This window comes from Streptomyces sp. NRRL S-920, assembly GCF_000717945.1.
Classification (GTDB): domain Bacteria; phylum Actinomycetota; class Actinomycetes; order Streptomycetales; family Streptomycetaceae; genus Streptomyces; species Streptomyces alboniger.
In genome coordinates, this window is record NZ_JODF01000025.1 from 57,672 (window position 1) to 115,342 (window position 57,671).

At 73.3% G+C, this 57,671-nt stretch carries 27 protein-coding genes (2 of these 27 cut by a window edge); 20 read left to right on the forward strand and 7 right to left on the reverse strand.

The features are described 5' to 3' along the window. A protein-coding gene (locus tag IG54_RS0119355; RefSeq protein WP_234336251.1) for a carbon starvation CstA family protein crosses the window boundary here: on the reverse strand, positions 1-1,251 show its 5' portion. Its footprint begins 912 nt before the window's first position; only the first 1,251 of its 2,163 coding nucleotides appear in the window; the start codon lies at positions 1,249-1,251; the stop codon falls past the left edge of the window. Between the two features lie 690 nt (positions 1,252-1,941). Here IG54_RS0119355 and IG54_RS0119360 point away from each other — a divergent pair. From IG54_RS0119360 to htpG, 14 genes are all read left to right on the forward strand, one after another. Beyond that, positions 1,942-2,775 carry a TauD/TfdA family dioxygenase gene (locus IG54_RS0119360; RefSeq protein ID WP_158708886.1) on the forward strand — a complete coding sequence of 278 codons (834 nt, stop codon included), beginning with the start codon at positions 1,942-1,944 and terminating at the stop codon, positions 2,773-2,775. Continuing rightward, entirely contained in the window at positions 2,772-3,935 is a 1,164-nt protein-coding gene (locus IG54_RS0119365; protein ID WP_051819672.1) for a glycerate kinase, read from the forward strand. Before IG54_RS0119360 ends, IG54_RS0119365 begins: the two co-directional genes overlap by 4 nt. Next, complete coding sequence (locus IG54_RS0119370) at positions 3,932-5,017, forward strand: Ldh family oxidoreductase (RefSeq protein WP_030785485.1); 1,086 nt, start codon at positions 3,932-3,934, stop codon at positions 5,015-5,017. The genes IG54_RS0119365 and IG54_RS0119370 overlap by 4 nt, the downstream gene beginning before the upstream one ends. After that, positions 5,014-6,108, forward strand: coding sequence for a pyridoxal phosphate-dependent aminotransferase (locus IG54_RS0119375; RefSeq protein ID WP_030785487.1), 1,095 nt, complete (start codon positions 5,014-5,016; stop codon positions 6,106-6,108). The genes IG54_RS0119370 and IG54_RS0119375 overlap by 4 nt, the downstream gene beginning before the upstream one ends. Positions 6,109-6,159: 51 nt before the next feature. Beyond that, complete coding sequence (locus IG54_RS0119380; protein ID WP_030785491.1) at positions 6,160-7,047, forward strand: isocitrate lyase/phosphoenolpyruvate mutase family protein; 888 nt, start codon at positions 6,160-6,162, stop codon at positions 7,045-7,047. Continuing rightward, positions 7,044-8,192, forward strand: coding sequence for a phosphonopyruvate decarboxylase (aepY, locus tag IG54_RS0119385; RefSeq protein ID WP_051819674.1), 1,149 nt, complete (start codon positions 7,044-7,046; stop codon positions 8,190-8,192). Before IG54_RS0119380 ends, aepY begins: the two co-directional genes overlap by 4 nt. Next, positions 8,189-9,355, forward strand: coding sequence for a phosphonoacetaldehyde reductase (locus IG54_RS39300; RefSeq protein ID WP_051819676.1), 1,167 nt, complete (start codon positions 8,189-8,191; stop codon positions 9,353-9,355). The genes aepY and IG54_RS39300 overlap by 4 nt, the downstream gene beginning before the upstream one ends. Further along, a complete protein-coding gene (locus IG54_RS42055; protein WP_051819677.1) occupies positions 9,348-11,528 on the forward strand; it encodes an aminotransferase class V-fold PLP-dependent enzyme in 2,181 nt (726 codons plus the stop codon). Before IG54_RS39300 ends, IG54_RS42055 begins: the two co-directional genes overlap by 8 nt. 9 nt (positions 11,529-11,537) lie before the next feature. Beyond that, a complete protein-coding gene (locus tag IG54_RS0119400) occupies positions 11,538-12,182 on the forward strand; it encodes a class I SAM-dependent methyltransferase (RefSeq protein WP_037897441.1) in 645 nt (214 codons plus the stop codon). A gap of 51 nt (positions 12,183-12,233) precedes the next feature. Next, positions 12,234-12,926 carry an aspartyl/asparaginyl beta-hydroxylase domain-containing protein gene (locus IG54_RS0119405; RefSeq protein WP_030785505.1) on the forward strand — a complete coding sequence of 231 codons (693 nt, stop codon included), beginning with the start codon at positions 12,234-12,236 and terminating at the stop codon, positions 12,924-12,926. 115 nt (positions 12,927-13,041) lie between these two features. Further along, entirely contained in the window at positions 13,042-14,304 is a 1,263-nt protein-coding gene (locus IG54_RS0119410; protein WP_078594278.1) for a GNAT family N-acetyltransferase, read from the forward strand. Continuing rightward, positions 14,301-15,542, forward strand: coding sequence for an MFS transporter (locus IG54_RS0119415; protein WP_051819678.1), 1,242 nt, complete (start codon positions 14,301-14,303; stop codon positions 15,540-15,542). Before IG54_RS0119410 ends, IG54_RS0119415 begins: the two co-directional genes overlap by 4 nt. 101 nt (positions 15,543-15,643) lie before the next feature. Next, positions 15,644-16,378, forward strand: coding sequence for an SDR family NAD(P)-dependent oxidoreductase (locus tag IG54_RS0119420; RefSeq protein WP_030785514.1), 735 nt, complete (start codon positions 15,644-15,646; stop codon positions 16,376-16,378). Positions 16,379-16,469: 91 nt separating this feature from the next. Continuing rightward, on the forward strand, positions 16,470-18,299 hold the full coding sequence (htpG, locus tag IG54_RS0119425; RefSeq protein WP_030785517.1) for a molecular chaperone HtpG: 1,830 nt from the start codon (positions 16,470-16,472) through the stop codon (positions 18,297-18,299). A gap of 66 nt (positions 18,300-18,365) precedes the next feature. Here htpG and IG54_RS0119430 read toward each other — a convergent pair whose 3' ends face one another. The 6 genes from IG54_RS0119430 to IG54_RS0119455 all read right to left on the reverse strand — a co-directional run bounded on the left by IG54_RS0119430 (position 18,366) and on the right by IG54_RS0119455 (position 24,589). Then, on the reverse strand, positions 18,366-20,444 hold the full coding sequence (locus IG54_RS0119430; RefSeq protein ID WP_051819679.1) for a SpoIIE family protein phosphatase: 2,079 nt from the start codon (positions 20,442-20,444) through the stop codon (positions 18,366-18,368). Between the two features lie 116 nt (positions 20,445-20,560). Further along, positions 20,561-21,124, reverse strand: coding sequence for a GNAT family N-acetyltransferase (locus IG54_RS0119435; RefSeq protein ID WP_030785523.1), 564 nt, complete (start codon positions 21,122-21,124; stop codon positions 20,561-20,563). Positions 21,125-21,207: 83 nt separating this feature from the next. Continuing rightward, positions 21,208-21,945, reverse strand: a complete 738-nt coding sequence (locus tag IG54_RS0119440; RefSeq protein WP_030785526.1) for a formylglycine-generating enzyme family protein — start codon at positions 21,943-21,945, stop codon at positions 21,208-21,210. Between the two features lie 116 nt (positions 21,946-22,061). Beyond that, the gene (locus IG54_RS0119445) at positions 22,062-22,904 is read right to left on the reverse strand and encodes an SAM-dependent methyltransferase (protein ID WP_030785533.1); all 843 of its coding nucleotides are present in this window, start codon (positions 22,902-22,904) and stop codon (positions 22,062-22,064) included. A gap of 136 nt (positions 22,905-23,040) precedes the next feature. After that, positions 23,041-24,096 carry an SPFH domain-containing protein gene (locus IG54_RS0119450; protein WP_030785536.1) on the reverse strand — a complete coding sequence of 352 codons (1,056 nt, stop codon included), beginning with the start codon at positions 24,094-24,096 and terminating at the stop codon, positions 23,041-23,043. A gap of 55 nt (positions 24,097-24,151) precedes the next feature. Continuing rightward, the gene (locus IG54_RS0119455; RefSeq protein ID WP_030785540.1) at positions 24,152-24,589 is read right to left on the reverse strand and encodes an NfeD family protein; all 438 of its coding nucleotides are present in this window, start codon (positions 24,587-24,589) and stop codon (positions 24,152-24,154) included. 150 nt (positions 24,590-24,739) lie between these two features. Here IG54_RS0119455 and IG54_RS0119460 point away from each other — a divergent pair, with 150 nt between their 5' ends. The 6 genes from IG54_RS0119460 to IG54_RS0119485 form a co-directional block, all read left to right on the forward strand. Further along, positions 24,740-26,023, forward strand: a complete 1,284-nt coding sequence (locus IG54_RS0119460) for a cation:proton antiporter (RefSeq protein ID WP_030785542.1) — start codon at positions 24,740-24,742, stop codon at positions 26,021-26,023. 159 nt (positions 26,024-26,182) lie between these two features. Then, the gene (locus IG54_RS0119465) at positions 26,183-26,527 is read left to right on the forward strand and encodes a GNAT family N-acetyltransferase (RefSeq protein WP_158708887.1); all 345 of its coding nucleotides are present in this window, start codon (positions 26,183-26,185) and stop codon (positions 26,525-26,527) included. 1,044 nt (positions 26,528-27,571) lie between these two features. Then, the gene (locus IG54_RS0119470) at positions 27,572-28,780 is read left to right on the forward strand and encodes a cytochrome P450 (RefSeq protein ID WP_030785547.1); all 1,209 of its coding nucleotides are present in this window, start codon (positions 27,572-27,574) and stop codon (positions 28,778-28,780) included. 102 nt (positions 28,781-28,882) lie between these two features. Continuing rightward, complete coding sequence (locus IG54_RS0119475) at positions 28,883-30,235, forward strand: serine hydrolase domain-containing protein (RefSeq protein ID WP_030785550.1); 1,353 nt, start codon at positions 28,883-28,885, stop codon at positions 30,233-30,235. Positions 30,236-31,694: 1,459 nt separating this feature from the next. Beyond that, a complete protein-coding gene (locus tag IG54_RS38070; protein WP_063756241.1) occupies positions 31,695-50,642 on the forward strand; it encodes a non-ribosomal peptide synthetase in 18,948 nt (6,315 codons plus the stop codon). A 13-nt stretch (positions 50,643-50,655) separates the two neighbouring features. Continuing rightward, positions 50,656-57,671 carry the start of a non-ribosomal peptide synthase/polyketide synthase gene (locus tag IG54_RS0119485; RefSeq protein WP_030785556.1) on the forward strand. The gene runs 12,955 nt beyond the window's last position, so the window shows 7,016 of its 19,971 coding nt (coding positions 1-7,016); the start codon lies at positions 50,656-50,658; the stop codon falls past the right edge of the window.

The following is a 57,671-nucleotide window of genomic DNA, read 5'->3' on the forward strand; positions in this document are numbered from 1 at the left end:
GAAGCCGGCGACGGCCTGGGAAGCGGACTGGAGGGTGTCGCCCATGACGCCGGCGGGAGCGTTCATCGCGTAGTAGAGGCCCGGGTCGATGACGCACGCGGCCACGAGCGCCATGATCGCGACGAAGGACTCCAGAAGCATGGAGCCGTACCCGATGAGGGTGACGTGGGATTCCTTCTCGACCATCTTCGGCGTGGTTCCCGAGGAGATGAGGGAGTGGAAGCCGGACAGGGCGCCACAGGCGATGGTGATGAAGGCGAAGGGGAACAGGCCGCCCGCGAAGACCGGACCGGTACCCGCGTGGGCGAACTCGCTGACCGGGTCGACCGCGAGGTCCGGCATCGCCACCAGGACACCCACGGCGAGCAGCACGATCGTGCCCACCTTCATGAAGGTGGAGAGGTAGTCGCGGGGGGCCAGGAGCATCCACACGGGCAGGACCGACGCCACGAAGCCGTACGTCACCAGGCAGACGACCAGGGTCTTGGGGGAGAGGACGAAGGCGTCGGCGAACGAGGAGTTCGCGACCCAGTTGCCCCCGACGATCGCGGCGAGCAGCAGGACGACGCCGATCAGGCTGACCTCGGTGACCTTGCCCGGGCGCAGACGGCGCAGGTAGACGCCCATGAACAGGGCGATGGGGATGGTCATGGCGATGGAGAAGGTGCCCCAGGCCGAGTGGGCGAGGGCGTTGACGACGATCATCGCGAGGACGGCCAGGATGATGATCATGATCGCGAAGACGGCCACCATGGCCGCGATGCCGCCGACCTTGCCGATCTCGTCATGGGCCATCTGCCCGAGGGACTTGCCGCCCCGGCGCAGCGAGAAGAACAGGACGACCATGTCCTGGACGGCGCCCGCGAAGATGACGCCGACGATGATCCAGATGGTGCCGGGCAGGTAGCCCATCTGTGCCGCGAGCACCGGGCCCACCAGCGGTCCGGCGCCCGCGATCGCCGCGAAGTGGTGTCCGAACAGGACCCGCTTGTCCGTGGGATGGAAGTCGACGCCGTCGTCGAGGCGCTCGGCGGGGGTCGCCCTGCGGTCGTCAAGGCGCAGCACGCGCCGCGCGATGAAGCGCGCGTAGAAGCGCTGTGCGACCAGGTACGAGCCGACGGCCGCGGCGATGATCCACATCGCCGAGACCTTCTCGCCCCGGGAGAGCGCGAGCACGGACCAGCCGGCCGCGCCGACCGCCGCGATGCCAGTCCATACGGCGATGCGTACCGGTTTAGTTCTCGGTGGCAAGACGAGCGCCTTTCATGTTCCGACAGGCTGCCACGTGGTGGTGGACCTGATTTCTCTCTGTGGCGACCTGCCCGAATTCTGCGGTCGGCCGCCGCACTTTTTGGGTGCCGGTTCGGATAAAGCGATCGGAACCTATATGCCGGTGATGATCACGGTCAATGATTACTTGTCAGTAACCAGGGCGGGGCGGCGAATCGCGACGGTTCGGGGGGTGCGGCAAGCGGGCGTCGAGGCGGATCGGCCCGGGGTGTGCGGGAGTTGAGCTGACGTGCGGACGGGGGCCTGCGGCCCTGACGCGCCGCCAGCTACCCTTCAACAAATTGTTGACAGCCGCCTGGCCTGCATGCTTGGCTGTGTCCAGCTCGAGATGATGTTGGTCACTGACGTTGCTGGCCCTCGCTCCGTATCCGGCGGGTTCCGGCGCGGTCGTCTCCGCCGCCGGTGAAATCGCAGACGCACCGGCGGTGTAAAGCGGGCTTTACCTGAATTCGTCAGAGGTCTGCGGATCCGGCTTCGCCGGATCGCTCATCCCGGTTTCTCGGCATCGCGGCGCATTTCTTTCGCGCGATTTTCCGGGGGGACCTGTTCCGTTTGGAGACTTTCCAGGTGCTTCCTTCAGCAGTTGACGGCGAGGATGCCCCCTCGCCCTCGCAAGTCAATTCACCGACCGATGGGTTCGACCCTGTCAGGGTGTCTGTGTGCGAAAAGCTCAGGAACTACCTGACCGCCGACGACGTGACGACGGCGGACCGGACGGCCGCGCGCGCCGACCTGGACGAGCTGGCCCGCACCCATCTGTACGCCGGTACCGGTGTCCTGGTCCTGACCGGACTGCGGCCCGAACAGGCGCGGGGCGAGCGGGCGGTCGTCCGCGTCACCCGCCTGTTGGGCGAACCGATGCCGCAGAACCGCGAGGGGACCCTCGTACGTGAGGTCCGCGACCGAGGGGCCAGCATCAGCCAGCGCGGCCGGGTCCGTTACTCGGACACGCGCTTCGGCGGCGACCTGCACACCGACGGGGCGGAGGCCCCGCTGCCCGCCCCCGACGTCTTCACACTGTTCTGCGTGCGCCAGGCCGCCGACGGCGGCGCGCTGCGCTGCGTACACGTCCGGGACGTGGAGCGGCTGCTCTCCGACGACGTGCTCGCCACCCTGCGGGAACCCTTCCACTTCGACCGGCGAGGCGACCAGCGGGACGGGGCCGGGCCGACCACGGTCAAGCCGGTCCTGTTCACCCAGCACGGCCGCCCGTCCATCACCTACCTGCGCAGCTATATCGAGCAGGGACACGACCACCCCGGCGTGCCGGACCTCACGGAGGGGCAGCGCAAGGCGCTCGACGCGCTCGACGCCGCCGTCGACGCCTGCGCCGAGGCCGTGGTCGGGAAGCTGAACGAGGGCGAACTCGCCCTGTTCGACAACCTGTCCGTGCTGCACGGGCGCACCGAGTTCCAGGACGCCCCGGACTACACCCGCCTCCTCCTGCGGACCTGGGTGCGACGCGACCTGCCCGCGGCTTCATGAGCGACGACGGCCTGCCCGCACTCCGCCCCGACATCGTCATCGCCCCCAACTGCATGCGGGGGTACGCCACTTCGTCGCAGGTCGCCACCGCCCTCGCCGAAGGGGTCCGCGGCGCCCGGCCGCACGCCGCCATCGCGCTGTACCCCCTCGCGGACGGCGGCGACGGCACCCTCGACGCCCTCGAAGCGGTGCGCGGCGGCCGACGGCGGCCGGCGGCGGCGGACGACGCACGGGGCAGGGCGCGCAGCACCGAGTGGCTCGCGCTCGACCCCTCCACCGCGGTGGTCGAAACAGCGAGCGTGTGCGGACTGGGAGCGCTGCGCCCGCACGAACTCGACCCGCTCGAAGCGACCTCACGCGGAGCGGGGCAGATCGTCGCGGCGGCCGTCGACGCCGGTGCCACCTCTATCGTCATCGGGCTCGGCGGCACCGCCGTCGTGGACGGCGGGGCCGGCGCCCTCGCGGCTCTCGGGGCGCGCTTCGTCGACCGCGACGGCCACCCCGTCGACCCGCGCCCCCGGACCCTGACCTCCGCGGTCGCCGTCGACCTCGCCCCCGCACGCCGACGGCTCGCAGGCGTCCGCCTGCGGTTCCTTGCCGACGTCAGCACGCCACTGTCCGGCAACCTCACGACCTTCGGCGCGCAGAAGGGCGTCACCGCCCACAACCGCCCCCAGGCGGTACGGGCGTTGCACCACCTGGTGCGTCTGCTGGCCGAGGCCGGAGACCCGGACGCGCCACGCCGCTTCGAGGAGCCCTGGTTCGGCGCAGGCGGCGGTACGGGGTTCGGCCTGACGGCCGTCGCCCGCGCGACCGCCGAGAGCGGGGCCACCGGCGTGCTCGAGATCGCCGACCCCGAGGACGCCGTCGGCTCGGCCCCCCTCGTGCTCACCGCGGAGGGAGTCGTCGACGAGGGCACCTGGCAGGGCAAGCTGCCCGGCGCCATCGCCCAGCGGCGCGCCGAGGCCGGACTGCCCACCGCGCTCGTCGCGGTCCGCGTCACCGCACCGCCGCCCGAAGGGCCGATGAGTACACATCAGATCGCCCGCACCGCCTCGCGGGGCGCCGTCACAGGGCCCGACCTCTGGCGAGGACTGGCACGGGCCGCACACCAGGCCTGCGACCAATGGCAGGGCACAGCACTCTTGGAGCAAGCATGATCACGGTGGACCGTAAGGCCCTCACCGACTTCGTGACGCAGGCGCTGGTCGCGGCCGGAGCCCGCGCGGACGACGCGGAGCTGACCGCGGACGTCCTCGTGGCGGCCGACCTCGCCGGAGTGGACAGCCACGGCGTCGCCCGGCTGCGCCGCTACGTGGAAGGCCTGCACCAGGGCACCATCGACAAGGACGCCCGACCGGAGGTCGTCCGGGAGGACGGCGGCGTCAGCGTCGTCGACGCGCACAACGGACTCGGCCAGCCCGCGCTGTGCTTCGCGGTGGACCACGCCGTCGCCCGGGCCAAGGAGCACGGCGTCGCCGCCGTCGCCGTACGCAGGTCCAACCACATCGGCATCGCCGGCTGGTACGCCGAACGGGCCGCCCGCTCGGGCACGTTCGCCCTGGTGACCACCAACGCCACGCCGCAGGTGGCGCCGGCCGGCGCCGCCGAGCCGATGTTCGGCACGGACCCTGTCAGTTACGCACTGCCCACCCCCGATGAGCCGCTCTGCTACGACGCGGCCACCAGCATCGTCCCCCGGGGCAAGCTGGAGCGGCTGCACCGCGAGGGCAAGCCGATGCTGGACGGCTGGGCCGTCGGCCCCGACGGGGCCTCCTCGACCGACATCCCGCGCGTCGTCGCCGGCCTCAAGGCCCGCGAGGGGTACGCCCTGCTGCCCCTCGGCGGTCTCGGCACGGAATTCGGCGGCCACAAGGGCTCGGGCATCGGTCTGCTCGCCGAACTGCTCTGCGGCCCCCTGGCCGGGGCCAGCTGGAGCAAGCACACCTACGGCGAACAGGGCGCCGACCTGGGGCAGTTCGTCCTGTGCGTGAACATCGGCGCGCTCGGTGACGCGCGGGAGATCGGTGAGCGGGTCGCGGCGATGTCCGACGAGATCCGCGCCGCCGAACAGGCCGTCCCCGGCGTCCCCGTCAGGCTGCCCGGCGACCGTCGCCGCACGTCGGCCGGTGAGCGGTCCGCCCACGGCATTCCGCTGCTCGCCCCGGTGGTCGCCGATCTGGCGAGGATCGCCGAACTGGTCGGCCTCGCGCCGCTGCGGGGTCAGGAGCCCGTCGCATGAGCGGCGCGTACTCCGACGTCGTCGACCTGGCGTCCGGCCAGATCGTCGAACCGCTCTCGCCCGCCGTGCGCGCCGCCTTCGACAAGGCGCTCGACTCCGACCGCACCAGCGCCTACGCCCCGGCGTACGGCGACCCCGACCTGCGTACCGCCGTCGCGGACCACTACGCCGTGCGCACGGGCACCCCGGTGGACCCCGAGCACATCACGGTCACGGCGGGAGCGCGCCACGGCCTGCTCGTCGCCCTCTCCACCGTCGCGCACGGCGGCGAGGTGCTGGTGCCGAGGCCGCACTGGAGCCACTATCCGGCCGTGGTGCGGCGCGCAGGGGCACAACCCGTCATGGTCGACGGCGGAGCCCGCGACGGATGGCGCGTCGGCCCCGCGGAGCTGGAGGCGGCCCGCACCGAGCGGACCAGGGCCCTCCTCCTCAACAGCCCGGTAAACCCCACCGGAGCGGTCTACGACGCGCCCCGCGTGCGGGCGCTCAGGCAGTGGGCGAGCGCCCACGGCATCTGCCTGATCACGGACGACATCTACTGGGCGTACGGAGACGCCGTCGACCGCGGCGTACGGGCCTCGGCCCACGAGATCGTCGTCGGCGGCGCCTCCAAGGTGTACGCCCTGGCGGGGCTGCGCGTCGGCTGGGTGTGGGGCCCGCCCGAGCTGTCGGCCGCGCTGCGCGACGCCGTGGAGTACACCACCGGCCCGGTGTGCGGGACCTCGCAGCTCGCCGCCGCGGCGGCCGTGCGCGACACGCACGCGGTGGCCGCGCGGGTGGACGGCCTCGCGGCGCGTCGCGAGGCGGCGGTACGGATCATGACGGGCATCCCGCTGCTCGAACCCGTCGCCCCGGCCGGGGGGATCTACCTCTGCCTGGACGCCACCGAGGCGCTGAGCCGGCAGCCGCACGGAGCGCGGGACGACGTCGCGCTGTGCCGCGTGCTCGCGGAACAGGCGGGCGTACGGCTGCGTGCCGGATCGACGTTCGGCATGCCCGGCCACCTCAGGCTCTGCGTCGCCGAAGAGGCGGACACGCTCGCCGAGGCGGCCCGACGGCTCTCCGACTTCCTCACGACCTTCAACAACTGAAGCAACAGATCCAGCAAGAGATCCAGCAACTGATTCAGCAAGGGGTGGAGTATGACCGTGGTTTCGAACAGTTACGTGGAGACCTCCTCGCGCGCGCTCGTCCTGCGGGAGGCCTTCGAGAGCGGCCGCCTCGTCAAGGTGGCGGGAGCCCACGACGGGCTGTCGGCGCGGCTGGCCATGGAGGCCGGTTTCGACGCCGTATGGGCCTCCGGCCTGGAGATCTCGGCCGCGCAGGGGCTGCCCGACGTGAGCCTGCTCGGCATGGCCGAATACCTGGCCGGGGCCACCGCGATGCAGCAGGCGGTGAGCATCCCGGTCGTGGCCGACTGCGACACCGGCTTCGGCGGCAGCCTCAACGCCGCCTACACGATGCGCCGTTACGAGGGCGCGGGCGTCGCCGGCATCTGCATCGAGGACAAGATCTTCCCCAAGCGCAACAGCTTCCTCGACGCCGGACAGAAGCTGCTGGAGACCGACGAGTTCGGCAGCAAGCTCGAAGCGGCCAAGAAGGCACAGGCCCGTTCCGAGACCCTGCTGATCGCCCGGACCGAGGCGTTCATCTGCGGCATGGGCGTCGACGAGGCGCTGCGCCGCTGCCACCAGTACGTGGACGCGGGCGCCGACGCCGTCCTCGTCCACTCCAAGTCGGCCGAGGCCGGCGAGGTCGTCTCGTTCATGCGGCAGTGGCAGCACCGCGCCCCCGTGGTGATCGTCCCGACCACCTACGCGGACTTCTCCGTACAGGAGGCCCAGGAGGCGGGCATCTCCATGGTGATCTACGCGAACCAGGGCATGCGGGCGTCCGTCAAGGCGGTGCGCGACACCTGGGCCGTCGTGCTCGCCGAGGGGTCGACCGCGAGCGTCGAGCCGCACATCGCCACGGTGAAGGACATCTTCAGCCTCTCCGGCATCGACCACTGGCTCGGTGACGACAAGTGACGCGCCCGATCGAGGCGGAGGAGTTCGTCGAAGCGCTGCGCGCGTACGGCGTGGAGCGTGTCACCGGTGTGCCGTGCGGCCATCTGGCCGGGCCCTGGACACTGTTCGAGGAAGAGGGCCGGCTCGTCCCGGCCGCTTCGGAGGGCGCGGCGACGGCCCTCGCCGCCGGCTGGGAGCTGGCGGGGCGGACGGCCGCGCTGCTGGTCCAGAACTCCGGGTTCGGCAATCTGATCAACCCGCTCACCTCGCTGCTGCTGCCCTACGACATCCCGCTGCTCGTCGTGATGACGATGCGCGGCTGGCCCGACCCGGCACAGGACGAGCCGCAGCACGCGGCGATGGGCACCTCCACCGTGCGCCTGCTCGAAAACCTCGACGTACCCCACACGGTGCTCGAACCGGGCGGACTGGAGGCCGCGTTGGCCGCCGCGTCCGAGGCCCGCGCCCAGAACCGGCCGTTCTTCCTCCTGGTGCCCCGCGGAGCCATCGGCAAGGTGTCCAGAAATGTCGAGCAACAACCTGTTAGCGAGGGCGAGTTGACCCGACCGCGCGTGGTGGCGGCGCTCATGGCGGCGGTCGGCGAAAACGACCTCATGGTGACCACGACCGGCTATCTGTCGCGGCAGGCACATCACGAGAAGGACCGCGACGGCACCTTCTACATGCAGGGTTCCATGGGCCACGCGGGCGCCATCGGGCTCGGCCTCGCGACCGCACACCCCGAGCGGCGCGTCGTCGTCCTGGACGGCGACGGCGCCTTCCTGATGCACCTCGGCACCGGATCCACCATGGCGGCCGCGGGTGGCGCGAACCTCGTACACGTCGTCGTCGACAACGGCTGCTACGAATCCACCGGCTGCCAGGCCACGACCTCGAAAGACATCGACTGGGCCGCCCTGGGCGAGGGCCTCGGATACCGCACGGTGACCGTGTCGCGCTCGGCACGCTCCCTGTCCGAGGACGTCCGGCGGGCACTGGACGCCAAGGGCCCCGTGCTGTGCGTCTTCCGCGTCGTGCCCACCCCCGGGGAAGTCCACCCGAGGGCCACGGCCTCGACCGGGCCCGCGGACATCGTGCGGCGTTTCCGCGCGGCGGCCACCGGCGCACCGGCACGGGAGCGGCGGCCCGCCGTGAGCACCTCGTGACCGTGGCGCACGGCGGACGTGCCACGTCGGTCACCGCGTACCGGGGGGCGGCCGCCGGGCTGCCCGCCCTGTGCGCGGGCCACCGCCCGCTGGTCGTCGCGAGCGACGGAGCCCTTAGGCGGGCGGATGTGCACGCCTGGCTGCCCGCGGAGGCGGAGGTCTTCACCGAGTTCCACCCGAATCCGACGGTCGAGCAGGCGTTGGAGGCGGCGCGTCTGCGCCACGCCTGGGGCGCCGACCTCGTCGTCGGCATCGGAGGCGGCTCCGCGCTGGATGTGGCCAAGGCGGCCTGCCTGCTGCCCCGCGACGCGGACGCGGCCGGCCGGGTCGTCGCGGGAACGCTCGAGCCGGCCGAACGGGTCACGCTCCTGCTGGTCCCCACCACCGCGGGAACCGGCAGCGAGGTGACCCAGTTCGCCACCCTCTACCAGGAGGGCCGCAAGGTCTCCCTGGACACCCCGCACGCCCGTGCCGACCTCGCGGTCGTCGACCCGGCGCTCACCGACTCCTGTCCCGCCGAACTCACCTGGAGCTGCGCGTTCGACACGCTGGCCCACGCGGTGGAGTCCCTGTGGTCGATCCGCTCGACCCGGCGGTCGCGCGAGCACGCCGTGGCCGCGCTGGAGCGTCTCGTGCCCGTGCTGAGCCAGGCGGGCGCGGCACCGGACCCGGCGGAGCGCGACGCGCTGAGCCGGGCCGCGACGGACGCGGGACGCGCGATCGACATCACGCGGACGACCGCGGCGCACGCCCTGTCCTACCCGCTGACCTCCCGGCTCGGCGTGCCCCACGGCCTCGCGTGCGCCCTCAACCTGACCTGGCTCGCGCCCCTCGTCGAGGCGGCCGGGGCGGACGAGATCCTCGACCCGCGCGGTCCCGGAGCGGTCGAGGCCGCGCTGGACGCCCTGCGCGCGGCGTGCGGGGTGACGGCCGGCGGCCTCGGCCCGTTCGTGGCCGACCTGGTGACCAGGCGCATGCCTGCCACCGCCTGGCGCAGGCCCGACGCCGACACGGCACTCGTCGACCGGCTCGTCGCGGAGGGAATGTCGTCGAACCGCATGGCCGGCATGCCCATCACGCTGGAGCGCGCCCGGGTGCGCGCGGGACTGGTGTCGGCCCTGGGCGCCGCACCGGCACGGACGGAGGACGCCTGTTATGCGTAACTACCGCGTCACGGGGCCGGTCGAGGTCCCCGAAGGCACACTCGCGGCGATGACGCGGCCGATGATCAGCCACCGCTCGGCCGAGTTCCGCGGCCTGTTCACCGACGTCGTCAAGCGGCTCGGGCCCCTGTTCGGGACGAGCGGGACCGTCCTGCCGCTGACCTGCTCGGGCACCGGCGGCATGGAGGCGGCGGTCGCGTCCGTCCTGCGGCCCGGCGAGCGCGTACTGGTGGTGGAACTGGGCTACTTCGGCGAGCGGTTCGCCGAGATCGCCGCGCACCACGGCGCGTACGTCGACGTGGTGCGGGCCCCCTGGGGGCAGGTGGTGTCCGCGCGGGACATAGCGTCCAGGCTCGCCGAACACCCGTACTCAGCTGTCCTGTTGACGCACAACGAGACGTCGACCGGCGTGCTCGCCCCGCTGCGCGAGTGGGCCGCCGCCATCCGTGCGGTGAGCGACTGCCTGATCGTCGTCGACGTCGTCAGCAGCCTGGGGGCCGTGGAGATCGCCTTCGACGAGCTGGGCCTCGACGTCGCCGTGGGGGTGACCCAGAAGGCCCTCGCCTGTCCGCCCGGACTCGCTCTCGTGGCCGTCTCCGACCGGGCGTTGGAGCGAGCCGCGCGGCCGGGAGGGCGGAGTTACTACCTGGACCTGGCCCGGGCCGCCGAACACGCCCGCCTCGGCACCACGACGTACACCCCCGCGCTGCCCATCGTCCACGCCCTGGACGCCGCGCTGCGGGCCGTCGAGGACGAAGGGCTCGAACAGGTCTGGCGACGCCACGCGCACACCGCGCGCCGCTGCCGCGAAGCCGTCCGGGCCCAGGGCCTGAGCGTGGTGCCGCCCGAGGAGCACTGCTCCCCGACCGTCACCGCCGTACGGCTGCCGTCTCCCGACGCCGAGCGGGTCAGGGACGAGCTGGCGACCCGGCACGACGTCTGGGTCTCCTCGGGGCGCGGCGGCTGGAAGAGCGAGGTGCTCAGGGTCGGCCACATGGGGCCCGTCCCGGTGGCCGAGGCCGAGGCGTGCGCCGAGGCCATCGGTGCCTGCGCGCGGGAACTCGGCGCGTCGGCCCAAGACCGCGGGGCAGTCGAATCCGGCGTGTCGGCCGAGCCGAGCGCCGGACGTGCGCCCTTCGAGGCGGACGCGGCCGGTGAGCTGAGTGTCCGCTCCCTCGCCTCGGCGCAGGACCTCGGCCCCGACTGGGACGCACTCGTCGCGGACCTCGACGCGCCCATCTTCCACACGCGGGCGTTCCTCCGGGCGTACGAGCACCACCCGATCCAGCGCATCAGACGACCGCGCTACCTCGAAGTGCGCGACGGCGACGGCCAGTTGCGGGCGGCGGCGCCCACGTACCTGCAAGGCGACCCGCTCGGGCTCCTCGGCCTCGCCGAGGGCGAGCAAGCGCTGCTGGCGCCCGTGTGGCACGCCCCGGACGCGCACCTGCTGGCACGCGACGAGCGGGCGCTGGACAGCCTGCACCGGGCGTTCGCGGACCGTGCGGCCGAACTGGGCGCGTCCCAATGGGGGTTCGTCAACCTCAGCGCCGACGCCCCGCTGGTGAAGGCGCTCGAAGGGCGCGGCTTCAGGCGCCAGGACCTCGTCCCGCGCTGGACCCTGAGCAAGCGGGTGGCGCCCGACGCCGAGACGTATCTCGCCTCGATGCGACGGTCCGTACGGCGGGACTACGCACGCCAGTTGCGCCGGTACGACGAGCAGGCGCGCTGCTTCGTGCACCGCTCCGACTACCCGGGGCTGCTCGGCCTCCTGGAGATGATCGCCGCGAGCGCCGCGCGCAACGGCTCGCCGAAGTACTACGACCCCGGGCCGTTCGCCGAGTTCCTCCGGGAGCTGGGGGACGCGGTCCGTCTGGTGGAGATCCGCGGCCACGACGAGGAGACCCTCGCCGTCGCGGTCTGCTTCCTGGAGGAGCGCAGGCTCCAGGCCTGGGCCGGCGGCTACATCCGCGGCCGCGACGAGCTGAGGTTCAGCCCCTATTACGCCCTGTGGTGGGAGATCTGCCGGCTCATGTGGGCCACGGACGTGGCCACCATCGAGTGCGGGCGGCTGAACGAGACGTTCAAGGAAAAGATGCTGCTCACCCCGCAGACCCTGGTGGCCCTGATGGGCCCCACCCCCGTTTCGCACGACCTTCTTGAGAAGAACTGAGGACGACAAGTGGATTCCCGAACCCTCATCGACAGCCAGCTCGGCTACTACCGCGCCCGCGCGGCGGAGTACGACACCACGTTCGTGCCCTATATGGACCCGGGCCTGCCCGCCGCCATGGCACGCCTGCGCTCGGGCAACCTGCGCGGCGAGGTCCTCGAACTCGCCAGCGGAACCGGCTACTGGACGCGTCACCTCGCCGAGGTGGCCGACACGGTCACGTGCCTCGACGGTTCGCCGGAAATGATCGAGGAGGCCCGGCGGCACGGCCTGGCCAACGCGGAGTTCCACCAGCAGGACCTCTTCGACTGGACGCCCGAACGGCAGTGGGACGGAGTCTTCTTCGCCCACTGGCTCGCCCACGTCCCCGACGAGAACTTCGACGCGTTCTGGGGCGCGGTCCGCCAGGCGGTCCGCCCCGACGGTGTCGTCGAGTTCGTCGACGTGACCGGTGAGGCGCGCGACTTGGAGCAACTGGACGCCGAGGCGCCGGACGTGGCCGTCCAGCGCTCTCTGGAGGACGGCCGCACCTTCCGCATCGTCAAGGTCTTCCGCGAGCCGGCCGAGCTGGAGCGGCGGCTGAGCGCCCTTGGCTGGACGTGCGAGGTCGAGGAGATCCACCCCGGTTTCCTCTACGCCACGTGCCGCCCCTGACCCACCGCCCCACGCGCCCGCCCCCACGCGCCCGACCATGAGGAGAAACCGATGAAGGGCTCCCTGAGCATCAACCAGCCCGGCGTCCGCAAGGCCGTCAACAACTACTTCCTGCGGAACAGCGGCGGCAGGAGCCGCTTCCGCATCATGTCCCCGTACGCGCTCTTCCCGGAAGCGCGCAAGCTCGACGCCCAGTTCGACCAGATCAAGGCCGAGGTCACCCGTCTCGTCGAGACGCGCAACGTCCGCGCGTACGGCGACATCGACCCGCTGCGCGCCGCCGAGGTCTCCGAGGAGTGGCGCCTCTACTACGCGTACATGCTCGGCGAGACCAACCCCAACGCCTACCGGGACTGCCCCACGTTCGTCGACTTCGCGGAGCGGACCCCGTCGGTGGTCAACGCGATCATCGCGATCCTGGAGCCCGGCGTGACGCTCAAGGCACACGAGGGCCCGTACGCCGGCATCCTGCGCTACCACCTGCCGCTGACCGTCCCCGAGAACAACCCGCCCCGGCTGCGCGTGGACAAGGAAATGCACACCTGGAAGGAGGGCGAGGCCATCCTCATCGACGACACGTTCGAGCACGAGGTCTACAACGAGAGCGACGGCCAGCGCGTGATGCTGATCGTCGACATCCGCCGTCCCATGGGTCTCGTCCCCGACGCGGTCAACAAGCTCAGCCTGCGGGCGAAGCGCAAGTGGTCCGCACAGTTCATCGAGCAGTCGAACGGCGACATCTGACGGGGTCCGGAGTGACCGGCCGGGGCGGCCGTCCCGCCGGTCACCCCTTCGCCCGCACACGACGGCGAACCCGCCCCGGCAGCACGGCGCATACGGGAAGACAGAGGACCATCCAGTGCTCGTAACGGACACTCTTCGCACGGTGGACGACATCCCCTCACCCGAGTGGGACGCGTTCACCCGCGCTTCGGACATCGACTCCGCACGAGGCTTCCTCCAGTTCCGGGAGTACCTCGAGCCCGGCGAGAGCCTGCTGCTCACCGCCCGCTCGGCGGGCCGGCTCACGGCGGCCCTCAGAGGCGTCGTCGCGGTACCGGGGAGCGGGCTGACCAGTGACCCCTGGAAGTTCCTCGGCAGTGAGGCCGTCCTGCGCCTGGACGACAACGACAGCGAGCAGACCGGCGAGGCCCTGCGCCGCGCCCGCAGCGCGCTCGTCCGCGGCGCCGGGTCCGACACGCGCCTGCCGTTGTGGCAGGAGCTGACCCGGCGCGTCGGCCCGTGCCTCGTGATCCGGGAGTTCGACCGCAGCGAGCTGCTGTACGCCCCCGAGGCGGACGAAGCCCAACAGGCCGACCTCGCCGCGCGGTTGGTGCGCGCCGCCCAGTCCACCGCGGCCGACAAGGGCGCGGGCGCCGTCGTCTTCCCCTACGTCAGCCCCGCCGACACGGTGCTGCGCGCCACCCTCACCGCGGCCGGATTCCGCCGCGGGACCCTGACGGGCGCCTCGCGGATCGAGACCGCGGGCTTTGACAGCTACGAGGAGTATCTGGCGGCGCTGCCCAGCCGACGCCGCCGTCTGTACCGCACGGAGGAGCAGAGCCTCACCGCATCGGAGCACCTGACCCGCGGGGAGGCCGACCTCGCCCAGCACGCGGCGCGCGTCGCCGAGCTGGAGGCCAACACGCTCGTCAAGCACGGCGGCATCGCCGACGCGGAGGCGATACGCCTGGCCAGGATCACGCTGGCCGACCGGCTGCCCGACGCGGTGCGCGTCCCCGTCGTCCGGCGCGACGGCGAGACCGTCGCCTGCGCCCTGCACCTGCTGGGCCGCAAGAGCGTCGTCTTCATGACCTACGGCTGCGACTACGCCGTCGAGGACCGCGGTGCCGCCTACCCGTGGGCGGCCTTCTACCACCCCGTCCGCACCGCCATCGCCCAGCGGCTCGACGGGGTGCGCCTGGGCTTCGAGGGGTTCGAGGCCAAGACCCGCAGGGGAGCGGTGGTGGAACCCCGGGAGACCTGGGCCTGGACACCGGACGCCGACGCCCTGCGGCGGCTCGGCGAACTGCTCGACCTCGTCGACGCCCGCAACGACGCCTACCTGAGCCGGTTCCCGCAGGCGACCGCCGACCGCGGCCGAGGAAAGGCCCGGTCATGACCGGCACGCAGACCGTCGACGACCCCGGCCGCCGGACGGCCCGCGCCCACAGACTCCTCCTGCTCACCCTCGCCCTGGGCGCGTTCAGCATCGGCACCGACAGCCTCATCATCAGCGGGCTGCTCGACCACATCGTGGCCGACCTCCACGTCTCCACCGCCGCCGCGGGCCAGCTGATCAGCGTCTTCGCCCTGTTGTACGCCATCTCGGCACCGGTGCTCGCCGCGCTCACCGCCAGGTTCGACCGCAAGCGGCTCCTGCTCGCCGCGCTGTGGATCTTCGTCGCCGCCAACCTCCTGGGCGCCGTGGCCCCCACGTACCCCGTACTGATGGCATCGAGGGTCGTGGCCGCTCTCGGGGCGGGGCTCTACCTGCCCTGCGCCATGGTGGTCGCGGTGGGCATCAGCTCGCCCGAGCGGCGGGGGAGGGCCATCGCCACGGTCGCCGGAGGCATGTCCGCCGCCACCGCCCTGGGCATTCCGCTCGGCACCCTGGTGGGCGCGGTCGGGCACTGGCGCATGACGCTCGTCCTGGTCGCCGTCCTGTCGGCCGCGGCCGCACTCGCCCTGGTCCCCGGGCTGCCGCGCGTGCCGTCGCCGGCCGGGGTGACGCTCGTACAGCGACTGAGGGCGGCGACGCACCCGCAGGTGCTCTCCGCGCTGGTGACCAACACGCTCGCCTGCGCGGGCGAGTTCGTCCTCTTCATCTACATCGCGCCCCTTGCGATGGGCCTCACCGGCGTCGGCGCGGCCGGTGTGAGCGCGTTCCTGCTGGTGTGGGGCGTCGCCGCCATGGCCGGCAGCACGGCGGGCGGCCGCGCCTCGGACGCGTGGGGCGGGCAGCGCGCGTACACCACCGCGGTGGCGGTGCTCCTCGCCGGGCTGTGCGCCATGGTCCTCCTGAGCCTGGGGCAGCCGCAGGCCCGGTGGGCCGTCCTGAGCGTGTTCGGCGTGCTGCTCGCGGTGATCAGCGTCGCCTCATGGGCCCTGCCCACCGCGCAGAACCACCGCATCGCGAGCCTGGACATCCCCGAGCCCACGGTGGCCCTCTCCCTCAACGGCTCCTCGTCCTATCTGGGTCTGGCGATCGGCGGCGCCGTGGGCGGGCTCGCCCTGGCAGGAGGCTCCCTGACGGCGCTCACCGCGACCGCGGCCGCGTTCGAGGTGCTCGCGCTCCTGGCCCTCGGCCTCTCGGCGCTCGGCAAGCGGGGCGGGGCGAGCGGGCCTGAGGTGCGGTAACTACGCTCGGACGGCCGCGCACGGCCCCTGACCGGGCCCGGCCCCATCAGACCGCTCACAGACCGCTCACGAACCGATCACAGACCGAGCAAAGGACGGACATGCGAGGACACCAGAAGATCACCGTCGTCACGGGGGGCAGCCGGGGCATCGGTGCTGCGATCTGCCGCCGGCTCGCGGCGGAGGGCCACGACATCGTGGTCGGCTACCGCTCAGACGAGGCGGCGGCCCGCGCCGTTACCGCCGAGGTCGAGTCGGCCGGCCGGCGTGCCCTGGCCGTCGCCGTGGACACCGCCGACGAACACGACGTCGCCGCGCTCTTCGAGGCCGCGGCCGCCCTCGGGCCGGTCACCGGCCTGGTGAACAACGCGGGAGTGAGCGGCCCCAACGGGCGCCTCGCCGACGCCGACCCCGCCGGGATGCGGGCCGCCCTGGAGGTCAACGTGCTCGGCTATCTGCTCTGCGCGCGCCAGGCCGTCCGCGCGATGACCGCGTCCGGCGGCGGCTGCGTCGTCAACATCTCCTCGGCCGCGGCGACGCTCGGCAGTCCGGGGCAGTACGTGCACTACGCCGCCGCGAAGGCCGCGGTCGACGCCTTGACGGTGGGCCTGTCCAAGGAGGTCGCCGCCGACGGCATCCGGGTCAACTGCGTGGCCCCCGGCACGGTGTGGACCGACTTCCACGAAGATCCGCAGCGGCCCGCCAAGGTGGCCGACAACATCCCGATGCGGCGTGCGGGCCACCCGGACGAGATCGCCGGCGCCGTCGCGTGGCTGCTGTCCGACGACGCCTCGTACGCCACGGGGGCGGTGCTGCGGGTAGCCGGGGGGATGTAGCCCGGCGGATGTGACGGGCCCGCGCGCCATCGCGGAAAATGGTGTCGGAAAATGTTGGCGTCGCACAGACCATCCGACGAGAAGGGAAGTCATGAGTACCGAGACGCTGGAGTTTCAGGCCGAGGCACGGCAGTTGCTGGAGCTGATGGTCCACTCGATCTACTCGAACAAGGACATCTTCCTTCGCGAACTCATCTCCAACGCCTCTGACGCCCTGGACAAACGGCGCCTGGCCGGCCTGAAGGACGACAGCCTCAAGACGGACGACCCGCACATCGAGATCGAGGCCGACAAGGAGGCCCGCACGCTGACCGTGCGGGACAACGGCATCGGCATGACGCGTGATGAGGTCGTGGGGCTGATCGGCACCATCGCCAGATCCGGCACGGCCGAGACACTGCGCCGGCTCAAGGAGAACAAGGAATCGGCCGAGTTGATCGGCCAGTTCGGCGTCGGCTTCTACTCCGTCTTCATGGTCGCCGACAAGGTCACCCTGCTCACCCGCAAGGCCGGTGAGCAGACGGGCGTGCGCTGGGAGTCGGACGGCGACGGCACGTACACGATCGAGACCGTCGAGGACGCGCCCGTGGGCACGTCGATCCGCGTGCACCTGCGGCCCGCCGACGAGGAGGACGCGCTCTACGACTACACCGACGAATCGAAGATCCGGGAGATCGTCAAGCGGTACTCGGACTTCATCTCCTTCCCCGTCCGCATGGGGGAGAGCACCCTCAACTCGATGAAGGCGCTCTGGGCCCGCCCGCGCTCCGAGGTGAGCGATGAGGAGTACGGGGAGTTCTACCGGCACATCAGCCACGACTGGACGGACCCGCTCGACATCATCCAGATGCGGGCCGAGGGCACCTTCGAGTACGAGGCCCTGCTGTTCCTGCCCTCGCGCGCCCCGCACGACCTCTACCAGCGGGACGCCCGCCACGGCCTCCAGCTGTACGTCAAGCGCGTGTTCATCCTGGACGACAGCCGCGAACTCCTGCCCGACCACCTGCGCTTCGTCAAGGGCGTGGTGGACGCCGCGGACCTGTCGCTGAACATCTCCCGCGAGATCCTCCAGCAGGACCGGCACATCCAGCTCATCCGCCGTCGGCTGGCCAAGAAGGTCCTGGCGTCCATCAAGGACCTGATGAGCAAGGACGCCGAGAAGTACCGCACGTTCTGGCGCGAGTTCGGGCCCGCCGTCAAGGAGGGGCTCCTCGACCGGGCGGAGGACCACAAGGCGATCCTCGACATCGCCTCCTTCGCCTCCACCGCGGGCGACGAGCCCACCACCCTGGCCGACTACCTCGCCCGGATGCCGGAGGGCCAGGACAAGATCTACTTCATGACCGGCGACAGCCGCGCACAGATCGAGAACTCCCCGCACATGGAGGCGTTCCGGGCCAAGGGGTACGAGGTCCTGCTGCTCACCGACCGGGTGGACGAGATCTGGGTCGAGGGGGTCCACGACTACGCGGGTACGGAGTTCCAGTCCATCACCCGTGGCGCGGTGGACCTGCCCTCGGAGGAGGAGCCCTCGCCGGAGCAGGCCGAGTCCTTCGCGGCCGTGCTGACCTGGCTCAACGACACGCTCGACGACGTCAAGGAGGTGCGCCTGACGACCCGGCTCACCAGCTCACCGGCGTGCCTGGTCAGCGACACCGACGGCCTCACGCCGGCCCTGGAGAAGATGTACAAGGCGATGGGCCAGGAACTCCCGTCGGTCAAGCGCATCCTCGAACTGAACCCGAAGCATCCGCTGGTCGGCGCGGTCAGGGCGGCTCATGAGAAGCGGCCCGACGATCCGGAGCTGAGCGGGACGGCCGAGCTGCTGTACGGCACCGCCCTGCTCGCCGAAGGCGGCGAACTGGCCGACCCGGCGCGCTTCGCCGCCCTGCTCGCCGACCGCCTCAGCAAGACGGTCTGAGCGACGCCCGGCACCTTGATGAGGGCGATGGCCGCGCGTACATCCGTACGCGCGGCCTTCGCGCGTTCACCGGCGGACCCGGGCGATGAGGAGGGCCACGTCGTCGTGGCCGCCGGGATGCCGCAGCGCGGCCAGCAGGTGGTCGCAGGTGTACTCGAGGCCGCGGTGGGGGCCGTCGAGGAGGGCGAGGAGGACGTTCAGGCGAGTGTCGATGTCCTCGTCACGGGTCTCGACCAGACCGTCGGTGTACAGCAGGATCTGGTCGCCGGGGTCGAGGTCCACGGCGGTGGTCCGGAAGGGCACTCCGCCGACACCCAGCGGGGCGCCGGTCGGCAGGTCGAGGAGTTCGGGCGGGTGCCCCGGCCGCATGTGGACAGGGGGCAGGTGTCCGGCGGTGGAGATGTGGCACTGCGCGTGATGGGGGTCGTAGAGCGCGTAGGTGCAGGTGGCGATGTAGGGGGCCAGGGAAGCGGTGATCCGGTCCAGGTTGCGCAGGACCTCCGCGGGCGCCAGGTCCAGCCCGGCGAGTGTCTGGGTGGCGGTGCGCAGCCGTCCCATGGTGGTGGCGGCGTTGATACCGCTGCCCATGACGTCGCCGACGACGAGCGCGGTGCGGTCCCCGCTGAGGGGGAGGATGTCGTACCAGTCGCCGCCCACTTCGACGGCCGCGCTGGCGGGCTGGTAGCGGGAGGCGACCTCCAGTCCGAACAGGTGCGGCGGCGGCTGGGGCAGGAGGCTGCGCTGGAGGGTGAGCGCGGTATCGCGCTGCTGCTGGTACCAGCGGGCGTTGTCGATGCACACGGCGGCGCGGGCGGCCAGTTCACCGGCCAGGGTGGCGTCGTCGTCGGTGAAGGCCAGGGGGTTGCGGGCCCGCACGAGATCCAGGGCGCCGAGGACTTCGCCGCGGGCGATCAGGGGGACGGCCAGATAGGAGTGGACCCCTGCCTGGGCCAGCAGAGCGGCGGCCCTGGGGTCGCGGGCGATGTGGGACAGGTCGTCCTCGTCGACGTGCGGCACCATGACCAGCCGGCTGGTGTTCACACACCGGGTCACCAGACGGTCGGCGTCGTAGCGGGCCACCTCGCCCGGAGGGTCGGCCGCCGCGGCGGCGTCGGTGGGGTAGGCGGCGGCGACCGCCAGGGCCTTGAACACCGCCGGTCCGCTCGCGGACACGGGGGTGCGGTGGCCTGCCAGAGCGGAGTCGAGGATGTCCACGGCGGCCAGGTCGGCGAGTTCGGGTACGGCGACATCGGCCAGCTCCCGGGCGGTCTGCTCCAGGTCCAGGGTCGTCCCGATGCGCACGGAGGCGTCGGCGACGACGGCGAGCCGGTGCCGGGCCCGGTCCGCGTCCTTGCCCGCCCGGTAACGGTCGGTGACGTCCACCACCGACGTCGCCACCCCCAGCACCTTCCCGCCGGGGTCCTCCAGCCGGTAGAAGGACACCGACCAGGCATGCTCGCTGTCCGGGTCGACGGGGTCGCGGGCGACGGTCTCCTGATCGAGCAGCGGCGTCCCGGAGACCATGACCTGGCGCATCGCGGACTCGATGCTGTCGGCGTCCAGGAACGGCAGCACCTGGCCCACCCGCCGGCCGAGGTGTTCGTCGGCGGGCAGGCCGTTGATCCGTTCGAGCGCCGGATTGACCATCACGTACCGCAGCTCGGTGTCCATGACGGCGAGACCGATCGGTGACTGGTCCACGAGCCGCACCGACAGCGCCAGGTCCCGTTCCACGCGCCGCAGGACCGCCTGGTCGGTGGCGAGCCCCAGCGCGTACAGATCGCCGAGATCGTCCTCCAGCCGCATGTTGCGGAACTCCAGCAGCCGCGTCCGGCCGTCCTTGTGCCGCACGGGAAAGGTGCCCGCCCAGCTCCCCTCGCCGCCCATCACCTCGGCGAACAACCGGAGCACGAGGTCGACGTGCTCGTCCGCCACCAGAAGCTGGGCGGCGTACCGGCCGAGCGCCTCCCCGGCGCTGTAGCCCGTCAGTGCCTCGGCCTGCGGATTCCAGAACACGATCCGCCCGTCCGCGTCCAGCACGATGGCCGCCACGCCCAGGACGTCCAGGAGCCCGCCCCGCGGTGAGCGACTCAGCTCCGCACCCTCCGCGGGACCGATATCGGCCTGACGCCGGTCCTTGTCCATGGCCAGCCGCTCCTCCCGACCGTCGGCACCGTGACCACCATCGTCTCCCCGGGTCAGTGCTCCCGCAGCCGCTGAGTAATGGGTCAATACTGGGGTTAACGGTTACTTGGGTGCCACTATCGGGCTATCCGCTGCCATTCGGCCCGGGTGAGTTCGTACTCCACCTCACCGTGCTCGGAGCCCTCGATCGCCTCCGGCCAGTCCTCGGTGAAGTTCCGGAGGAAGGACAGGCCGGACTTCTCCATGACGCGACGGGAACGGGCGTTGACGGCCATCGTGTTCGCCGTGACCCGCTCGACCTCCAGGTCCGTGAACCCCTTGTGGATCAGGGCCAGGGAGCCCTCCGTGGCGTAGCCGCGGCCCCATGCCGCCCGGTTCAGGCGGTAACCGAGTTCGACCACGGCGGGGCTGTGCTCCGCCAGCGGCCGGAACTCGAACCAGCCGAGGAAGACGCCGGTGGACTTCTCCCGCGCGGCCCAGTAGCCGGGGCTGTCCCAGCACGGGTACACGCGCAGGAGCCGCGGCAGGGTCCGTGTCTCGATCGCCTCGCGGTCGGTGGGGCGGCCACCGTTGATGAAGCGCATGACCTCGGGGTCGTTGTCCAGGTCGAGCAGGTGGCCGGTGTCGGCGGTGGTGAACGCGCGCAGGACGAGCCGGTCGGTCTCCAGGAAGTCGGTCATGCCGCGATCTTCATCATGACCGGCCGGGTCCGCCACCAATTTCCCGGCACCACCCGCCATGGGGCGCCGCCACGGTGCCCGGTCTACGCGGCCGGTGCCGCCACGCGGAAACCCACGCCGATCGCCGCGAGATCCGGCTCATAGGCGCCGTGCCGGCGGGCACACCGGGCCAGGTCCCGGTCGTGGCGGAACGCGCCGCCCCGGGTGACGTGCCGATCGAAGGCCCAGTCCTCGACGCCCGGCACACCGGCGGGCGCGCCGGGATAGGGCGCGTAGAGGGTGGAGGTCCACTCGTCGGCGTTGCCCGCCATGTCCAGCACCCCGAAAGGGCTGGCACCCTCGGGGAACGAACCGACCGGCGACGTCGTGCCGATGCCGAGGTCCACCAGATTGGCCAGGCCGGTGCGGTACTCATCGCCCCAGGGGAACTCCCGGCCGTCGTCGCCCCGCGCGGCGCGCTCCCACTCGTCCTCCGTGGGCAGCCGTACCTGGAGGCCGCCGAGCTGTTCCCCCAGCCACCGGCAGTAGGCCGATGCCGCGTCCCAGGCGACCCCGACGACCGGGTGGTCCGCCGGTGCCTGCGGGACGGGCCGGCCGGTGGCCGTCGCGAAGCGCGTCCACTGGCCGACCGTGACCGGGGTACGGGCGATCCGGAACGCCGGGACCTGGATCTCCGCGCGCGGGGCTTCCTTCAGGTACCACTCGACGGGCACCCCGGTGTCCGCATAGCGGCGGGCCACTGCCGCCACCTCGTCGGCCGGCGTACCCCGACGCAGCGACCCGGCCGGGATCTCGACCCAGTCCACCTGCTCCACCCACATGGCTCCTCCTCGGTTCGAGCGGACAGCCCACATGATCACTTCAGTGTCCGGGGCGGTCATCGGCCGAGGGGCTTACGTGGACAGAGACTTTGGAACCAGTCCCGTGCAGGGACGACTCAGAGGCGACGGCAGTGAAAGATGCCCCAGCGCAGCTGTCCTCGCTGCGCGGCGTCGACCCACAGGGACAGACTGTTCAAGAGCGTGTCGACGTAGTCGGAGCTGATGACGGTGCGCAATTCCTGTTCGCGCTGGTGGGTCTCCTCCATGAGCCGCACATAGTGGTTGCCCAACTCGTCGCTGAGATCGTCGAATTCGACAGGTGACATGCCGAGCCCGGGGAGCGAACGGCGGTAGAAGTCCGGCGTGGCCAGCCCGTCCACCTTCAGCCGGGACACGACGGGGCGCAGCGCCTGGGCGGAGGCGCTCTCGTCGGTCATCACGTCGGTGAAGGCCAGGGCGCCGCCCGGCTTGAGGGCGCGCACGGCCTCGGCCAGGGTGCGTGCGCGGTCCGGGCTGTGACAGAAGGCCTCCTGGGACCAGACGACGTCGAAGCGGCCGTCCTCGAAGGGGATGTCCTGGAACGATTCCGTGACCACGTCGATGAGGCCGTCCAGCCCCCGCTCGACGTTGACGGTGCGGTGGTGCCGGTTCTGCGTCTCGCTGATGTTCAGTGCGGTGACCGGGCAGCCGAAGGTGGCGGCCAGATAGCGGGCCGGACCGCCGTAACCGGATCCCATGTCCAGCACCCTGGCTTGGGGGGTGAGGAGGTCGGCCACCTTGTCGGCGACGCGCTCCACCGTGCGTCGGGAGGCGTCCGCGACCGCCTCCCCGGCGTGTTCGTAGATCCCCGTGTGGATGTCCTCGCCGCCCCAGACATAGGCGTAGAACGTGTCGACGTCGCTGGTCTCGTAGTAGTCACGAGCCGCGTCCTCGCCACGTGAACCACCTTGGTACGGCATGGATGTGCCTCCGTTGTCCGCTGATGCAGGCCGGTTCCTGAGGATCAGTCTCGTGATCGTGCCGTCCGCCTGCATAGGGACCGAATCAGCCACGGGCCGGGCGCCGCACCGGCGCCTGTACGACGACAGGAACTCCTCAGTCGTCGGAGGTAAGCCCTCGGCTCGGCACGGTGGGCGTACTCGCCGCCTCGGCCTCGGCCTTGGCGTCGTGCACCGCGGCGGCGGCCTGCTTCGTGGCCTCGTCGACAGCCGCGACGGCGTCGAGCGACTCGGTGCCGCCCGTGGCGGCCTCAGCCCCCGCGTGGTCGGGCAGCCCCATCGCCGAGCGGTCGCCGAACGCGCCGGTGACGGTACGCACCGCCTCGGTCAGCTCTCCCGGGATCACCCAGAACGTGTTGTTGTCGCTCTTCGCCAAGTGGGGGAGCGTCTCAAGGTACTTGTACGCCAGGATCTTCGGGTCGGCGTTGTTGCGGTGGACCGCCTGGAAGACGCGCTCCACGGCCTTCGCCTCACCGTCCGCCCGCAAGATCATGGCTTGTTGTGCGCCCTGCGCTTCGAGGATGTCCTTCTGCTTCGTGCCCTCCGCGGTGAGGATCTTGGCCTGCCGCTCCCCTTCGGCGTGCAGGATGGCCGCGCGCTTGTCGCGCTCGGCCCGCATCTGCTTCTCCATGGCCTCTTTGATGGTGTGGGGCGGATCGATGGCCTTGATCTCGACGCGGTTGACCCGGATGCCCCACTTGCCGGTGGCATCGTCGAGGACCGCGCGGAGCTGGGCGTTGATCACCTCTCGCGAGGTGAGCGTCCCCTCCAGGTCCATGCTGCCGATGACGTTCCGCAGCGTCGTCACGGTCAGTTGATCGATCGCCTGGAGGTAGTCGGCGACCTCGTAGGCCGCCGCCCGCGGGTCGGTGACCTGGTAATAGAGCACGGTGTCGATGTTCACCACCAGGTTGTCCTCGGTGATCACCGGCTTGGGTTCGGACGAATACACCTGCTCGCGCACATCGAGTTTGGTGTTGATGCGGTCCGCCACCGGCAGGACGAAGTTCAGTCCGGGCTGCAACGTCCGGCGGAACCGGCCGAACCGCTCGACGTTGTAGCGGCGCGCTTGCGGGACGATCCGCACGGTGGAGGCCACGAGGAAGACGACGACTATCGCCGCCATGAGAATCAGGATGAGCACCGGTTCCACGTTTCCTCCTGTGCTGGGAGTTCAGCCGTTCATGCAGTGCTGGGAGTTCAGCCGTTCATGGAAGGAGATCGCGGGGGTAGACGACGGCCGTGGCGCCTTCGATCTCCATCACGTCCACCAGCCCGCCCACCGGGATGACATGGCTTTCGTCGAGGGCGCGGGCGGACCATTCCTCTCCGCACAGTTTGATCAGGCCGCGGGTGGCGGTGACCTCCCGCAGGACCTCGGCCCGCTTGCCGATCAGCGCGTCGCTCCCCTCGAGCGTGAGGGGAGGCTGCGCCATGTGCCGCAGAGCGATCGGGCGGATGATCACCAGGCCCGCCAGCCCGGTCGCCGCGAGAGCCACGAGCTGGCCGAGGATGCCGACGCCCGCCCCGGCGACCACGGCGGCCACCAGCGCGGCACCCGCCAGCAGACCGAAGACGAGTGTCAGGGTGAAGAACTCCACGGCACCGAGCGCCGCGGCGGTGAGCAGCCAGACGAACCACGGCATGGGACGGCCTCCCTCGGAGGGGACTCCCTATCCAAGCTACCTGCCGGGATGTCCGGCCGAACAGGTTTGTCCCGCCCGGCGTCCCGGGGGCCGGCCCACGTACGTCAGCGCCCCGAGAGCGAGGGGCGCCAACAGAACGGACTCAGCGCAGTGACCATTGCCGATGCGGTCTTCGCGTGGCTGGGGGTGGGAGCGCTGCTCGCGGCGGTGCTGCCGCGGGTGGTGGCCGGGCGGCCCCTCTCGTTGCCCGTGGTGTTCATGGTGAGCGGCATCCTCGTGTACGCGCTGCCGCTGCCGTTGCCGAGGGTGGACCCGGTGGAGCAGCGCCTCGTGACGGAGCACGCCACCGAGGTCTGCGTCATCATCGCCCTGATGGGCGCCGGACTGGCGCTCAACCGCCCCGTGGGCCGACGCCTGTGGGCCTCGACCTGGCGTCTTCTCGGCGTCACGATGCCGCTGACCGTGCTGGCGACGGGCCTGCTCGCGTGGTGGCTGCTGGACTGGCCGCCGGCCGCCGCGCTGCTGCTCGCGGCGGTCCTCGCCCCCACGGACCCGGTGCTCGCCTCGGAGATACGGGTGGGGGAGCCCACCGAGGACAAGCACGACGAGGACGAGGTGCGGTTCGCCCTCACCAGCGAAGCGGGTCTCAACGACGGCCTCGCCTTCCCCCTGACGTACGCGGCGATCGCGCTGGCGGCCGCCGCGGGCAGTGGCTGGTCGACGGAGTGGATCGGATCATGGGCGGCACGGGACGTCGTCCTCAAGTGCGGCATCGGCGTGCTGTGCGGGTTGCTGATCGGCAAGCTGCTGGCCTGGCTGTTCTTCCGTACCCGCTCCTCAGTGCTGCGGCTGTCCGAGTACCGGGAGGGGTTCGTCGCGCTGGCCGCCACCTTCCTGGCGTACGGGGCGACCGAACTCGCGGGCGGCTACGGCTTCCTCGCCGTGTTCACCACCGCGTGCGCCGTCAGAGCGGCCGAACGCGCCCACGGCTTCCACAACGTGCTGCACGATTTCGTCGAACAGGTCGAACGGCTGCTGACCGCGACGCTGCTGTTCCTCCTGGGCGCCTTCATCGCGCTGGGCGGCCTGGCGCCGCTCACCTGGCAGGGCGCCGCGACCGCCGTGCTGCTCCTGCTGGTGGTCCGGCCGCTGGCAGGGTGGACCGGGCTGCTGGGAGGCCGCCTGCGGGGCCAGGAGCGCCAGGTGGTGGCGTGCTACGGGATCCGTGGCATCGGTTCGCTGTACTACCTCGCCTACGCGCTGGGCCAGCAGGACTTCCTGGTCCCGGAACGGGAGTTGTGGGCGGTGGTGACCTTCACGGTGCTGGTCTCGGTCGTGCTGCACGGTGTCACGGCCGGCCCAGTGGTGGCCCGCCTGGACCGGCGGCGGGCCACAGAGCCGGGCTCACGGCCCGACGCGGTGCAAAGAACGTGACAGGAACCGACCGGAGCTGACCGAGGCCCGTCGGCGCGGCGTCATTGCCCCGTTCGAGTGCTCTTGTGCGGCTTCTTGGCCGCGCACCGGGCTTTTCGACTTGCATGGCCAAGGGCATCCGCCCGGACCACGCGGGGTGTCGTAGGCGGGGTGATCTCGGTGCGTGGACAGGTCAGCTTCGAGCGCGTGTTCGCCGCGCTGCCCGCGGGCCGGCAGACCGTGTCCGTCCTGGACGCGGACCACCGCCCGGTGGGCTGCCTCGAGTACCAGGTCTGCCACGCGTGCCACATCGGGTACGTGGTCAATATCGCCATCGCCAGTCACTGGCAGGGACAGGGGCTCGGCCGTCACGTCCTGCACACCGCCATGGAACCGTGCAGGGACTACACCTGGTCGACCTCACGGCAGTCGTCCGACGGGCGACGCTTCTTCGGCGCCATGGAGGAGGAGATGGAGGTCGCCTTCCCCGCCCGCGGTGTGCGGTGCTCGCACATGACGCCATGACCAGCGGTGCGCGGGTCCATCGCAGGGCCACCGACCGCCAATTGGCCGAAACTGAGCGTTGAATGCGGCGCAGGGCCCCCTCCGGCCGCGGTGCGGGCAAGCGGTGCGGGGGTGGCGCGTGGCCGACCGGGACGCTTCGGTCGTGGACCGGATGCGCCCACGGCGTGTTGCGCCACCGCCCCGTCGACGGGACCCGGAGCGTCCGCTGGCCAAATCATCACCCCAGATCAGAAGAGATCTCGGCCGAAATGCAGACGGCGTGGCGAGGTGTGCGGCCGGTCCCGTCCGGCCGCGTCCGGCGTGCCTGTCCGCGCACTGGCCGCGTTCTTTTCCGCGCGGTCCGGTTTGCGGATGAGGTGCCGGGGCACACGCGGCGGTGCGACATTCGGTGGCCGGCCTCGATACGAGGTTGGCTGGACGAAGTGGCTGAGTGGTGACGCAAAAGCACCGATGGAGCACTCTCCGTTCAACCTCAGGGGGTTGCTTGAGCGTGACTCGCCGTGAAGACTGTGGCCGAGTTCCATCGAAACGAAGGTGTTCCGAGGGGGTGTGCCATGCCAGTCATGGCTGGGCGCGCGCCACGATCGCATACTCGAACACTCGTTTAGTACGGCCGGGACTGGGGGGTCCGCCGTCCGTCCAGGAGCCGGGAGGGTCCCGCGCGTCCGGTGCGCGGGAGGTATCACCGAGGGGGATGGGTTATGTCGGATTGGCGCGCCGCACGACTGGGCCGACTGCGGGGCCGTGGCCGGCCGTGCGGCCCCGCGGCATCCTGCACCGCATGTACTGAGGGCCGGGAGCCCGCGCCGGTGTCCGACTGACGCCGGTCGACTGTCCCGCCGTCCGAGGGTCCTGCCGTACGAGGGTCCGAGGGTCCCGCCGTACGAGGTTCCCACGGAGCGCGTGCCGTTCCCGTTCGGATCCGGGCGACAGTGACACAGCCATGCCCGGGGCCGCCGCGCCCCGGCAGGTCCGCTCCACCACACCTCTGTGCGCGTGACCCCACCGTGCCCGCACGCGCCAGCCGCTAGCAAGGGAGACAAGGTGATCAGCAAGCAACCGACCGGCGAGCGACCCCTCTTGGAGGAGTTACCCGACCGCTGGCGGGGCTTACACGAGACCGGGCCGGTGCGGTACGACGAGACCCAGCGCGTCTGGCAGGTGCTCGACCACGAGACCGTCTCCACCGTGCTCGCCGACCCGGCGACGTACTCCTCGGAACTCTCCACCCTCGCACCCACCCAGTCCGACTTCGAGACCTTCACCCAGGGCAACTTCGTCGGCATGGACCCGCCCGAACACCGCAAGCTCCGCGCCCTGGTGAGCCAGGCCTTCACCCCACGCGTCGTCCAGGGACTCGAGCCCCGCATCGAGGCCGTCTGCGCCCGGCTCCTCGACGCCGTGGCCGACCGCGACCGATTCGACCTGGTCGACGCGCTGGCCTACCCGCTGCCGATCATCGTGATCGCCGAACTCCTCGGCATCCCCGCGGAGGAGCACCGGCTCTTCCAGGAGTGGGCGAGCGTCCTGTTCGGCGGTGACCAGCTCGGCGAGGCGCCCGACATGGCCGACCTGGAGCGGGCGCTGGAAGCCATCGCCCCCACCGTGCGCGAGATGAACAGCTACATGCTGGAGCACATCCGCGCCCGCCGCGCCGACCCCGGCGACGACCTCACCAGCAGACTCATAGCCGCCGAGGTGGACGGTGTCCGCCTCGGCGACCAGGAGATGGTCGGCTTCGTGGCCCTGCTCCTGGTCGCCGGGCACATCACCACGACCGCGCTGCTGGGCAACGCGATCGTCACCTTCGACGGTCACCCCGACACGGATGCCGCGCTGCGCGCCGACCCCACGCGCATCCCGGCCGCCGTCGAGGAAATCCTGCGCTGGCTGCCGCCCTTCCCCGAACTGGGCCGCAGGGTCACCCGCCCCGTGGTCCTCGGCGGTCACGAGATCCCGGCCGACACGATGCTGATGGCCCACCTCGGCGCCGCCAACCGGGACCCGGCCCGCTTCACCGCCCCCGACGTCCTCGACGTGACCCGAAGCCCCAATCCCCACTTGACCTTCGGGCACGGCATCCACTTCTGTTTCGGCGCGCCGCTGGCCCGGCTCGAAGCGCGGATCGCTCTTCACATGTTGCATGAACGGTTCCGCAAACTGGTGATCCCCTCCTACGCGGACATCGTCTACCAGAACCCGGCCGTCATCATCGGCGTCAGACATCTGCCCGTAGAGGTCGGCAGACCGTAGACCCCGGCGCGCGCAGCGCTCCCCGACCGGCCCGGACCGCTCATTCCCGGGCTCGCTCGGCACACCCGCACATGAGACCCACTCAACGGGAGTCCCCTTCTCATGCCGTACGCCATACCCACCGCTCCGGTCGCCTTACAGGCCCCGTCCCGCATAAGCCGTGAGCTGCAAGACCGCCTCGACGAGCTGGCCCGGACCCACCGGGTGCCCGGCGCCCAACTGGCCCTGGACACCGGCAGCGACATCGTCGCCGTACACACCGGCACCGCCGACGTCACCACCGGCCGCCCCTTCACGGCGGACACCGCGGTGCCGCTGGGGTCGCTCACCAAGCCCTTCACCGCGGCCCTCGTCATGCTCCTGGTCGACGACGGCGACCTCGACCTGGACGAACCGGCCGCCGAGCACCTGGCCGAACTGACCGGAACCCCCGAGGTGACGATCCGTCAACTCCTCAACCACACCGGGGGACTGCCCACGGGGCCCGACTCCGACACCGCCGCCGCGACCACCCCCGCCCGCTATCTGACGGCCGTCTGCACCGCCCGCGACCTGCTGTTCACGCCCGGGACCGACTTCTCGTACTCCAACGCCGGTTACGTCGCCGCCGGACGGCTCGTGGAGACCGTCACCGGCATGCCGTGGCCCGAGGCGGTCCGGGCGCTGCTTCTCGAACCCCTCGGCGTCCTGCCCGCGTTCGTCGGCGACGCCGCGCCCGTACGTCCGGTGGCCGCGGGGCACGCCCTCAACACCGCCACCGGGCAGGCCGTCGCCGCCCGGCAGAACCTGGCACCGCTGGAGGCACCGGCCGGCGCGCTCCTCGCGAGCGCCCTGGACCTGGTCGCGTTCGGCAGCGCGCTGACCGGCCGCTCGGACGTGCTGCCGCCCGCCGTCGCCAAGGAGATGCGCCGGGCCGACATCGCCGCCGACCCGGGGACGCTCGCCGACGGCTGGGGCGCCGGACTCGCCCTGTATCAGCGGGACGGCCGGGTGTGGTGCGGCCACGACGGCAACGCCCAGGGCACCTCCTGCCACCTGCGGGCGGACCCCGAAAGCGGGGTCGTGGTGGCCTTCACGGGCAACGCCGGGAGCGCCACCGCGCTCTGGCGCGACCTCGCCGAGGACCTGGCCCGGCTCACCGGCATCCGGGTGCCCGCTGACGTGCTCACCGCGGACCGGGGCCGCCCCGTCGGCCTGCCCGACTGCGTGGGCACGTACCGCAACGGCACCACGACCTACCGCGTCGCACTCGGACCGGACGGGACACCTGCCCTGTCCGTCGACGGGGACCTGCCCCTTCCCCTGGTCTGCTACGCCGACCTGTCCTGCGATCTGCGCGATCCGGCCACCGGGCGTGTCGAACCCGGTGGCCGGTTCCACCGCGATCCGGCCACCGGCACGATCGACCGGGTGCAGATATCCGGGCGCACCGCGCGCCGCGCCGACGACGGCTGAGTCACGAGCGTCGCCGGTATGGACTCCGACGGGCACGGCTTCCGGCCGGGGGGCGGGCTGCCGGGTGGCACGGTTTCGGCCATGGTCGGTACTGGTCCGGCTCGGCCGAGGGCCGGTACGGGTCCGGCTCTGCCGAGGGCTGGCGGGTGCGTCGGTTCCGGTTTCCTCGGGGGTCGGTTCGCGGGCTCGGTGCCCGTGGCCGCCTGGGGTGGGTGCGTGTCGCCGGGACCGTTGCCACACGGCGAGGCGGGGTCCGGCGGGGCCCCATCGCTGGGCCAACGCCGGGCTTCGGTGTCGGCCCACCGGTGCGCCGCCGGGTGCCGGCCGGCTCCGGGGATTCCGGTCACCGGTCCGCCGGCCGGGCTCGCAGGGGGACCGGTGGTGGCCGGGGGCGAGTCCGGGGGGCCGGTCGCCGGATGCCGGTTGTCTGGGCGGCGGGTCGGGCGGTTCGTGGGCCGGTTGGTTCCGGTCCTCGGGTCGTGGCGATCCGGTGCTCGGGCCGTCCGTGCCGTGCTGTGCCGTTCCGGTGTTTCGGGCTCGGGGTCGGTCGCCGGGCTCGGTGGTTCAGCCAAATCGGTGGCTGGCCGGGGGTTCGGCGACCGGGCCTGGTGGTTCGGGCAACTGGCCGGCGTTCGGCCACCGGGCTCGGTGGTCCCGACCGGCTCCGTGGTCCCACAACCGGGCCCGGTGGTTCGGGTGATCGGCAGGTGGTTCGGCCGCCGGGCCGGGCGGCCGGCCGCTGGACTCGGCGGTTGGGCTGCTGGGCTCGGTGGTCCGGCCGCTGGGCTCGGCGGTTGGGCTGCTGGGCTCGGTGGTCCGGCCGCTGGGCTCGGCGGTTGGCTGCTTGGGCCCGGAGCCCGGTCGTCAGGCCCGGCGGTCGGGCCGCGGGCTCGGTGCTCCGGACGCTTGGCTTGGTGGTTGGGCTGCTCGGCCCGGCGGCCCGGTTGTCAGGTCCGGTGGTTGGGCTGCTGGGCTCGACGGTTGGGTCGCTGGGCTCGACGGTTGGGCCGCTCGGCTGGGTGGTTCGCCTGCTGGGCTCGGCGGTTGGCTGCTTGGGCCCGGCGACCCGGTCGTCAGGTCCGGTGGTTGGGTCGCCGGGCCCGGTGGTCCGGTCGTCCGGCCCGGCGGGCTCTGTCGCCGCCGGTGGTCGCCGGCACCGGATGCCCCGGCGGCTCCGGTGGTGGGCCCCCCGGAGTGGCCCACCGCCGCAACCGGCGAGTCGTTCGTCGCAGCCACGGTTCTCTCACCGGCCCACGCCTGTCGGCCACCGCACCACCCCGCCGTACCCCGTCCGCTCCGCACCAGGTGACCATCCCGCTCTGCCGCACCTCCCGCACCTCCGTACCGCCGCGCACACCCCGTGTGTCACGTCCGGTCCAGCGCACTGCCCACCGGGCGGGGCCGGGACCGTCCACGTGGCCCGCGCCGCATCGCCCCGCTCTCCAGAAGGACTTCACCCATGACGGACCTGCACGACAAGCCCGCACCGGCGTCCTCCCTGCCGCAGGGCGGCCCCGCCGCCGACGCCCAGGAGAACGGGGCGGCTCCGGCGTATCCGACGCTCGGCGACCTGTTCACCGCCTGGGTGACGCGGACCCCGGACGCACCGGCCCTCTCCGACGGCCGACGGACCTGGACCTACCGCGAACTGGCCGACCGTACCGACCGGTTGGCCGCACACCTGAGAGGCCGGGGAGCGGGACCGGACCGGGTGGTGGCCCTGGTGCTGCCCCGCTCCATGGAGCTGATCGCGGCGGAGCTGGCCGTCACCCGGGCGGGCGCCGCCTTCCTGCCCGTGGACCCCGCCTACCCCGCCGAGCGCCGCACGCTGATGCTCGCCGACGCCGCGCCCGCGCTCACCCTGGACGATCCACGCCGGGTGGCTGAACTCCTGGCCACCGAAGACGCCGAACGCGCCGCGGGGCCCACGGCCGGCACAGGCACCGACACAGGCACCGGCGTCGACGCCGACCACGCGGCCTACGTCATCTACACCTCCGGTTCCACCGGCGCCCCCAAGGGCGTGACGGTGACCCACCGCGGCATCGGCGGCTTCACCTCGGCCGCCGCCGAGCGGTACGCGGTGGGCCCCGGTGACCGTGTGCTCCAGTTCTCGTCGCCGAGCTTCGACGCCTCCGTTCTGGAGCTGTGCGTCTCCGTCCTGGCCGGTGCGACACTCGTCGTACCGCCCAACGGGCCCTGGCTCGGCGACGAACTCGCCGAGGTCCTGGACGAGCACCGCATCACCCACGCGCTCATCCCGCCCGCCGCGCTGGCCTCCCTCCCCGACCCCGCACGGGGCACCGCCCGCCATCTGCGCACACTGATCGTGGGCGCCGAGGCCTGCCCGGCCGGGCTCGTGGACCGCTGGGGACCCGGCCGCCGGATGATCAACTCCTACGGCCCGACCGAGGCCACCATCGTCGCCACCTGGACCGGGCCGCTCACCGCGGGCAGCGGTACGCCGACGATCGGCGGCGCCCTGCCGCACACCCGCGTGTACGTCCTCGACGCCGCGATGCGGCCCGTACCGCCCGGCACCGACGGCGAGTTGTTCGTGGGCGGCGACGCGGTGGCCCGCGGCTACCTGCGCCGCCCGGGACTGACGGCGGCACGCTTCGTCGCCGACCCCTTCGGTCCGCCCGGAGCGCGCCTGTACCGCACCGGAGACCGGGTGCGGTGGACTACCGGGGGAGAGCTGGAGTTCCTGGGCCGACTGGACCGGCAGGTGAAGATCCGTGGCTTCCGGATCGAGCCGGGCGAGATCGAGGCGGCGTTGCGCCGGGTCGGAGCGGGCGCCGTCGGCGAGGCCGTGGTCGTGGTACGCGAGGACGTACCGGGCCACCACCGCCTCGTCGCCTACGTCACCGCGGCCACCCGGACCCCATCCACCGGCCCTGCCCACCCCACCCGCTCCAGCGACAGCGACAGGGACACCGACACCGACCCCGGCCCCAAGCCCGCCCCGCACCCCCTCGACCCCGCCGCCCTGCGCGCCGCCGTCGCGGACGTGCTGCCCGGCCACATGGTGCCGTCCGCCATCGTGGTGCTCGACCGGATGCCGCTCACCCCGCAGCACAAGATCGACCGGCGGGCCCTGCCCGCCCCGGAGCGGGAGGCGTCGGCCGGCCATGTGCCGCCGCGTTCGGCTCAGGAGCGCGCCCTCGCCGGGATTTGGGCGGACGTCCTGGGCGTCGACACCCTCGGCGTCACCGACGACTTCTTCGACCTGGGCGGTGAGTCGCTCCTCGCCGCCCGGATCCTCGCCCGCGTCCGGGACGACCTGGGCGTCCGGCTGACCGTGCGGGACGTGTTCACCGCGCGGACGATCGCCGCGCTGGCCCCCCTGCTCGCCGACCCGTCCGCCGCCGCGCCGCCGGACCCGATCCCGCCGGCCCCCCGCGAGGGCGCACTGCCGCTGTCCAGCGCGCAGCGGCGCCTGTGGTACCTCGACGACCTCACCGCGGGCGGCGCCGAGTACAACACCGGCGCGTCCCTCAGGCTGCGCGGCCCCCTCGACCCGGACGCGCTGCACCGCTCCCTGCACCGTCTCGCGGCCCGGCACGACTCCCTGCGCACCACGTTCCCCACGGTCGACGGCCAGGGCGTCCAGCGTGTCGCGGCGGAGCCGGACGTACCCCTGCGGACGGCAGATCTCACCGGCGTACCCGACGCACGCCGCGCCGAGGCCGCCGAAGAACTGCTCACCGAGGAGCTGGGCCGCGCGTTCGACCTGGCGGCAGGACCGCTCACCCGGGCACTGCTCGTCCGTCTCACCGCCGATGACCACCTGCTGCTCCTGGCCCAGCACCACATCGTCACCGACGGCTGGTCGGTCGGCATCCTCACCCGCGAACTCGCCGCCCTCTACCACGCGGAGACCACCGGCGAACCGGACGGACTGGCGCGACCCGCCGTCCAGTACCCGGACTTCGCGGTCTGGGAGCGGCGGCAGCGGACCGGTGACACGGACGCCGCCGACCTGGCCTACTGGAAGCGGCACTTGGCGGACCTCCAGCACCTTGAGCTGCCCACGGACCGGCCGCGCCCCGCCGTACGCACCACCTCCGGAGCCGCCCACCGGCACGTGCTGTCCGCCGAGTTGACGGCCCGGCTGCGGCAACTGGCGACAGGCCGCGGCACCACGGTGTTCACCCTGTTCGCGGGCGCCACCGCGCTGCTCTTCTCCCGCTACTCGGGGCAGCGGGACATCGCGTTAGGCACCGTCACCAACGGGCGGGGACGCCGGGACCTGGAGGACGTGCCGGGCTTCTTCGCCAACACCGTGGTCCTGCGCGGCGAAGTGGACGAGCGGACCACCGTGGACCGGTTCGTGGAGACGATGCGGACGACGGTGCTTGACGCCTTCGCCCACGACGGAGCCCCGTTCGACCGGGTGGTGGAGGAGCTGGCCCCGCCCCGGGACCCGAGCCGCACCCCGCTGGTGCAGGCGCTCGTCGTACAGCAGACCGCCCCTTGCGCACCGCCGCTCGCCGGTGGTCTGCGCGTCACCGGACATCCGCTGCCCCGCCCGGCCGCCCGCTTCGACCTGGTCCTGGAATTCACCCCCGACGCGGACACGGACGGCGGCTGCGAGCTGACCGTCGAGTTCAACACCGACCTGTTCGACGCGGCGACCGTGGCCCGGATGACCGCCCATCTGCATCGGCTCCTCGAGGGCATGGCCGACGGCCCGGGCCGCAGGCTGTCCGAACTGCCCATGCTCTCCGCCGCGGAACAGCGCACGCTGGTGGACAGATGGAACCCGCCCGCTCGTACAGCGCGCGACACCGCCGCCCGCACGCTGCCCGACCTGCTCCACGCCCAGGCTGTCCGGACCCCGGACCGGACCGCCGTCATCTGCGGTCCGGTCAGGCTGGACTACGCCGAGGTCAGCCGGCGCGCCGCCCGCCTCGCCCGGCTGCTCGTCGCGCGCGGCGCCGGGCCCGAGACCCTCGTCGCGCTCTGCCTGCCGCGCTCCGCCGACCTCGTGCCCGTGCTCTGGGCGGTGCTCGCCTCCGGTGCCGGCTACCTCCCGGTCGACCCGGACTACCCCGCCGAGCGGGTCCGCCTCATGCTCGACGACGCCCGGCCCACCCTCGTACTCGCCACCCGGGAGACCGCCTCCGCGCTGCCCCCGTCGTGCGTGCCGCTGCTCCTTGAGGAGTGCGCCGCGCCGGACGCGCCCCACACCGCCGTGCCCGACACCGACGTGCCCGACACCGAACTGACGGACGCCGACCGGCTCCGCCCGCTGCTGCCGGACCATCCCGCGTACGTCATCTACACCTCGGGTTCCACGGGCCGCCCCAAGGGCGTCATGGTCAGCCACCGCAGTGCCGCCGCGCTGGCCGCGTGGGCGGGGGAGCGGTTCGGGCCCGAAGGCCTGTCCCACGTGATCGCCTCCACCTCCCTCAACTTCGACGTCTCGGTGTTCGAACTGTTCTGCCCCCTGGTGGCCGGCGGCACCGTCGAGGTGGTCGCCGACCTGCCGGCCCTCGCCGACGGCACCGGCCCTCGGCACGCCACGCTCCTCAGCGGCGTGCCGTCCGTCGTCTCCCGGCTCGTCGCGGGCGGCTCGGCACCCCTGACCGCCGACACCGTCGTCCTCGCCGGTGAGGCCCTGCCCGCCCAGACCGTGCAGGACCTTGGGTCCGCCATGCCCGGCTGCCGGATCGCCAACATCTACGGCCCCACCGAGGCCACCGTGTACGCCACCGCCTGGTTCGCCGACGACGGGCCGCCGGAGCAGGCCCCGCCCATCGGCGACCCGGTGGCACTCACCCGCACCTACGTCCTGGACGCCGCCCTGCGACCGCAGCCCGTCGGGGTCACCGGCGAGTTGTACCTCGGGGGCGGCGGCCTGGCCCGCGGCTACCTGAACCGGCCAGGACTGACCGCCGCCCGGTTCGTCGCCGACCCGTTCGGCGCGCCCGGAGAGCGCATGTACCGCACCGGCGACCTGGTGCGCAGGCGGCCCGACGGCGCTCTCGAATACGTGGGCCGTATGGACCAGCAGGTCAAGGTGCGCGGTTTCCGCATAGAGCTGGGCGAGGTGGAGGAGGCGCTGCGCGGCTGCGCGGGCGTCGCCGAGGCGGCGGCCGTCGTCGCCACCGACGGCGAGGGCCACCGGCGTCTGGCCGGCTACGTCGTCCCGGCCCCCGGGCAGCACACCGAGCCCGACGCGGTGCGCCGCGAACTCGGCCGTACGCTGCCCGACTACATGGTCCCCGCGACCGTCGTCGTGCTGGACGCCCTGCCGCTCAACCCCAACGGCAAGCTCGACCGGGGGCGGCTCCCCGACCCCGGCCCCGCCGTGCGCGCGGTACGGCACGTCACGCCCCGCACGCCCACCGAGCGCACCCTCGCCGCGATCTGGGCGGAGGTGCTGCGGGAGCGGCGCATCGGCGTCGACGACAACTTCTTCGAACTCGGCGGCGACTCGATCCTCAGCATCCAGGTGGTGGCCCGCGCCCGGCAGGAGGGCCTGCCGCTCACCTCCCGGGACCTCTACCAGCACCAGACCGTGGCCGCCCTCGCACACTGCGCGGACGCGGCGGCCGGCCCGCGCGAAGCCGCGCCCGCGCCCGAGGCGCCCACCGGCACGGCCCCCCTCACGCCCATCCAGGACTGGCTGTTCGATGCCGTCGGAGAGGGCGCCGGCCACTTCTCCCAGGCGCTGTCCCTGCGGATGCCCGCCGACCTGGACCCGGCGGCGCTGGAGGACGCGCTGAACGACCTGGTCGCCCACCACGACGCCCTGCGCTCCCGCTTCACCACCGGTGAGCAGGTCGGATGGCACATCGACGAGCAGACCCCCCGCCTGCTCCTGGCCCGCCACACCGGCCCGGAGACGGACACCCCGCACTTCGGCCCGTTCGACCTCGCCCAAGGACCGCTGCTGCGGGCCGTGTTGCACGACACCGGCGCGGACCTGCACGTGCTGCACCTCAACGTGCACCACCTCGTGGTCGACGGAGTGTCCTGGCGCCTGCTCCTCGAAGACCTGGACCGCGCCTACCGGGCCCGCCGCGCGGGCGGGGACGGCGCGGCGGCGCTGCCCGCGAAGTCCTCACCGCTGCGGCAGTGGGCCCGCAGGCTGAGCGCCCACGCGGCGGACGGCGGCTTCGACGACGAGCGCGCGTACTGGGCCGAGGCGGTCCCCGACACCGGGCCCGCCCTGCCCGCCGGACTGACGGGCGGCCCCGGCACCTACGCCGAGCAGCGCTCGCTCACCGTGCGCCTCGACGCCGAGGCGACCTCCGCCCTGCTGCGCACCCTGCCCGACACCTACCGCACCCAGGCCAACGACGTCCTGCTCGGCGCGCTCGGCCGCGCCCTGTGCGGCTGGAGCGGCCGGGAGCGGGTGGTGGTCGACGTCGAGGGACACGGCCGCGAGGAACTCTTCGCCGGGCTGGACATCAGCCGCACGGTCGGCTGGTTCACGACCCGGCACCCCGTCGCGCTCGCCGTCCCCGAGGACACCGGCTGGGACATAGTACTGAAGCAGGTCAAGGAGCAGCTGCGCGCCGTACCCCGCAACGGCATCGGCCACGACGTGCTGTTCCGGACGGCCGGTGACGGCACGCCGCCGCGCACCGCGGCCGCGCAGATCAGCTTCAACTACCTGGGCCGCATGGACACACCGGAGGACCCCGACAGCCTCTACCAGGGCACCGTACGCCCGTTGGAGCTGGACGCCGACCCGGCGGCCGAGCGCCCGCACGCCGTCGAGGTCGTCGGCCAACTCGTGGGCGAGGCGCTGGAGTTCACCTGGTTCTACGCCGACCTGCCGGGTCGCGAGGACGCGGTCGCGGACCTCGCCGGGCGCTTCGGTGACGCGCTCACCGACCTGGCCCGGCACGCCAACCGGCCGGGCGCCGCGGGGCGCACCCCGTCCGACTTCCCGCTCGTCCCGCTCGACCAGGCCGCCGTGGACCGGATCACCGGCGCGGACCCGGCCGCGGTGGCCGACGTGCTGCCGCTCACGCCCACCCAGGCGGGCATGCTCTTCCACGGCCTGTCCCAGGACGACCGCGGCGTCTACGTCCAGCAGCTGACGTTCGTCCTGGACGGCGTGCCCGACCCGGCGGCCCTCGCCGCGGCCTGGCAGCACGTCACCGACCGCGCCGAGGTGCTGCGCGGCCGGGTCGTCTGGCAGGACGTACCCGAACCGCTGATGGTGGTGGAGCGCCACGTGGCCGTGCCGGTCACCCACCTGGACTGGCGCGACCTGGCGCAGGACGAGTGCCGGGCCCGCCTCGACGACCTGCTCGTCCAGGACCGCGCCGACGGCATCGACCTCGGACGGGCCCCGCTCCAGCGCCTGCTGCTCGCCCGCGTCTCCGACACCGCCGTGCGCGTGGTGTGGTCCTTCCACCACCTGCTGCTCGACGGCTGGAGCATGTTCCAGGTGCTCTCGGACGTCTTCACCCACCACGCGGGACCCGACGCCGCCCTGCCGCACCGCCCGTCCTACCGGGAGTACGTCTCCTGGCTGCGGGGGCGCGACCGGGAAGCGGCCGAACGGCACTGGCACCGCCGCCTGTCCGGCCTGAGCGAGGCCACGCCGCTGCCCTACGACCGCGAGCCGCGCGAGGCCCACCGCGCCGAGTCCACGCACGCGGTCCACGGCACCCTGCCCGCGGCCGACACACGCGCACTGGAAGAGCTGGCCCGCACCTCGGGACTCACCCTGAACACCCTGGTGCAGGGCGCCTGGGCGCTGCTCCTCGCCCGGCAGGCGGGCCGCGACGACGTGGTGTTCGGCACCACCGTGTCCGGCCGGCCGCCCGAGCTGCCCGGCGCCGAGGCCATGACCGGCCTGTTCATCACCACCCTGCCCACCCGGGTCACCGTCCCCGGCCACGGCACCCTGCTCGACTGGCTGCGCGCGCTCCAGCACGACCAGAGCGAGGACCGGCGCTTCGACCACCTGCCGCTCACCCGGATGAGGACGTTCACCGAACTGCCCGAGCGCGTCGGCCTCTTCGACAGCATCGTCGTCTTCGAGAACTACCCGGTGGACGACGACCTCGCCGCCACCCACGGACTGCGCCTGAGCGGCCTGGAGGGCGTCGAGACCACCAACTACCCGCTGAGCCTGACCGCTTACCCGGGTACGGAGCTGGGCCTGCGCCTCGGCTACGACCCCGAGCTGTTCGACGCCGGCACGGCCGGGCGCATGGCGGAGTACCTCACCGTCCTGCTCACCGGCATGACCACCGGCTCCCGGCGCCCGCCCGCCCGGCTGCCGCTGCTCGGCCCCGACCGCCGCGAACAGGTCCTGCACGCCTGGAACGACACCGCCACCGACCTGCCCGACAGCACCGTCGCCGGCCTCTTCGCCGCCCAGGCGCGCCGCACTCCCGACGCCGTGGCCCTGGAAGCCGGGGACGAGCACCTCACCTACCGCGAACTCGACACCCGCGCCGCCGGGTTGGCGGCCCGGCTGGCCGGGGCCGGGGTGTGCCCGGAGCACCCGGTCGGCGTCCTCATGGACCGCTCCGTCGACCTGATCGTCACCCAGCTGGCGCTCGTGCGCACCGGCGGCGTGTACGTGCCCCTCGACGGCAGGGCACCGGCCGAGCGGCTGCGCAGGGCCCTGGCCGAGGCCGGGGCCGGCCTGCTGCTCACCGACGCCGCCTGGGAGGCGACGGCCCACGACGTGCTGCCCGGCGACCGCGTCCTGCGCGCCGACGGCGCCTTCGAGCCGCCCTCCGGGCCGGTGCCCCACCATGCCGTGCACCCCGACAACGTCCAGTACCTGATGTTTACTTCGGGCTCCACCGGCACGCCCAAGGGCGTCGCGGTACGCCAGCGGGACGTCGCCGCGCTCGCCCTCGACCGGGCATTCGCCGGGCACGACCGGGTCCTCGTCCACTCGCCGCACGCCTTCGACGCCGCCACCTACGAGGTGTGGGTGCCGCTGCTGCGCGGCGGTACGGCCGTCCTCGCCCCGCCCGCCGACCTGGACGCCGCCCACGTCCGGCACGCCGTCACGGAACAACGGGTGAGCTGCCTGTGGCTGACCGCGGGCCTGTTCCGCCTGCTCGCCCAGGAGGACCCCGGCTGCCTGCGCGGTGCCCGCGAGGTGTGGACGGGCGGCGAGGCCGTGCCGGGCGCGGTGGTGCGCCGGGTCCTCGACGCCTGCCCCGGCCTGACCGTCGTCGACGGCTACGGCCCCACCGAGACCACCACCTTCGCCACCCGCCGCGTCTTTGGCCCCGGCGACCCGCTGCCCGCCGTGCTGCCCATCGGACGCCCGCTCGACAACACCCGCGTATACGTCCTGGACAGCGCCCTCCAGCCGCAACCGCCGGGCATCCCCGGCGAGCTGTACATCGCGGGCGCCGGCCTGGCCCGGGGCTACGCGGGGCGGCCCGGCGCGACCGCCGCCCGCTACCTCGCCGACCCCTACGGCCCGCCCGGCACCCGCATGTACCGCACCGGCGACATCGTGCGCTGGAGCGCCGACGGCGAACTGCACTTCGTCGGCCGCGCGGACGACCAGATCAAGATCCGCGGCTTCCGCGTCGAACCCGCCGAGATCGAGGCCGGGCTCACCGCCCACCCGGCCGTCGCCGAGGCCGTCGTCTCCCTGTACGACGACGGCGGACGCAAGCGGCTCGCCGCCCACCTCGTGCCGTCGTGCGGGACCGAACTGCCCTCCGCCGCCGAGCTGCGCGCGCACTTGGCCGCCGGGCTGCCCGACTACATGCTGCCCGCCGCGTTCGTCACCGTGCCCGAGCTGCCGTTGACGGCCAACGGCAAGGTCGACCGGCGGCACCTGCCCGCACCCGACTGGTCGGCGGGCGGCGACCGGGCCCACCGCGCCCCGCGCACCGAGACGGAGCGCGTCCTCGCCGGGATCTGGGCCGAGCTGCTCGGCGTGGCCCGGGTCGGCGTGGACGACAACTTCTTCATGCTGGGCGGCGACTCCATCCTCAGCATCCAGGTGGTCTCCCGGGCCCGCGCCGCGGGGCTCGCCCTCAGCCCCCGCGACCTCTTCCGGCACCCCACCGTGGCCGAACTCGCCGCGGCCACCGGCGGCGCCGCGCCCGCCGTCGCGGGCACCGCACCCGTCACCGGAGCGGCGGACCTCCTGCCGATCCAGCGCTGGTTCCTCGACCCGCGGCCCGCGCACCCCGCCTTCTTCAACCAGTCCGTCGTCATCGAGACGGCCGACGCCGTCGACCAGGACGCCCTGCGCGCCGCCCTCACCGCCCTGTGGACGCACCACGACGCCCTGCGCGCCCGGTTCCTCCTCGACGACGACGGCGCCTGGCGGCAGGACATCGGCGCCGCCGACGGCCAGATACCCGACCTGCTCCAGGTCCACGACCCGGCGGACGAGGAGAGCGCCACCACGGCGGCGCACACCGGACTGCGCCTCGACACCGGCCCGCTGCTCACCGCCCGCCTGTTCACCGCCGACGGCACCCGGCCCGCCCGGCTGCTGCTCGTCGCCCACCACCTGGTGGTCGACGGCGTCTCCTGGCGCATCCTCCTGGAAGACCTGGAGACCGCCTACCGCCAGGCCGCCTGCGGTGAACCCGTACGGCTGCCCGCCCGCACCACCTCCGTACGGGAATGGGCCGCCCGGCTGCGCGACGACGACCGCTTCGCCGCGCGGCTCGGCCACTGGGAGCACACCGCCCGGACCTGCGCCGACCCGCTGCCCGTGGACCGCGACGGCGGCAACACCACGGCCGACGTCCGCGAGGTCACCGTCCGCCTCGGCCGCGAACACACCGACGGCCTGCTGCGCCGCGTCCCCGGCGTCTACCGCACCCGCGTCGACGACGTGCTGCTCACCGCCCTTGGCCGGGTCCTCGGCGACTGGACGGGACGCGAGAGCGTCGCCGTCGGCTTGGAGGGGCACGGCCGCGAGGACCAACTGTTCGACGACATCGACCTGTCCCGCACGGTCGGCTGGTTCACCTCGCTCTTCCCTCTCGCACTGTCCGTCCCGGCCGGATCCTGGGGCGCCGCGCTGAAATCGGTGAAGGAGCAGCTGCGGGCCGTACCCGACCGCGGACTGGGCTACGGCGTGCTGCGCCACCTCGCCCGCGAGGAACGGCTCACCGGCGCGCCCGAGCCCGGCATCAGCTTCAACTACCTGGGCCGCTTCGACTGGTCCGCCGACGCCGGCACCCTGGTCGCGGCCGTGCCCGGCGGACTGGGCGGCGCCGAGGCACCGGACACCGAACGCCCGCACCTCATCGACGTCGTGGCCCGGGTCGAGGACGACCAGCTGGAGATCACCTGGTACTACAGCGACGGACGGCACCACGAGAAGACCGTCACCGCGCTGGCCGACGCCATGCTCCGGGCGCTTCGCGACATCGTCGCCCACTGCGCCCTGCCCGACGCGGGCGGCCGTACGCCGTCGGACTTCCCGCTGGCCCGCCTCGACCAGAGCGCCGTGGACAGGATCGTCGGCGACGGCCGCGGCGTCGCCGACATCTACCCGCTGACGCCGATGCAGGCCGGCATGCTCTTCCACAGCCTGCTCGACGCCGACAGCCGCACCTACGTCAACCAGGTGCAGCTCGTCCTGTCCGGCGTCACCGACCCGCACGCCCTCGCAGAGGCGTGGCAGCACACCGCCGACGCCAACCCCGTACTCCGTACCCACCTCGTGTGGCAGGAGACCGCGGAACCCCTCCAGGTCGTCCGGCACCGGGCCGCCGTGCCCGTCACCCACCACGACTGGACCGGATGGTCCGCCGAGCGCGGCGCGCGGGAGCTGGACCGGCTGCTCACCGAGGACCGGGAGGCCGGCGTCGACCTGGGCGCCGCACCCCTGATGCGGCTGACGCTGATCCGGCTGACGGCGGACCGGGTCCGGCTGGTGTGGACCTTCCACCACGTCCTGCTCGACGGCTGGAGCGCGGCCCAGGTCTTCGACGAGGTGTGCGAGCGGTACGCCGCCCTGACCGCCGGGCGCCGCCCACAGCTGCCCGGCCGCCGGCCCTTCTCCGACTACCTGCGCTGGCTGTCCGGACGGGACACCGCCCGCGCCGAGCGGTACTGGCGCACCACCCTCGCCGGCTTCCAGGCGCCCACCGAACTGCCCCGCGACCGGCGGCCCGCCGAGGCGCACCGCGCCTCCTCCTCCGGGTCCGTGCGGACGACCCTCGGCGCGGACGTCTCGGCACGGCTGCGGGAGACCGCCCAACAGGCCGGACTGACCCTCAACACGGTCGTCCAGGGCGCGTGGGCGCTGCTGCTGTCCCGTTACGGCGGCGGCGAGGACGTGGTGTTCGGTACGACCGTCTCCGGCCGGCCCGCCGACCTGCCCGGCGTCACCTCGATGGTCGGCCTGTTCATCAACACCCTGCCCACCCGGGCCCGTATCGACGGGCGGCGCGGGCTCCTCGACTGGCTGCGCGAACTCCAGGACGCCCAGGCGGAGGCCCGGCGCCACGACTTCGTCTCGCTGGCACAGGTCCAGTCGTGGAGCGACGTACCCGGCGGCACCGCCCTGTTCGACTCCATCGTGGTCTTCGAGAACTACCCCTTCGACGAGGGCGCCCTGGCCCGGCACGGCCTGGCCATGGAGCAGGAGCGGGACCTGGAACCGACGAACTACCCGCTCAGCGTGGTCGTCGCGCCCGGCGACAGCCTGGCCGTGAACCTGGACTACGACCCCGCCGCCTTCGACACCGGCACGGTCGAGGCGCTCGGCGGGAGCCTGTGCGCCCTGCTGGCCGCCATGGCCGACGCGCCGGACCGCCGCCTGGCCGACCTGCCGCTGCTCGACCCGGCCGAGGGACGCGACCTGGTGGCCCGCTTCGGCGGACGGGTGGCCGACGCACCGCACGACACCCTGCCCGAGGCCTTTGGGCGGCAGGCCGGGCGCACACCCGACGCCCCGGCCGTCCGCCACGCCGACAGCTGCCTCAGCTACCGCGAACTCGACGCCCGCTCCAACCGGCTCGCCCGGCTGCTCATCGCCGCCGGCGCCGGACCCGAACGCTTCGTCGCGCTCTGCCTGCCCCGCACCGCCGACCTGGTCGTAGCGCTCCTCGCGGTGCTGAAGAGCGGCGCCGGATACCTGCCGGTCGACCCGCAGTACCCCGCCGAGCGCGTCGCGTTCCTCTTCGACGACGTACGGCCGGACGCCGTGATCACGGCCACCGAGACCGCGGGCCGGCTGCCCGAGGGCCCGTACGCCCGGATCATGCTCGACGAGGAGCCCGGCACCGACCTGCCGGACACCCCCGTCGGCGACGCCGAACGCCGCGCCACGCTGCTGCCCGCCCACCCGGCCTACGTCATCCACACCTCCGGTTCCACCGGCCGCCCCAAGGGAGTGGTCGTCAGCCACGCGTCCGTGCGCGCCCTGACCGACTGGGCGGCCGCCGAGTTCACCGGCCGCGGCCTCGAACACGTGGTCGCGTCCACCTCGCTCAACTTCGACGTGTCGGTGTTCGAGATCTTCTCGCCGCTCCTGTCCGGCGGCTGCGTGGAGGTCGTCCGCGACCTGCTGGCCCTCGCCGAACGCCCCGGACCCTGGCGGGCCGGACTGCTCAGCGCGGTGCCCTCGGCCCTGGACCGGCTGCTCGCCGAGGACGCCGTCGACGTCACCGCGGACACCGTCGTCCTCGCGGGGGAGGGGCTGCCCGCCCGGACCGTCGGCCGGGTCCGCGCGGCCGTACCCGGCAGCCAGGTGCGCAACATCTACGGGCCCACCGAGGCCACCGTCTACGCCACCGCCTTCACCTGCGACCCGGCCGACCCCGACCGCGATCCGCCGATCGGGCGGCCGCTCGGCGGGGCCCGCGCCTACGTCCTGGACGAGCGGTTGCGCCCGGTACCCGCGGGCGCGCCCGGCGAACTGTTCCTCGCCGGAACCGGCGTCGCCCGCGGCTACCTGCGCCGCCCAGGCCTGACCGCCACCCGGTTCCTGCCCGACCCGTTCGGCCCGCCCGGCAGCCGCATGTACCGCACCGGCGACCTGGTCCGCTGGACGGCCGACGGCGACCTGGTCTATCTCGGCCGGGGGGACGACCAGGTCAAGGTGCGCGGCTTCCGCATCGAACTCGGCGAGGTGGAGGCGGCGCTGGCCCGCCACCCGGCGGTGGCGGCGGCAGCGGCCCGCGTCGTCGAACACGCGGGGCACCGCCGCCTGATCGGTTACGTGGTGCCACGCACGACCCCCGTTCCCGCGCCGGCCGGGGGAGTGGGCGTGGCCGGGGGTTCAACTCCCGTGCCCGCGGCCGCCGGTGAAGCGGGCGTGACCCGGGACGTCACGGCGCTGCCCGCGGCCGCCGACGCCGACCCCGCCGCTCACCCCCAGCACCACCCCGCCGCTCTGCCCGACACGGGTGAACTCCGCGCCTTCCTCGCCCAAAGTCTTCCCGAGCACCTGTTGCCCGCCCTCTTCGTGCCGCTGGAGCGGCTCCCGCTCGGTGCCACCGGCAAGCTCGACCGCCGGGCGCTGCCCGTGCCCGAGTGGGCCGCGCCGACCGCCGGCACGGGTGGCAGGCCGCCGCACACGGAGGCCGAGCAGACTCTCGCGGCCATCTGGTGCGAGGTGCTCGGCGTGCCCGAAGTCGGCGCGGACGACAACTACTTCACGCTCGGCGGCGACTCCGTCCTCGGCATCCAGATCGTCTCCGCCGCCCGCCGAGCCGGACTCGCTCTGACTCCCCGGCACCTGTTCACCCACCAGACGCTCGCCGAACTCGCCGTCGCGGCCGAGCGGATGCCCGACACCGGCACGGCCGCCGAGCAGGGCCCGGTGACCGGCGACGCCCCGCTCACTCCCGTACAGCACTGGCTCCTGGACACCCTCACGGGCGACCCCGCCCACTTCAGCCAGACCATCTCCTTCGAGCTGGCCGCCGATCCCGATGAGAGGCTGCTGCGCGCCGCCCTGTACGCCGTACTCGAACACCACGACGCCCTGCGGATGCGCTTCGAGCCGACGAGCGACGGCCGGTGGCGGCAGTACGGCACCCCGCCCGACGACCGTGACGTCCACCTGGAGGTGCACGACCGGACGGCGCCCGAGGAGGTGGCCGACGCCCTGGGCGCCGGTTTCGACCTGGTCGGTGGCCCGCTGCTGCGGGCCGCGCTGTGCCGGCCGGGCGGCGGCAGGCGGCCCGTGCTGCTGCTCGCCGCCCACCACCTCGTCGTGGACGCCGTGTCCTGGCGTCTGGTCCTGGAGGACCTCGACGCCGCCTACCACGCGCTGCGGGACGGCGCCCGGCCCACGCTCGCCCCGAAGAGCACCTCGTTCCAGGCGTGGGCGCGGCGGCTCGCCGAGCACACCGAGGCGGGCGGCTTCGACGGTGAACTCGCCCACTGGCGCGGCCTTGATGGAGCCCCCGCGCTGCCCGCCGACCGGCCCGGCGGCGCGAACACCGTCGCCGACGAGGAGAGCGTGACCGCGGGACTCGACGCCGAGGAGACCCGCCGGCTGCTCCAGGACGTGCCGGACGTGTACCGCACCCGCGTCAACGACGTCCTGCTGTGCGCGCTGGGTCGGGTCCTGGCCCGCTGGACGGGGCAGGACCGGGTGGCGGTGACCCTGGAGGGCCACGGCCGCGAGGAACTGTTCGAGGACACCGACCTCGCCCGGACCACCGGCTGGTTCACCGCCATGTACCCCGTCGCCCTGGACGTGCCCCGGGACGCGGACACCGGCACCGCGCTGAAGGCCGTCAAGGAGAACCTGCGGGCCGTGCCGCACGGCGGACTCGGCTACGGCGCGCTGCGCTTCCTGCACCCCACGGCCGGCCGCGAACTGCCCGCCCTGCCGCCGGTCTGCTTCAACTACCTGGGCCGGCAGGACCGCACCGGCACGCCGGGCGGCCTGCTGCACACGCCCTACGGCGGACTGTCCGGCGGCATGGACCGCTCGGCGCAGCGGCCCCACCTCCTCGACGTCCTCGGCCAAGTCGGTTCGGATCGACTGGAGTTCACCTGGTCGTACTCCCGCGAGGTGCACGACCGGGAGACCGTCACCCGGCTGGCGGTCGAGCTGACCGACGAACTGCGCGCCATCGTCCGGCACTGCGCCGAGCCCGGGGCGGGCGGCCGCACCCCCGCCGACTTCCCGCTCGCACCGCTGGGCCAGCCGGCCGTCGACCGGCTCGTCGGTACGGGGGCGGCTGTGGCGGACGTGGTGGACATCTACCCGCTCACGCCCACCCAGACCGGCATGGTGATGCACGGACTGGACGAGGCGGAACACGGCCTGTACGTCGAGCAGATCACGTTCGTGGCGGACGGGGCCCGCGACCCGCGGACCCTGGCCGCCGCCTGGCAGCACGTCGTCGACCGCACCCCCGTGCTGCGCACCTCCGTCGCGCTGCGCGGCGTACCCGTACCGCTCCAGGTGGTCCACCGGGACGTGACGCTGCCGGTCACCGAGCACGACTGGAGCGCGCTCCCGGCGGACCGGCAGGCCGCGGAGCTGGAACGGCTGCTCGCCGACGAGCGGGCCCATGGCATCGCCCTGGACCGCGCTCCGCTGCTGCGGCTCGCCCTGGTCAGGCTCGGCCCGGACGCGGTCCGCGTGGTGTGGACCTTCCACCACGTCCTGCTGGACGGCTGGAGCGTCTTCCACGTCCTGTCCGACGTCACGGCCGCGCACGCCGCCCTCACCCGCGGTGAGCGGCCCCACCTGCCCGAACGCAGGCCGTTCGCGGACTACGCCGCCTGGCTCGCCGCCCGCGAGACCCACCAGGCGCGGGAGCACTGGCGCGCGGCCCTGGCCGGTCTGACCGGCCCGACACCGCTGCCGTACGACCGGCGGCCCGCGCCGGACACCACGGCCCGCTCCGGCACCTGGCTGTCCCGGCGCCTCGACGCCGAAGGGACCAGCCGCCTCCAGGAGTTCGCCCGCCGTAACCGCCTCACCCTCAACACCCTCGTGCAGGGCGCCTGGGCACTGCTCCTCGCGCGGTGGAGCGGGGAGCGGGAGGTCTGCTTCGGCACCACCGTCTCCGGACGCCCCGCCGATCTGCCCGGCGCCGACACCATCACCGGCCTGTTCATCACCACCCTGCCCGCCCGCGCCGAGGTGGAAGGCGACGCCGACTGCTCGACCTGGCTGCGTGCCTTCCAGGAGGCCCGCGCCGAGGACCGCCGCCACGACCACCTGCCCCTCACCACACTGCACGCCCTCGGCGAACTCCCGCCGGGAACAGGGCTCTTCGACAGCCTGGTGGTCTTCGAGAACTACCCCGTCGGCGACGCGACCGCGGGCGCGCACGGACTCGCCCTGCGGGACCTGGACGCCCGGGAGGCCACCAACTACCCGCTCACCGTGGTCGTCTCGCCCGGCGACCTGCTGACCGTCGAACTCGGCTACGACCCGCGGTACTTCGATGAGTCCAGCGCCGAATCGCTGGCCGGGCAGCTGCTGCACACCCTGGACGCGCTGGCCGCCGCGGACGGCACGGCCCGCCTGGACGACCTCGACGTCCTGCCGCCCGCGCAGCGCGAGCGGCTGCTGCGCGGCCCGGCACGCCCCGCGACCGGAGCGGTGCCCGCGGCCACGTTGCCCGCCCTCGTCGAGGCCGCCGTCGACCGGTGGCCGACCGCACCCGCACTCGAAGCACTCGACGCGGCCGACGCGCCCCTGAGCTTCGCGGAGACGGACGACCGGGCCAACCGCCTCGCGCACCGGCTCATCGCCCGGGGTACCGGACCCGGCGACCTCGTCGCGCTGTTGCTGCCCCGCTCGGCGGACATGGTCCTCGCCCAACTGGCGGTGACGAAGGCCGGTGCCGCGTTCCTGCCCGTCGACCCGGCCTACCCGAAGGAGCGGATCGCCCTGATGCTGAGCGACGCCGCCCCCGCCCTGACCCTCGACGCCCTGGAGGTCGCCGATCTGCTCGCCGCCGCGCCGGACGGCGTCCCCGGACACCGGCCCACCGACGCCGACCGGACCCGCCCGCTCGACCCGGACGACCCGGCCTACGTCATCTACACCTCCGGTTCCACCGGTACGCCCAAGGGGGTCGTCGTCACCCACCGCGGGCTCGCCGCGTTCAGCGCCGCCGAGGCCGCCCACTACCAAGTCGCCCCGGGGGACCGGGTGCTGGCCTTCGCCACGCCCAGCTTCGACGCCTCCGTGCTGGAGCTGTGCGCCTGCCTGCCGCACGGTGCCCGGCTCGTCGTACCGCGGCGGGGACCGCTCCTCGGCACCGAACTCGCCGACGTCCTGCGGGCCGGGCGCATCACGCACACCCTGCTCCCGCCGGCCGCGCTCGCCACGCTGCCGCCCGACACCCCCGGCACACTGCCGGACCTGAAGACCCTCATCGTCGGCGCCGACGCGTGCGGCCCCGAACTCGTCGCCCGGTGGGCGCCGCACCACCGCATGGTCAACTCCTACGGCCCCACCGAGGCCACCGTCGTCGCCACCTGGTCCGCGCCGCTGACGGCGGACGGCAGCGCACCGCCCATCGGCCGCCCGCTGCCCGCCACCGGCGCCTACGTCCTCGACGCCCGGCTGCGGCCGGTCCCCGACGGCGTCATCGGCGAACTGTGGCTGAGCGGACCGGCGCTGGCGCGCGGTTATCTCGGCCGGCCCGGTCTGACCGCGGCCCGTTTCACCGCCGACCCGTTCGGCCCGCCCGGCACCCGCATGTACCGCACCGGCGATCTGGTGCGCCGCGACAGCGCCGGCGAACTGCACTACCTGGGCCGCACGGACCACCAGCTCAAACTGCGCGGCCACCGCATCGAGGCGGGCGAGGTCGAGGCGACGCTGGTGCGCCACCCGGGCGTACTGGACGCGGTGGTGACCGTACGCGAGGACGAACCGGGCCTGCCGCGCCTGGTCGCCCACCTGCTCACGGCCCCCGGCTCACAGCCGCCGACCCCGGCGGAACTGCGGGAACTGGCCGCCCGCTCGCTGCCCGGGTACATGGTGCCGTCCGCGTTCGTGGTGCTCGACCGCTTCCCGCTCACCGAGAACGGCAAGACCGACCGGGCCGCCCTGCCCGCCCCGGCACCGGCGCAGGAACGGGAACGGCCCGAGTACGTGGCCCCCCGCACCCCCACCGAGGAAGCGGTGGCGGCCATCTGGGAGGAGGCACTCCAGACGACGGCCGTGGGCGCCGAGGACGACTACTTCCTGCTCGGCGGCGACTCCCTGCGCGCCCTGCTCATCGCCTCCCGCGCCAACGACGCGTTCGCCGTCACGCTCACCCCCCGCGACGTCCTGCTCTCCCGCACGGTGGCCGCCCTGGCGGAGCTGGTGGAGGAGCAGGTGCTGAGCGAACTCGAACAGAGCGCGTACGACGAGGACGCCGAGTACAGCGACTACGACACCGAAGACGCCGCGTCCGGCGACTACGAGACCGAAGACGCCACGCCCGGCGGCCACGACACCGAAGACGCCGCGTCCGGCGGCCACGACCACGACAACGAACGGTGAGGATCCGACGACCATGACGTCTTCGACCCCTTCGAACTCCGCTTCGAACTCCGCCTCGGATCCCGCTGACTCCGCACGTCAGCCCTCCCGCCCCTCCAGGCCCTCCCGGCAGGCCCGTGCCGAGGCCCTGCCCGAGGACATGCGGGAGGCGCTGCGTCGGCGGCTCGCCGGCCGGACCGGCGGCGCCGCCCCGGCCGCCCGGCAGGGCATCCCGCGCGCTGACCGGGACCGCCCCCTGCCGCTGTCCTTCGCACAGCAGCGGCTGTGGTTCCTGGACCGGCTGCGGCCCGGCGACGCCCGCTACAACAGCGCGGTCGCCCTGCGCCTCACCGGCACGCCGGACCAGGAGGCGCTGCGCGCGGCCCTGACCGCCGTCGTGGCCCGGCACGAGGCGCTGCGCACCACCTTCGAGGAGACCGAAGGACGCCCGGTGCAGCGCGTCCACCCGGCGGGCCCGGTGCCGCTGCCGGTCAGGGACGCGGGCGACCTGCACAAGGACCTCCTGGCCGAGTACTCCCGCCCCTTCGACCTGAGCAGTGGGCCGCTGCTGCGCGCCCTGCTGCTGCGCGAGTCCCCGACCTCCCACGTCCTGCTGCTGACGGCCCATCACATCATCACGGACGGCTGGTCGACGGGCATCGTCCTGGACGAGCTGTGCACCGCCTACGACGCCCTCGCGCAGGGCGCCGCGCCCGCCCTGCCACCGGTGGCCACGCAGTACCCCGACTTCGCGGCGTGGCAGCGCGCCCGGCTCTCGGGCGCCCGCCTCGACGGCGAACTCGCCCACTGGAGACAGCGTCTGGCCGGGGCGGTGGCGCCCGAGCTGCCCCTGGACCGGCCGCGGCGCGGCGAGGAGGCGGGCGAGGGCGCCGTCCACTCCTTCACCGTCCCGGCCCCTCTGACCGCGCGCCTGCGCGACCTCGCCAGGGAGCAGCACACCACCCTGCACACCGCCCTGGTCGCCACCGCCCAGGCGCTGCTGGCCCGCTGGTCGGGCCAGGACGACATCACCGTCGGCTCCCTCACACCCGGCCGCTCCCGCACCGACCTGGAACGCAGTGTCGGGTTCTTCGTGAACACCGTCGTGCTGCGCACCCCGGTGGAGGCCTCCGGGTCCTTCCGCGAACTCCTCGCCCTGGCGGCCGAGACGGTGGGCGACGCCTTCGCCCACGGCGACACCCCGTTCGAGCGGGTCGTGGAGGCGGTGGGCGCGCCCCGCGAGGCGGGCCGCAACCCGCTGTTCGACGTGATGGTCCTGCTGCACCCCGACCCGCCCGCCGCCACCGCCCCGCGCGGGCTCACCGTCACCCCGGTCACCGTGCCCCGGCAGGCGGCCACCTTCGACCTGAGTATCGAGTTCGTGCCGGACGGGGCGGGTCTGACCGGCCTCCTCGAGTACCGCACCGACCTGTTCGACGCGGCCACCGCCGCGCGGATGGCCGGACAGCTGATACGTCTGCTCGAAGGAGCCTGCGCCGCGCCGGACCGCGCCCTTGGCAGCCTGCCGCTGCTCTCCGAGGAGGAGACCCGGCGGGTCGTCCGCGACTGGAACCCGGCCCCGCTCCCCGTCACGGACACCATCCACCCCGAATTGTTCGAGCGCCGCGCGGCCGAGGCCCCCGACGCCCTCGCGCTCGTCGCGGGCGGCGAACGGCTGGACTACGCCACGCTCAACGCCCGCGCCAACCGGCTCGCCCACCACCTCATCGCCCGTGGCGCGGGTCCCGAACGGCTGGTCGCACTGCGGCTGCCGCGCACCGCCGACATGATCGTCGCGATCCTCGCCGTCTGGAAGTCCGGCGCCGGCTACCTCCCTGTGGACCCGGCCCTACCGGAGGAGCGGGTCCGGTTCCTCCTTGACGACGCCCGCCCGGCCCTGGTCCTCGACGAACCGGTCCTGCGCGCCGTGCCCGTGGACGCCCCGGACACCGACCCCACCGACGCCGACCGGCGCGCCCCACTGGCGGCGGACCACACCGCGTACGTCATCTACACCTCCGGCTCCACCGGCCGGCCCAAGGGCGTCACCGTCACCCACCGCGCGGCGGCGCACCTGCTCGCCGCCCACCGGGCCGGGTTCGTCGCCGAGGCGGGCGGCGGCCCGCTGCGGGTCGCGCTCACCGCGTCGTTCTCCTTCGACACCTCCCTCGAAGGCGTGCTGCTGATGGCCGACGGCCACCCGCTGCACCTGGTCGACGAGACCACCCGGATGGATTCGGCCGCGCTGGTCGAGTACGTCGTCGAGCACCGCGTCGACTTCCTCGACGTCACCCCGTCCTACCTGCGGCAACTGCTGCCCGCCGGACTGCTCACCGACCCCCGGCACCACCCCCGCGTCCTCATGCTCGGCGGCGAGGCGGTCGGCCCCGCGCTCTGGCGCGAGCTGGCCGCCCACCCGGACGTGACCGCCCACAACTTCTACGGCCCCACCGAGTGCACGGTCGACGCCCTGTCCTGCCGTATCGACGGCGGGGACCGCCCGCTGGTGGGCCGCCCCCTGCCCGGCGTACGGGCCTATGTGCTGGACGACCGGCTCCAGCCGGTGCCGCCCGGCGTCGGCGGCGAGCTGTACCTGGCGGGCGGCCAGCTCGCCCGGGGCTACGCCGGACGGCCGGGGCTGACCGCGGCCCGCTTCCTGCCCGACCCGTTCGGCGGACCGGGGGAGCGGATGTACCGCACCGGTGACCTGGCCCGCTGGACCGCCGACGGCCGTCTCGACTACCTCGGGCGCGCCGACGACCAGGTCAAGGTGCGCGGCCACCGCATCGAGCCCGGCGAGATCGAGGCCGCCCTGCTCGCGCTGCCCGCCGTCGCCGCCGCCGCGGTCGTCGCCCTGCCCGACGCGCACGGCCACACCCGCCTCGCCGCCTACGTCGTCCCCGCGCCGGGCGCGTCCCGGCCCGCCCCCGCCGACCTGCGCGCGGCCCTGCGCGAGGTGCTGCCGGACGCGCTGGTCCCGTCCTCCTTCACCTCGCTGGACGCGCTGCCGCTGACCACCAGCGGCAAGCTGGACCGCCGAGCCCTGCCCATGCCGGAGAACACCGCGCAGGAGCGGGAGTTCGTCGCCCCGCGCACCCCCGACGAGGAGACCCTGGCCCATATCTGGGCCGAGGTGCTCGCAGTGACCCGGGTGGGTGTCACGGACAACTTCTTCGAGCTGGGCGGCGACTCGATCCTGAGCATCCAGGCCGTCTCCCGGGCCCGCGCCGCGGGCCTGCACATCGGTTCGCAGGACGTCTTCCGCCACCAGACCGTCGCCGACCTGGCAGCCGCCGCCTCCCGCCGCACCGCCGCCGTGCCCGCGCCCCGCCGCCCGCACCAGGACGGGCCCGCCCCGCTCACCCCCGTACAGGAGTGGTTCTTCGCCACGCACGGGCCGCTGCGCCACTTCGCCATGTCGATGCTGCTCGACCTGCCCCACGACCTCGACGAAGGGGCCCTGGACCGGGCGCTGCACGCCGTGGTGGCCCGCCACCCGGCCCTGTGCACCCGCTTCACCTCCACCGACGGCGCCTGGCGACAGCACCCCGGCACCGGCCCCGCGACCGGACTGCTCACTCGCCACGACCCCGAAACCCCTCCCGCCGAGGCCGCGGAAGCGGCCCGCGCGGCCCTGGACCCGGCGACCGGCACCCTGCTGCGCGCGGCCCTGCTGCCCGGCGGTGAACGCCCGCAACTCTTCGTCGCCGCCCATCACTTGGCGGTGGACAGCGTCTCCTGGCGGGTCCTGCTCGCCGACCTGGAGCACGCCTACCGCCAAGCCGCTGCCGGTGCGGAACCGGCGCCCGAACCCGAGCACACCCCCTTCACCGACTGGGCGCGGACCCTCACCGAACGCGTCCGGGCAGGCGACCTCGACGACGACCTGACCCACTGGAAGCGCGAGACGGCGACGCCGCGCACCCCGCTCCCCGTCGACCTGCCCGGCACCCCGCTCGCCGGGTCCGTGCGCACCGTCCGCACACGCGTGGACCGGGAGACCACCGAGGCACTCCTGCGGCGGGTACCGGGCGCGTACCGCACCCAGGTCAACGACGTCCTGCTGAGCGCGCTGGGCCGGGTGCTCGCCGACTGGACCGGCACCGACCGGGTGACCGTCGCCCTGGAGGGCCACGGCCGCGAGGAGGAACTGGACGAGGGCGCCGACCTGTCCCGCACGGTCGGCTGGTTCACCACCCAGTACCCGGTCACCCTGACCCCGGCCGGACCGGACGACTGGGGGACCACCCTCAAGTCCGTCAAGGAACAGCTGCGCGCCGTGCCCCGCCGCGGCCTGGGCTACCAGGCGCTCGGCCACCTCGGCTCACCGCGGCCCGAGGCCCGAGCGCTCGGACAACTGCCGCTGCCCGACGTGTGCTTCACCTACCACGGGCAGTGGGAAGCACCTGCCGGAGGCGACTTCGCGCCCGTCGCCGACGTCCCCGGCCGGGACATGGACCCCGACGCGCCCCTGGACCACCTCCTCGACGTGTCCGCCCTGGTGACCGACGGCGAACTGGAGATCACCTGGCACTACAGCGACCAGGTGCACCGCGAGGACACCGTCCGCGACCTGGCCGCGGGCATGGCGCGGGCGCTCGCCGCCATCGCCGAGCACTGCGCCCGCCCCGGCGCGGGCGGCCGTACACCCTCCGACTTCCCGCTGGCCCGCCTGGACCAGGCCGGTGTGGACCGGCTCGTCGGCGACGGGCGGGACGTCGAGGACCTGCTGCCGCTCACCCCGCTCCAGGAGGGCATGCTCTTCCACCGTCTTGTCGGCGGGGACGACGACGTGTACGTGGACCAGGCCGCGCTGCTCCTGGAGGGCGTGAGCGACCCGGACGCCCTCGCCCTGGCCTGGCAGCGGGTGACCGACCGCACGCCCGCCCTGCGCACCTCGGTGGTGTGGGAGGGCGTCCCGGTGCCGCTCCAAGTCGTGCACCGCCGGGTCGAAGTCCCCCTCACCCAGCTGGACTGGCGCGAGCTGGACCCGGCGGAGCGGGCCGAGCGCCTCGACCGGCTGCGCGCCGACGACCTCGCCCGCGGCCTCGACCTGGGCACGGCGCCCCTGATGCGGCTCACCCTCGTCCGGCTCCCCGACGCCCGGCTGCACCTGCTGTGGACCTCCCACCACCTGATCCTGGACGGCTGGAGCCTCGCCCAGGTGCTCACCGAGGTGTCGGAGGAGTACGCGGCGCTCACCACCGGCGCCGAACCCCGGCCACCGGCCCGACGGCCGTTCGGCGACTACGTGCGCTGGCTGGCCGGCCAGGACACCGAGGCCGCCCACGCGCACTGGCGCACCGCCCTCGACGGGTTCGCCACCCCGACCCCGCTGCCGGCCGACCGCGTCCGGCGCCCCGGGCACGAGACCCGCTCCGCCGAGGTGCACACGTGCGCGCTGTCCGACGAGGTCTCCGCCCACCTGGCGCACTCCGCCCGGTCGGCCGGGCTCACCCTCGGCACCGTGGTGCAGGGCGCCTGGGCGCTGCTCCTGTCGCGCTACAGCGCCGAACGGGACGTGCTGTTCGGGACCACGGTCTCCGGGCGGCCCGACGACCTGCCCGGCGCCGAGTCGATGGTGGGCATGTTCATCAACACCCTGCCCACCCGCGTCCGCGTGGACGGCAACCGCACCGCCGCCGCCTGGCTCAGGGACCTCCAGGAGGAACAGGCGCAGGCACGGCGCTTCGCGGCGGTGTCCCTCGCCGAGCTGACCTCGCTGAGCGACGTACCGGCCGGCAGCCCCCTCTTCGACAGCATGGTGGCCTTCGAGAACTACCCCTTCGACGAGGCGCGTTCGGCCACGACCGGGATACGCCTCGCCGACGTCTCCTCCCGGGACGCCACCAACTTCCCGCTGGTGCTGCGGGCCTACCAGGGCGAACGGTTCGGCTTCGACCTCGCCTACGACCCCGAACTGTTCGACGCGACGACCGTACGCGCCCTCGGCGAGCGGCTCTGCCTGCTGCTCACGGAACTGGCCGACGACCCCGAGCGGCCCGTGCGCTCCCTGGCCTGGACCACCGCCGAGGAACGTCGGCGGATGCTCACCGACTGGAACGGCACCGAGGAGGGCCGGCCAGCCGACACACTGGACGCCCTGTTCGCCGCCCAAGCCGCCCGCACCCCCGACGCCGAGGCCGTCACGTGCGGCGACGAACGCCTCGACTACGCCACCCTGGACGCACGGGCGAGCCGTCTCGCCCACCGGCTCGCCGAACTCGGCGCCGGGCCCGAGACGTTCGTCGCCCTCGCGCTGCCCCGCTCCGCCGACCTCGTCGTCGCGGTCCTCGCCGTCCTCAAGACCGGCGCCGCCTATCTGCCCATCGACCCCCGGCTGCCCGGGGAGCGCGTCCGGCGGATGCTCGCCGACGCCGGTCCCGTCGCCCTGGTCACCACGCGGCAGACCGCGGAGGGCGTCCCCGACGTGCCCCACCTGCTGCTCGACGACCCGCTGGTGCGCGCCGACCTCGCCCGCCGCCCGGCCGCGGGACCGACGGGACGCGCGCTGCCCGAGAGCCCCGCCTACGCCATCTACACCTCCGGCTCCACCGGTACGCCCAAGGGCGTGATCGTTCCGCACGCCAACGTGGTCAGGCTCTTCACCCGCACCCGGCACTGGTTCGGCTTCAAAGCCGATGACGTGTGGACGCTCTTCCACTCCTACGCCTTCGACTTCTCGGTGTGGGAGCTGTGGGGCCCGCTGCTGCACGGCGGCCGTCTCGTGGTCGTCCCCGAGGACACCGCCCGCTCCCCGGAGGACTTCCTGCGACTGCTCGCCGACGAGCAGGTCACCGTGCTCAACCAGACGCCGTCCGCGTTCTACCCGTTGATCCGCGCGGATGCCGAACTCCCGCATATTGGCGACCGGTTGGCGCTGCGTACGGTCGTCTTCGGCGGCGAGGCCCTGGACGTGGGCAGGCTCGCCGACTGGTACGCCCGCCACGCGGACACCGCGCCCCGTCTGGTGAACATGTACGGCATCACCGAGACCACCGTGCACGTGACGTACGCCGGTCTCGACCGGCGGGCCGCCCGGTCCGGCAC

Coding starts and splice junctions, on each gene's coding strand:
- IG54_RS0119365 (WP_051819672.1), top strand. CDS start 2,772: ATGAGCGACGACGGCCTGCCCGCACTCCGCCCCGACATCGTCATCGCC.
- IG54_RS0119370 (WP_030785485.1), top strand. CDS start 3,932: ATGATCACGGTGGACCGTAAGGCCCTCACCGACTTCGTGACGCAGGCG.
- IG54_RS0119375 (WP_030785487.1), top strand. CDS start 5,014: ATGAGCGGCGCGTACTCCGACGTCGTCGACCTGGCGTCCGGCCAGATC.
- IG54_RS0119380 (WP_030785491.1), top strand. CDS start 6,160: ATGACCGTGGTTTCGAACAGTTACGTGGAGACCTCCTCGCGCGCGCTC.
- IG54_RS42055 (WP_051819677.1), top strand. CDS start 9,348: ATGCGTAACTACCGCGTCACGGGGCCGGTCGAGGTCCCCGAAGGCACA.
- IG54_RS0119405 (WP_030785505.1), top strand. CDS start 12,234: ATGAAGGGCTCCCTGAGCATCAACCAGCCCGGCGTCCGCAAGGCCGTC.
- IG54_RS0119415 (WP_051819678.1), top strand. CDS start 14,301: ATGACCGGCACGCAGACCGTCGACGACCCCGGCCGCCGGACGGCCCGC.
- IG54_RS0119420 (WP_030785514.1), top strand. CDS start 15,644: ATGCGAGGACACCAGAAGATCACCGTCGTCACGGGGGGCAGCCGGGGC.
- htpG (WP_030785517.1), top strand. CDS start 16,470: ATGAGTACCGAGACGCTGGAGTTTCAGGCCGAGGCACGGCAGTTGCTG.
- IG54_RS0119430 (WP_051819679.1), bottom strand. CDS start 20,444: ATGGACAAGGACCGGCGTCAGGCCGATATCGGTCCCGCGGAGGGTGCG.
- IG54_RS0119435 (WP_030785523.1), bottom strand. CDS start 21,124: ATGACCGACTTCCTGGAGACCGACCGGCTCGTCCTGCGCGCGTTCACC.
- IG54_RS0119440 (WP_030785526.1), bottom strand. CDS start 21,945: ATGTGGGTGGAGCAGGTGGACTGGGTCGAGATCCCGGCCGGGTCGCTG.
- IG54_RS0119445 (WP_030785533.1), bottom strand. CDS start 22,904: ATGCCGTACCAAGGTGGTTCACGTGGCGAGGACGCGGCTCGTGACTAC.
- IG54_RS0119455 (WP_030785540.1), bottom strand. CDS start 24,589: ATGCCGTGGTTCGTCTGGCTGCTCACCGCCGCGGCGCTCGGTGCCGTG.
- IG54_RS0119475 (WP_030785550.1), top strand. CDS start 28,883: ATGCCGTACGCCATACCCACCGCTCCGGTCGCCTTACAGGCCCCGTCC.
- IG54_RS38070 (WP_063756241.1), top strand. CDS start 31,695: ATGACGGACCTGCACGACAAGCCCGCACCGGCGTCCTCCCTGCCGCAG.